Here is a 57,671-nt window from a genome sequence, read left to right on the forward strand (position 1 = left end):
GAACGGGCATTACACCTTCCAGACTGACGGCAAGTTCATCGACCTGGATGCGCTCGTGGCGGGACTGGAGCTGGGCTGACGGAAATTTCTGGGATTCCGGCGTACAACCCCATGACCGAACGTTTCAGCCAGTCCCTGCGCCGCCAGAGCGAGCCAACCTGGTCGGCGGCCGTTGGCCACCGTTTCGTGACCCAATTGTGCGACGGCAGCCTGCCGGACCCGATCATGGTCAACTACCTGGTGCAGGACCACCGTTTCCTCGACAGCTTCCTGACCCTGCTGGGCGCGGCCATCGCCACCGCCGACACGTTCGAGGCACGCCTGCGCTTCGGCCGCTTTGCCGGGATGATCTCCAGCGACGAGAACACCTACTTCCTGCGTGCCTTCGAGGCGCTGGATGTAAGCCAGGCTCAACGCAGTGAACCAGCCGATACCGCGCCTACTGCAGGCTTCAAGGCGATCATGCGCGAAGCGGCAGCCACCCGTTCCTACGCAGCGGCGTTGGCAGTGCTCAACGTTGCCGAAGGCTTGTACCTGGACTGGGCGCTGAAGGCACCGAAACCAATGCCGGACAATTTCGTCCATGCCGAGTGGATCACCCTGCACGACAACCCGGCATTCCAGGACTTCGTCGCTTTCCTGCAATCCGAGCTGGACCGCGTCGGCCCGCACGAGCCGGCACTGGCAAGTGACTTCTACCAGCGCACGGTGGCGTTGGAGCTGGCCTTCTTCGATGCCGTCTACCCGGAGGGCAAGTGAACATGGATATCTTCGAGCGCCTCAAGACCGCCGCCGCGCCACAGTGGAACAGCTACGTGGACCATGACTTCGTGCGGCAGATGGGCGAGGGCACGCTGAGCGAGGAAGCGTTCCGGACCTACCTGGTGCAGGATTACCTGTTCCTGATCCAGTTCGCCCGCGCCTGGGCATTGGCCGCCTACAAAAGCCGCCGTCCAGCCGACATCCGTGCCGCGCAGGCCGGGCTGGCGGCCATCCTCGATGAAACCGAGCTGCATTTGCGCCTATGCGCGCGCTGGGGCTTGACCCAGGCAGACATCGAGGCTGCGCCAGAGCACCAGGCTACGGTGGCGTATACCCGTTACGTACTGGACTGCGGCGCCGCCGGTGACTTGCTGGAGCTGCACGTGGCACTGGCACCTTGCGTAATCGGCTATGCCGAAATAGGCCGGACCCTGGCCGAGCGTATCGGCGACTTGAGCAACCACCCATACCGCGAGTGGATTGGCGAGTATGCCGGGGAGGGCTACCAGGGAGTGGCGGCCGCCGCACGCAAGCATCTGGATGAATTGGCCGCACGCAGCATGACCGAGCAGCGGTTTGCCGAGCTGGTGGGCATATTCGGCCAGGCGTCCAGCCTGGAGGCCGACTTCTGGCAAATGGGGTTGGACAGTTCGATTTGAACTGCAGGGGGCGCAATGCGCCCCTCGTCTGCGGCCCGGTCGCCCACCCTGACGGGGCAAGCCTTGCTGGGTGATTGCTACCCAGCGCCGTTCCGCTTTGGTGCATGAATGCCTCAAGATAAGTCATGAGGCACACTTTCATCTCTGCAAAATACGTCTTTAATGTGCACATTGCACACTGATATCGGGGCTGCTTGCCCGATTTGATGCCGCGTCTCGGCCCTCGAAAAAACGGCCCGCATATTGCTCTTCCAGCTCCCAACTATCACCCGGAGCCCCGTGCAATGAGCTCACCCAGCGAATTCCCCCTCAGCGAAGCCCCACAGTCCGCCCGTAAGGGCCTGCTGCCAATAGCGATGGTCTTGTTCAGCTTCACTTTCTTTACCGGCACGATGTTTGCTGGCGGCAAACTGGGCATGGCGTTCGGGTTTGTCGACATGTTGTGGGTGGCCGCCCTCGGCAACAGCCTGCTGGCGTTGTATGCCGCAGCGTTGGCATTCATCGCCTCGCGCAGCGGGCTGAATACCGTGCTGATGGGGCGCTTCTGTTTCGGTGAGGCAGGCAGCCGGCTCTCGGATTTTCTGCTGGGTTTTGCCGAGCTGGGCTGGTACGCCTGGGGTACGGCCACGGTGGCCATCGTGCTGGTCAAGCTGCTGGGGCTGGCGGAGGGGTTCGGGATACCGTTGATGGTGCTGTTCGGCCTAGGCTTCAGCGTCACTGCCATTATTGGTTTCAAAGGGCTGGATGTGCTGTCTCGGGTCTCAGTGCCTTTGATGTTCGTGTTGCTGTTGGTGTCGATGTACATCGCCACCCGCGATGCAGGTGGCTTTGCCGGCCTTGCCGCCGTCATACCCCACGAAACCATGACCTTTTCGGCGGCGGTGACCATGGTCTTCGGCACCTTTGCCAGTGGCGCCACCCAGGCCACCAACTGGACCCGGCTGTCACGCAGCGGCCGGGTAGCGGTGATCGCCAGCGTGGTGGCGTTCCTGCTTGGCAATGGCCTGATGGTGGTGGCCGGCGCCTGGTGCGCGATGGTTTACCAGCAGGCTGATATCGTCGAGGTGATGATGCTGCAGGGCCTGTCGTTCGCCGCGGTGGTGATGCTGTGCCTGAACCTGTGGACCATTCAGGGGCCAACCATCTACAACGTGTCGGCCGCCGCCTGCCACCTGCTGCGCAGCGAGCGTCGGCGCACGGCGACGTTGGTGGCGGCCGGGGTTGGCATTGTCTTGGCGATTGGCGGTATGTACGAAATGCTGATCCCGTTCCTGGTGCTGTTGGGTTCGATCATTCCACCCGTGGGCGGGGTCATCATGGCTGACTTCTGGTATCGCCACCGAGGCCAATACCCAGCACTGGGCACGGTAAGCCTGCCACGCTACAACCTCACCGGGCTGTTTGCCTATGCCGTGGGCGCGGTACTGGCGTACGCCTCGCCGTGGGTCGCGCCGCTGGTGGGTATCGGTGCTTCGGCACTGTGCTACATCGTCATCCTCGAGCTGGGCGCACGACGCCGGGCGCCGGGCCAGGCAGGTGTCGAGCCGTGAGCCTGGCGCTGGATGAGATCCTGCATTTGCCCGGCCTGCACGAGATGAGCGTGCGGGCCGGCGCGCGTAACCTGCAACGGCGCGTGCGCTGGCCTTACGTGGCGGAAAACGAGGGCATCGCAGAATGGGTGATGGGCGGTGAGCTGGTCTTTGTCACCGGTATCAATCACCCGCGCGGCGAAGCCAACCTGCTGAGCCTGGTGGAGGATGGTGACGCCGTGGGCATTGCCGGCATGGTGATCCTCACCGGCGGCAGTTTCATCCAGAGCATACCGGCGTCCGTCATCGCGCGTGCCGAACAGCGGGGCCTGCCGCTGATCGAGCAGCCTTACGCGCTGAAAATGGTGGTGGTTACCCACTTGATCGGCACGGCACTGGTGCAAATGAGCCAGGTGCGCCGCTCGCGCAACGACATCCTTGGCCAGTTGCTCACGGGCGACTACCCGAGCCTGGCGATTGCCCGGCAGCGGGCCGCGCACCTGCAACTGGCGCTGGACCAGCCTCGGCGCCTGCTGGCTTTGCGCCTGACGGGCGTGGATAGCTTGTTCGAGCGCCACGGGCTGGCCCATGGCGAGCGTACCTGGCAGGCGACCCGCCAGGCCCTGGAAGATCAGCTCGAAGCCTGGTGCCGCCAACAGCCAGGCAGTGCGACGGCACAATTGCCGGGCGACCTGTTCGTGGTGCTGTTGGCCGACACGCACGACCTGGCCGAGAAACTGGCGGCGCTGTACCGCCAGTTGCAGGTCGTGACGGGCGAACTGAGCCTGTACATGGGCTTGTCGAGCCTTGCCGAAGATTGTGCGCACTACCGCCAGGCCCTCAACGAGGCGCGCCAGGCGCTGGATGTGGCGCAGCACCTGCGCCCAGCCAACGGTTTTTGCAACTTCAGCGAGTTGGGTGTGCTGCGCCTGCTGCAAGGCATTGTCGACCGCTCGCTGATCGACGATTTCGTCAGCCGCACCCTCGGCCCCTTGATCGCCCCGGGGCGCAAGCAGGCCAATGCCTTGGTGCACACCCTCGACGCCTTGCTCATGGAAAACGGCAACGGGCTCAAGGCCGCACAGCGCCTGGGGCTGCACCGCAACACCATTAATCAGCGCATCCAGCGCATCGAACAACTGAGCGGGCAGTCTCTCGACGACCCGCTTTTTCGCATGAACGCTTCTGTCGCCATGTTGGTGTGGCGCATGAGCGAAGCCCACGGCAAGGAGTAACACCATGAACATTATCAATGCACGGCTACGCGGCAAGCCTGGCCTATTCCGCCTCGAACTGAACGGCGAGCGCATCGCCGCCATCGTGCCCCAGGCCGAAGTGGTCATGCCCGCTGCTGTCGATGATCTGGACGCTGGTCAAAACCTCGTGGTGGCGCCCTTTGTCGAACCGCATATACACCTAGACGCCACGCTGACTGCCGGTGAGCCCAGGTGGAACATGAGCGGGACGCTGTTCGAAGGCATCGAGTGCTGGGCCGAACGCAAGGAAATCACCACCCATGACGACATCAAGACCCGGGCGAAAAAGACCATCGGCATGCTGGTGGACCATGGTATCCAGCACGTACGCACCCATGTCGATGTAACCGACCCAAAACTCACCGCGCTCAAGGCCATGGTCGAGGTGCGTGAGGAAGTGCGCGAGCTGGTCGACCTGCAAATCGTCGCCTTCCCGCAGGAAGGAATCGAGTCGTACGCCAACGGCCGGGCGCTGATGACCGAGGCCGTGGCCATCGGTGCCGATGTGGTCGGCGGTATCCCGCATTTCGAAAACACCCGCGACCAAGGTGTGTCGTCGGTGAAGTTCCTGATGGACCTGGCCGAGCGTACCGGCTGCCTGGTGGACGTGCACTGCGACGAAACCGACGATCCGCAGTCGCGCTTCCTCGAAGTGCTGGCCGAAGAAGCGCGGGTACGCGGCATGGGGGCTCGGGTCACGGCCAGCCATACCGTGGCCATGGGCTCTTACGACAATGCCTACTGCTACAAGCTGTTCCGCCTGCTCAAACTGTCGGGCATCAACTTCGTGTCGTGCCCGACCGAGAGCATTCACCTGCAGGGGCGCTTCGACAACTACCCGAAACGCCGTGGCGTCACCCGCGTGGCCGAAATCGATCGTGCCGGGATGAACGTCTGCTTTGGCCAGGATTCCATCGTCGACCCGTGGTACCCGCTGGGCAACGGCAACATCCTGCGCATTCTCGAAGCCGGCCTGCACATCTGCCACATGCTCGGCTACGAAGATCTGCAGCGTTGCCTGGACCTGATTACCGACAACAGCGCCCGTACCCTGAACCTGGGCGAGCGCTACGGCATCGAGGTGGGGCGGCCGGCGAACCTGTTGCTGCTGTCGGCGCCGGACGACTACGAGATGGTGCGCAGCCAGGGGCATGCGCTGGTCTCGGTGCGCAACGGCAAGGTACTGATGCGCCGTACGCCTGCGCGGGTTGAACGCACAGTCTGATCCCGGCCACTTTCCCACGCAACGCCCCGCAGGCCCCTGTGGGGCTGTTTGCGCTTGCCGACATACTCGGCATCGGCGAAGGTCATCTGCCTCATCACGCACCTTGGCGGTTGAGATCAGGCTTTTTGCCAAATCTGGAAGGCCTCTTCAGCGTTCCCCTAGGTGAATGCGGGATCGATATCTCCTGTGGCGACGATGGCGAAACCCTGCGGCCCGAACAGGGTGTTCTGGGCAGTCACCTGCACGACATAGACGCCCGCGGGCGCATCGAAGGCTACCTGTTCAACGTTGTTGGTGCGGTCGAATTTCTGCCAGCTCACTCGCGATAGTTGCTCGTTGCCCGGGCGCGGCATCCGCGCGGAGTCGACCACGACGAGGTCGAGATTGTGCTGCAGCCCGTGTGCGGGCGGATCGGTCCAGGCCAGGGTCACCGATAGGCGCGTATTCGAATGGCAGGTCACTCGACGCCGCCACACTGCGCGCTCGGGCTGGTCGGCCTTCAGCGCGCTGGCATCGCTGCTCGCAATGTCCGCGAACGCCATGTCAAACCCGTTTTTGGGATATACACGATCCAGGTCCAGCAGACCGAAGCCCTGGTGGAAATTCGGTCGACCCACGGTTGTGTCAATCCCCGACTCCCGCTCAAGCCAACGGCAACTGTTGATCAGGGCTGCTTTAAGCAGCGCGGCTGATGGAATAGGGGTATCGCGTTTCTCGACGAACCAGCGCCGCAACATGGCAGCGCTGCCGGCGACTGCGGGCGCAGCCATGCTGGTCCCGCTCATGTAGCAGTACTTGTCGCCGTGGCCCGGGAAGGGCGTGGTTGGCGACGATGCGACGCTACGAGCGGACACGACGGCGGTGCCCGGCGCGACGAGGTCAGGTTTCACACGGCTCTCGTCCGTGGGCCCGCGACTGGAGAAGGCCGCCAGCACGTCTGGTTCACCGCAGATTGGCTCGTCGGCAACTACAGGGAAGGTCGGCGCCGGGAAACGGCCGCTCCAACTGCGCCAGCTCGTGCCCTCGTAGGGACCGTTGGGGCGCGGCGAGCACGATGCCCCGACCGAGAGCGCGTTCTTGGCCGTCGCCGGCGATTGCAGCGAGTTGAAAGCAATACGGCCCAACCCACCATCGGGTCCAGCCTGCTGCCCAGCATTGCCCGCGGCAATCACAATGAGGAAGTCCGGGTGCTCATGGACGAACTGGTCCACCTCGTAGGCGTCGATCGTGTAGAGTCCGGCCGCCAGTGCCCCCCATGAATTGTTGTGAATGCGGACGCCTTTGTCGTAGGCCTCTTGAAACAGGTCATTAAGGTCGACCGGGATTCCGCTGAACCGACCGCTTGCGTCGGCGAGCACTTGCACAAACAGCTCTGCCGCCGGCACCACACCCAGGATCTCGTGGCCAGACGCGGTGCCGTCGCCCGCAATGATACCGCAGACATGGGTACCGTGGCCGGCCGGATCGCTCTCGACGGCGTTGGTTGCCAGGAGCATGACGTCCTTGATGCGCGTCCCGAAATCTGGGTGCGTACGGTCGACGCCGGTGTCCGCGACGCCAATGAGCTCACCCTTGCCCTGGGTCGGGCCTGGCGCAGCGGCGTCTGCCGCCGGCACGTGCAGGCCCGCGCGGACGAACTGAGCGTCGACGGTGGGATAGTAGAAACGTTCCACGACCGAGATTTGCGGTACTCTGCCCAGGGTCTCTTTGACCACTTCCTCGGTAGTCCCGTCCGCGAGCCAGAGGCGGGCGCGGTTGCGGCCAACCTCGACCCGTACCATCCGCGCGTCGCCTTTCAGGGCCGCTACCACTTGCGGCAGGTCGCGTTTATCGTGGCATTTGATGTCGAAGATAACCTCTTCCTGCGGCCGCTTCGGCCCCACCACTTCGATTTCCTCTACGACTCGCAGCCGCCGAAGCGTCTGCTCAGAGGAGAAAGGCACAATCCGGCGCACCTCAGGGCGCAGTTCGAGGTCCGCCCTTTGGTCCTCCTTGAGCTTTACCTTGTAGGCGAACTCGGGAACGTAACCGCCAAACGCAACGCCACCGGCTGTGATCTCGGCCCGGAGCCGGTCACTGAGCGGACCGTTGAACTGGACGACGAAGTACTCAGGGCTCTGCTGCGCGAGATCCCGGTATAGTAAGGGCTCCTCGGCCTCAAGTGCCTTGGATGGCGCGTTGGTAGTGCCGGGCTCTAGCCAGCCGATCGTCAATTCGCGGTCTGCGGTGGGCAGGACCTCGACGATCTGGCCCAGGCGCTCGAGTGCCTTGATGTCGCGTGCTTTGAGGCGACCGAGCCGGTACGCGCCCTGCCGCAGGAATTGCCCGTGCCGCAGAAGAGCAGCTTCGGTGGCCTTCACGCCCGAGCCGCTTGTCGCCATGACGCTGACCGGTATCAGATCCGGAACCTTAACCATTTCGTCTACCCTCACTCGCTGTAGTACTGCGATACTCCGTCTTCACCGGTCAAGAAGTCGGGCAGGTGCGTAAATGTCTCTAATCGGCCGAAGTATCCCGGGTCGTCCACAATGGTCAGCGCGTCGAGGATGATCGACGCGACTGGCGCCACCTCTGCCAACGCTTCGAACTCGTCTTCGGCCTGCAGGTCGAGCTCGATCTCGGCGGCTTCGTCGGCGAGAGGAAAGAATGCTGCCCGCGACCGCGCCCTTTGGATGTCCGACATCTCGTCCGCGAGGATCGACCGTGCGAAGTCGAGCGTGACGTTGTTCAGCGGCGAGGCCGGGTGGTTCAGGTTGAGCCGCTTGGCGCGTCCGCCCACCGTAGCTGCCTCGCCCGCGGCGGGCGCGATGCCGGCAGCCGTCATCAGGTCCGCATCGCCGTACCGCATGTGGCCGGCCACCACCACCAGGCGCACATTGGCCTCGGTCGCAGCCACCAGTGAGCTGTACGGATCGCCGCCTTTATCGTCCACGACCAGCAGGTCGGCGTAACGGCCTGCCGCCAGCACACCCAACTTCTCGCCCCAGCCAGCCGCCTGCGCAGCTTTCACAGTGACGCCCTCGGCGATAGCGCGATCGGTCAGATCGGCACCCTGAGCATCGGCCACACGCCGAGCAACTTTCATTTCCAGGAGGATGTTGCGGCTTCCAGACGGCGTCCAATCGCTCCCTAGCGACAGCGATACACCCGAGGCCAGTGCGGCCTTGAGGTCCAAGGTCTGGCCGTAGAGGAGCAGGTTGCTTAGCGGCGACCAGACGACCTTGGCGCCGACCTCGGCCAGCCGGTCGAAGTCTGGACGCTTGAGCGCCACGCAGTGGATCGCCAGCATCTTGTCAGAGAACAAATCGTGCTCTTCGAGCAGCTCGAACTGGCGGTGTGCATTTGCATCCACGCCCTCCGCAAGATGGAAGAAGAACGGTGCCCCTGAGGCAATTAACCCGCGAAACTCTTCGATGTCCTTGGGCTGTGCGGTCAGGTCACCGACGCGGTGGCGGGCGGCTTTCAGATTGGGATCACCTGTCACCTCGAAGTTGCGGACAATGCCGCGATAGAGCGACTCCCCACGGAAGCGACTTATCATACCTTGGCCAGAGGTCACACCGCCCATTAGCAACTTGGCCTCAACGTAGCGGACGATCAGCTTGATGAGATCCTTGCGCTCCTGCGCCAGGATGGTCATTGGAATCGAGATGAAGCGCCGGTAGTCGGTGAGGCCTTGCCACTGCGAGCGGTTGGCGAAGCGTCGGTTGGCGTTCCATATAGGCAGGATGTTGTAGGCAAGGTGGTTATGCGTATCGAGAAGACCGGGGACAATCACCCCTGCGGTCTCGATCTTCGCCGCCGCCTCGAAGCCTGGGGGCGGTGGGGCATCGCGATCCTGCACTCCGAAAATCAACCCAGCCTTCAGATACACCGCGCCGTTTGGGATCGGGTCGCCCGCCATCGGCACGACTTTCCCGAAGAGGATCAAGGGCGGTGCCGATGGCGCGGCGGCATCGAGCGCCTGGACCTCCAGGCCGGGCTGCGGCGGCGCCATGAAGTCCGCGAGCAGCCGCTCTTGGGTTGCGCGTTCGGTCAGCGGATCGGGTGGTACGGCTGCCGCGCCCAGCGGTCCTACAGCACCCACATCGAGGGGGCGCAGCTCAGGGTGGTAGTCACAGGGGCCGATCCTGTAGAGTTCGTTCGTGCAGAACACGCATCCGCCGCGCGGACGCTCCAGCCGTCCGGTCTGCGGTCGAAAGCGGATCCGGCCTGCGGCCACCTCCTGGCGAAGCTGTTCGATCGTCTTCGGCAAGGCCTCCTTGAACTGTGTGGGGTTGGCCGAGGCATGTGGCATGAACAGCACGCGGGCATCAAGAACCGTGCCGTCGGCCAGGTGGCCGTACTCCAGTCGGATCTCCCGCTGGGCCAGTTGATCCAGGTCTTCGTCGGGGCTCGGCGCGCCCTGGGGACGGAAATGCGTCTTGAGCGCGCTGATGAACGGCCTCGCGGTGGTGGCGCTGAATACCAGGATCACCGTCGGCAGACTTTGAAAGAGCTGCCGCAGGAAGTGGGTTCGTTCGTAGAAGCACTCGGCGACGATCCCCTGTTCGCGCTTCGCCCCCATCAACGGCAAGTCCGGCGCCTGTGGATTGGGTCGTGAGGTCCAGCGCGCGGATGGGCAGGCCACCATGTTGGCGTAGCTCAGGTCCTCGCCGACCACGAGCTTGCCGGCCGGCCAGCCTTCGGCTTCGGCTAAGCCGTCAAGCAGCGATTGGTAGGCCAGATACATTGTCACAGGATGGAGCTCGACCGGGATCTGAGTGCCTTCGGGCAATAGCAGCTCCGCCACGTCTGGCCCGTCCTGGCGTCCGGCCAGGGCCGCCATGTAAGCCGCTTGCGGCATGCGCAGCTTGGCTGTCGAGCGATAGCGGAAGTAGTGGGCGTACTGGAGATAGTCCTCGAAGTACGGATTGAGCGCGTTGTGATCCCACCAACTGGGCAGGTTGGGATTGATGCCGACGCACATGATAGGCGCCTTGCGACAGCCCGACAGCACCTCGGGCAAAAGGGGGCGTTTGCCGCGGTATACCGCTGGATGGATGACGCCTGGCGCGGGTGGCGGTCCCGACTTCGCATAGTCGAAGCTATGGTGTAGCCCCCATTCTGCGAAGTGGCCGCAAGGATGCGGTGCAGATCCAGCGTCGTAGGTTCGGCGCAGGCCCTGGCAGGGCATCACGTCCAGAACCAGTTCCACCTCTGTCGGAATCGCACGGACTTTGATTTCGTCCATTTCAGGCCACCATCGCCCAAACGCCAATGGCGCTGTTGACGCTCGTCCAGTACCCGTAGGCCTCGTAATACCAGACCGCCCAGTGCGCCTGCATGTTCAGGGCACGGCGCATTCGGGGGTCAATTTCGACCACCTGGCCGTCGGGCAGACCACCATTGATCTGTGGATCAGAGGCGTTACGTATCACCAACCAGTCGGGCGCGGGCTTTCCGGCATCGCGCAGTTCCTTCACCACCATGCCCAGGACGGCATCGCCCATCTCAACCCCACAGCCCTGAAGTTGAAGGTCGTTGGTCGAGGTTCCGAACTCGAAGAAATCGGTTGTCAGGATGGGGTGGAAAGCAGGGAAGTCCTGGCCGTCCAACCGCAGGTTGGGATCGTTCGGATGGCCCGGAACCAGCCCGCCCTGAGGCCAGGGGTACTTGGTACTTGGCGGGCCGAACGCCGGCTCCATAAGCTTGGTGGCGTGCACTTTCAGCAGAGTTGCCGCCTGGGCCAGTCGAGAGGTAGGCAAATTGTGGTTGGACGTGTATCCGGTGTGAGCGAACGCCTCGTTGGCGAACTCCTGTGAGAGCCTGAACTTTGCTCCCCGAGTGATCATCACGTCGCCAAGTTCATGGGCCGCCCAGTTTTGGCCACCGATCACAGTCTGCCCCGTCGGCGGAAACGTCGCGCCAGCCGTGCCGACGGTGATGACGAGCGACGGCTTCACTTCCTCGATCATTTGGCGGAAAAGATCCGCCACCGGTAGCGTTGCTTTACCGGGCGCGGTGCGTATGCCGTCTTGATTGAGGTGAAGCTCGGACTTGAAGAGCAGCAGTGACTTGCCCGCGATCTCGGTGAGGTAGTACGAACCTAGCCGCTTAGCAGCGTGGGCCGGCGCACCGCCGCGGATCTTATCTACATAGTCGCTCTCGAACTTGTGTGCATAGCGATACCAGCTGTTGCGGCCGATACCCGGTGTGAGTACATCGGCCAGGGCCTCGACCTCGGCTACCGTCCACGTCACCACCAGCACGTCGGCTTGGGGGAGTGGATCTAAGCGGTTAGGTTCCGGCGTGATCGCCTTGGGCTGGGGTGCTAGGCCTGCAGGCCAAGGCAATCCAAGGTCCAACAGGGCGGCCGCCGTCGTCGCGGGATCCAGGCGAGGGCCCAGATCCTCCGCCGTCATACCATAGTCGATTTTTTGGCGTTCAAAGTCGGGTTCGATATATGGCATGGGCGCTCCGGCCAAGTTAGGGGAAACGGCTGACCTACAAGCTCTTCAACAGGAACTGAGTGGCCAGGACTGGCATGAGTGCTCCTCAAACCTTTGGCACCAGCCTGACCTTCGCTAACGGTTTGGGTGCATAAGTATCAAGCGCACTACCTGATTGCGAACCCAAGTTGCCTAATTGCCCCCAACTCTTGAGAAAACTGTCTGCCAGGGTTGCAGCAGCTCCTGAGTAGCCGCCGAGGTGGGCGTTCCACTGGCCGGTGTTTAACGAAGGTGCCATTTGCAGGGTGACAGGCTGAAATGCGCCTAGGAAAATCTGCAACCGTGCCTGCTGATGCAGTGCCCAGCCCTTGCCCGCCTCACCGCCACTGGAGTGGAAACGATCGATTAAGCGCTCCGCAGCCATCTGGCCCGCGTCGCCCAGCGCTTGAATAGTTGCTGCAGGCATTTCCAGGTTGAGCCCACCTTCGTTCGATTTGAGACTAATCTGCACAATGCGGTCCCGATAACCTGGATAGGTGAACATAATCTCGTCCCGCCAATTTTGCATGGTATTGATTATGCTGCTGAAGAATCCCGTCAGTCCGCCGAGTGGGAAGCGGTCGTCGGGCGCCTCCCAGAAACGTTGCAGACCCGCATGGGGGGTCACTGCCAGATAGATTCGACCATCGCTATTCTGCGCATCAGCAGGTGTCTGGATAGGATGGTCGGGATGTTCGGATTTGAGATTGATTCCGAAAGTAGGGTGATCAGGCAGCAGTGCGTCGAACATGTGCAGCGGCATATTGCTGCCGATTCCTCCATCCGAAAACCACACTCGCTTGGCGACAATGGGCCGCTGAGTACGCTTGCGTTCGGCGTTGTCGGTCGTGCTCCAATCAATCGCGTACAGCGGTATCGCCGACAGCAGTACAGGAAAACTCAAGCTCATTCTCACCGCAACCACGATCGGCAAATCCGCAGATGCCGCCAGCCTGCGCAGCGCTTTGCCGCTGCTATTAGTGACTTGCACGGCGGCCTGATCGGTTGAACCCTGCTGAGCTTCGGATAACTGATTCAGGTAGTCCATGATCTGTTGCGGAAACAGCGCTTGCCACTCTTGTGGATCGTAATAGAACGGTGGAGTGCCGTCCCGGAACGGTATGCCGTAAACCATTTGCTGGCTGATCGCGGTGGTCATCACCTCCAGGTTTATTTCTCGCGGTGCGTGTTCATCGTTGTGCCCCCAAAGATCCCCGAATGTCAGGGGGCGCCCGGTAGGATTGAGTCCTGCGAGCTCGTTGATATAGAGGGTCAACCAGTTCGTAAGGCCTTCCTGACCTGCCGGCGTGTCCTCTGACGTGGACTTTCCGCTACACAGGCCATAGTTGTTTTTATGCAAAGCCACCAGCAGGCCACGAACAAAAAATCCAGCCATTAGCGCCACTAGCAGGGTTAGGAATAACAGGGCGATCGCCGCAACCCTAAGCACTGACCCGAGCAAATGCCACATCCCGCTTGCGTTGCTGAACGCAATAACTTGCAGTGCAATCAGCAACACAAGCGTCACCGCCCAGAGCCATGCAAACCTGGCTTGGCTGTGGACGGCACTGCGCAATGTCAAGGTTGAAAGACCCGCAATCATTAACATCATGATCAGAGCGGATATCGCAGTTTCCCAGTAATCGGCTGGAGCCGAGCCGTTGCTGAAGAAGGGCCACAGCAGCAGGCTTCCCAGGCATAGCCCGCCAATGAGCAGCCACTTATACATGCCTGCTATGCCCATCCACACTGAAAACAAGGCAGCAGGCGTTGAAGAACTGAGCGCCCCGACAAGTATTTCAAAGTGTCGTCGTGCGGCCAGTGTTGGCTGGAACAGACTCAGCAGCCTGGATCTTCCGTGGGGAGGCACTTTTTCGCTCAAATGCTGCGGTAATTGTTCGAGTGAGTCAAAGGCCAGCGGATTGGAATGGCGTCGGGCGTATTCTGCGGCGGCGCAGGCCCCGGCGGCGATAGCGCCTGCAGAAGTTCCGCCGATGTTTTTGAATCTGTATTTTTTTGATAGATGGGCAATCAGTTTGGGGTAGATGATTCCACTGGTAATTCCGCCTTTCATTACAAGATCGCAGTACTCAGCCATTGCAGATTCCTAGTGCCTGATAGCTTAAGGGGGGGAAGCGCTTAGTGCCTCGATCTGAACCGGAACTATGGCTTGATCGCGTAGCGCGTGGAAAGCAATATAAACTGGCGAATTTCCGCGCCCATATTAACTTCGTATTGAATCACCCGGTAGAAGTACGCATGGCCAGCTGCAATGTTAATTTTATGCCACAGCTCTGTTAGCTCGCCTCCTTCAGCGAGGTGAGCGGATAAAAATGCCGCATCTTTCTTTGTTTTTTCGATGTTTAACAGGTATCCAACCAATGTCTTGACTGTCAGAGCAATTGCCGCACTGACCCATCCCGTTGGTAGCACGAGTTTCATTCCCGCTCCCAGCGCACCTTGAAAGAAACCAATGTCTAAGGTGGAGTAACTGTCGAGCGTCTGTTGAAGGGTGTCTCTGTCTAATGCTCGCAGCCGATATTTGGCATTTAGCACTGCTTTGCCGGGGTCGGAGAGCAAAGCGATCTGTTGTGGCGTCAACTCGACGAAGAGCTTTTGCTCGCCAATCGGGTGAATCGTATGGGTCTTGAACGTGATGGGAAGCCAGACCTGGATCAGGTTCATCATCTCGACTGTGTCAAATCCTTCATTGACAAATATTTGATCGTCGTACCAAGCCATGGCGTACTCCCACTTATACCTATAAATTGAATTGGGTTTTGTACGGCACTCGCATTGCAACTGTATTTTTTAGTGCTTTCCAGGATGCTCTGAAATAGCTGGATATTTTCCGGCTATAAAGCCATGCCGACCACGTTTCCATCAATATGGCATCGACGATGGTGCCCTGAAGCAAGTTGCTGGGTCGCTGTAGCCAAACCCGTTCTGCAGCAGATGTACGCGCAGCATCGCCATCAACGGATAAACTGGAGAACCACCTTCGCCCTTTGGGTAATGCACCTGGAGAGATCAAACTTATCCACGGTACCACCTGATCCCTCTCGATCAGGAGCAGCTCTTTGCCGGTCTGCTTGCGCTTGCCGGCATCCTCGGCATCGGCGAAGGTCATCTGCTTCATCAGGCGTCTCGGCGGTTGAGATCAGGCATTTTGCCAAATCTGGATGTTCTCTTCAGGGTTTCCTTAATTTTCCCTAATGAACGCCTAATGAACTTTAGAAGCGATTGGCGGGACTTATTCCGGATTGTTAAGATATTTTTGCTATTGAAGATAAAGCAATTTAGAATTTATTGTGGTTTGCATAAATCAGTTTTGCCTGCTTTTCTTACGAACACCCTCCCTGTCAGAATGATTGTCGCCCGCCCTAAATAGATGGAGAATTAACATTCGCTGGATATCGGCGGATGTGCAGACGCGGCGTGCTCCTGAGGAATCATCATGCCCTACAAAATGAACCTCGCTGATCAACTCTCAGATCCCCAACTGAACGACAACGAAAACGCTTAGTTTTCACATCTGTTCAGCCCTTCGGGAGATAAGAACTTTGCCGTCTTCTACGTGTAAGACAGCGATTCCATCACCGTTGACCTATGCAAGCCGGGTGGAGAGCAAGGTGAGACAGTCATGAAGACCATTGCGTTGGATATCGGCCGGTGAGGGCAAGGCGAAGAATGAAAATACTCGTGCAGCCAACCCTGGCCGGCGTGCTTGTCATATTGCTGACACACCCTGCTCTGGCGGCGGATCAAGTTCCCATTAGTAGCTTCTGGATGCTGGGCCTGAACGACCAGATCACAGTCGTTGCCGCCATCGTCGGGGTAGCGGTAACCGTGTTCGGTGTCTACAACGGGCTGAAAGTGGCGCGTCGCTCGAATCGTCTGAGGCAGGCCGCCGTGGCCAAGGAAGTACTTCGGGAATTGTTTACCGATCCCCTCGGGCACTCGGCCATGCAGATGCTCGACTGGGATGGTCGTACATTCCAGGCAGGCGCGGTGAGCCTGACCGTATCCTGGAAGGAGCTGAAACCGGCACTGGTGGTCCATTCAAATACATCCAGCTTCGACGTCAAGCAACAGTTTATCCGCGATTGTTTTGAGAACCTGTTTGATCACCTGTTGATGATCGAGCACCTGATATCAATCGGGACCATCCACTACAACGACGTCAGGGTTCCCATCCAGTATTACGCAGCGAAACTTGCAGAGCACCGCCCAACCTTTGATCCTTTCATGATCAAGTACGGTTACGCCAAGGCCCATCGGCTAATCCATCGTCTGGCAAGAGACTACCAGGCCATGGTTTCAACCGATGTGGTCGATGACGGAGCCTCGTAGGCTGGGGCGAAGGCCTTCAACAGATCGATCACTATCGGACGTTGGCGCCTGGCGCGTGTTGTCCGCGGCCCGGACGTCTTGTTTTTTAGCGTCCACTACCTACCTGGATCCCGATGGGCTGTGCCGGACGCCCGAGCCATAACCACCGCCGATGTACGGGGCACTCAATCTGCACACGGCACTGACGGCGACGCGGTGCCAATGCCGCCTCAATTCATACACCCATTGTGCTTCTATTGCATTGCAACGAACTGACTTTTGTCGCTTGGAATCTGCCCTCCGCCGGTGCGGTCGATCTTGATCAGGGCCGCGGACGGCTTTGCCGTGCGCGGTACGAAACGCCAGACGAACAGCCCCCGCCGCCGAACGTGTCCGCGCGCAAGGTCGGTCAGGAGATCCGGAAATTCTAGCGTTGTCGGTAGCGGTGCCGAAGCGTAGAGGACTGGGGTTGCGATCGTCTGGGTTGCGCTGACCGTATCGAGGGTGACGAGGCTGTAGACCGCAGGTGACGGTGCGATCACCGGTTCGTCGACCAAGGTAACGGCGACGGTGAGGGGCGGAGTATCTTCCGTCTTCACGGTGAAGTTCAGCCGATCACCGTCCTTGAATGCAGGCTTGCTGCCATCTGTCATCCGCAGCGCAGCAATCGCTACGCCATAGGCGGAAACGCCGTCGATGCGGTAGGTGGTCGCTTGCTCGTCGGTAATCTCCGGGTCGGCAACCACCAACGGTGAAACGACTGACACCCGACCTTCCACCGGCTTTGGCAGCCATTCGATGCCGAGCGTCCAGCTGGCCTTTTTGAGAGGCGTGAACGGCGCCGGCGGTGTGGGGGCGGCAAGGCTGGCGGTAGCAAGGAAATCGGGGTTAAGTGCGCCGGCCGCAAAGTGAATGGTTTCCCCGACGTCGTAGGCCGGTCGGTCCAGCGACAGCATCAGGGTACGGCCTTTTGTCGTTGGGTCGCGCCAGATCGCCGTCTTCGCCGGGCCGGCGAGCTCCCTGTCGTAAGCGGGATCGCCGAAGGCCAGTGTCGCGGTTGGAATCGGCAGATAGGGGCCGAAGGCGGGCAGAACCGGCAGGCGAATCGAAAGTGTCCGCGGCGGTCCTGCGAGCAACGGGGGTTGCTGCTGCTCGCTGACCAAGGCTGGAGTCGCCGTGTCGATGGGGGGGCGCTTTACACGCGCACGTATATCCAGGAGTGCTCGGGTATCGGCAGTGGCCGAAACGAGCGCCTGTCGGATGGCGCCGAAGCCGGCCGCGAAAACGAGAGTCACGATGGCACACCGTTTACGCTTGTCGACGCTCTTGCGGGTTAAAAACGTGGGCGTGCCGGTACGCACTACCGCATCGCCGATCGTCAAGGAATAGAGCGGCGCAACCCATTCATTGTCCGCCTTGCCCAGTAGGCCGAGGTTGGTGAGCACTTCGGACAGCGGCTGCGCCGACGCCCCATCCGTTTTAGACAGGGGGCGCTCGAAGACCAATTTGAGCTTGCCGCTGGCGAATCTCCGATGAGATTCGGTCAGCGGGGTCTTGACCCGTACGAAGATCGCTACCGTCTGCTTCGCGAACGCGCTGTCGCCGCCTTCCTGGACGGTCGAGGGCAAGTATCGGAGCACACCCGCCGCACCGTCGAGCAACGCGAGTTCATTCAAGTGTTCGCCGTTCTGCATGTTCTCGCCAACAAACGTCCGTCGACGCAGGTCAAGCTCGTTGACCTTGGGAAGGCCGGTCGAGCGTGGTGCCCGGCCTTGTGTCCAGACAACTGGCGCGCGCTCGGCCGGGCGGCCGAAGTGCGTATGGTCCGCGTCGAAGCCAAGAGGATTTGACGTGTGGAGCACGCCCGTATGCTCGAACACCATGGCGCCCGGTCTGACGCCCGTCGAAAGCAATTCGTAGTGGCCGGGAAGGAAGTTGCCGACATGTTTCTCGCCATCACCTGTAAGTGCCTCCTTGATTTTTTCGGGTAGCGGCGCGCGAGCGCGCGGCGGTATGGGCGTGAGCGCCCGATCAGGCGGCGCGGTCACAGTCGGTGCGTCGGCTCCCGTATTGCGAGCGAAGATGACGCGACGGCCGACCGCAAGGAAAGCGGCCTGCTGGAATTCCACCGGGTCTGTCGATGAGGCAGGTGCATTTTCAGTCGCGCCGGCAATCAGGGTGCCGGCGAAACGCCGCGCACGACCAGCCCAGGCAACGCCTTTGTCCTGAACCGGTGATTCTTCGCCGATATTCAGTGCCGACTCCGCGGCTTTACCGAGCTGGCCGAATTCAGGCCAACTGAGAGAGGGCTCGGGGTGGATCGTCTGGTCTTTGGGTGGACGTAATGCATGGCCAGGGGTGAGCGCTTGCTGGCGGGTCGAATCAATCGCGATGCCACCTTCATGATGCTGGTCAACGATCTCCTTGCCGCCCTGAGCAGCGGCTACCGCGCGCGCGACCTTGACGGCAAGCGGATTGGCAATGGCCGTGCGGGCATCGAGAAGCACCCGTCTCTGCGCGTCGACCGAAGCACTCACCAGGTCGAATGACAGGGTAGCGGGAAGATCGCTCACCTCGACGCGCTGCTGATCGAATACAAACAACCGCGCTTTGCCAGCGTGCTGCGTTGTGTCCGGAAGCTCGCCAGCGACAGGGACGATGCAAACCGCGCGTTCCATCCGGGGATCGCCGAAGACCGTGAGGAACGAAAGCGCCTTCGTATCGGTCATCTCGAAAAGCCGCTTCAGCGCCATCAACGTGCGCCAGAAGATCGGTGCCTCGATGTCTGGGATCTTCGGATCCTGCTTTTTGGGGTCCTCGACGGGATAGGCCGGCAGATTGCTTGCAAAGGCGAGATCGGCCACCCGCAGGGCCGGGTCGATCTTCAGGCGCTGCAGTTCATCCATCAGTTCGACGATCTGCCGACCTCTTACCGAGAGGGTGAGCGGGGCCGTCCCGTTTCTCTGGTGTGGCACAGCGGCCGCCAGGTCAAACAGTGAAACCGTGAAAGGCTTGCTGTTCCCTTGGCTCGGCGCCTGTGGGATCGACAGCAATGGCCATTCACGAGGGGGTGGCGCGGGTGTCTGAGCCTCTGCTTCAGCGCCTTCGACGAAGCGGATCCACGGCAGGCCGAAAGTGAGCGCCTGCTCTTTCTCGAGCACAGCCTCATGCACCGCGGCACCAATCAAGGCGAGTCCCTGTTTGAAAGGCCCAGGATTGGCCTGGAGATAGTGCCCGATCGCTCGGCCAAAGGGCGCCGTCTTGACGATTCCTGCCATAGGCACTTCGTTCGGATCGGCTTTGTCATTCTTGTTGGCATCCGGTTCGAGAAAGCGCGGCGAGAATGCAATGTCCTGGGTTTCTCCGCCGCTTGCCAAGGCGACAAAGCGCTCGACGTCGATCAGCGTTACATCGTCGATTGCGCTCCACGACAGGGACTTGTACTCGCCCATCGTCAACCTGTGGAGGGTCAAGGCCTTGATGCGAACCGGCTCGAAGACAATCCACCTGGAACCGTTGTGCTGGATTGCCTGCTCGGGGATGTCGAAGCCCTCAAGAGTCGGCTGAACAACATGAATGACTGGCTGTTTTCCTGGCGTAACGGCGACAGTGATCATGGACGAGCCAGCACTCGACGTCTTCCTGGCAAGCGCAGTGGCAGACATCAGATCCGCGATCACCGCCTTGCCGGCAACATTGCCGCCGTCGATAGCGGCGGTCGGCCAGGAGATGACGCTGTTGAACGCTGGGCTGCCAAGCGACAGCGTGAGGCGCCGGTGGGTCGTCTTCTGGTACTCGACCTGCAGCAGAAAGCGCGCTTCGAACGAGCAGTCGCCGCGCAGGTGGATATCGGCCCGCGCCGCGGCTACCGCCTGAGCGAAGGGCGTGTCGAGTTCGGCTGCCTGCAACACAAAGACCATACTGCCTTGTGCCATTGTGCTGGGCGGAAGGCCACGGGCGAGGGCCTTCGGGTATTGTATCGGCGTTGAGGCGTCGTTCGAAATGTTGACCGACACCACGCCCGTTTCGTGATTGATTCGACATTTATCCTCAGCCGGGATCTCGGCTGCGTAGAGCTTCACCTTCCTTCCGATATCCACCACCAGCGCCCAGCGGTCCCCGGCAGGAGCCACCATCAAGCTGGCCTCGATATCGAGCTTTGGCGTACGGTCATGGCGTAACGTCAGCTTCACGGCTTTGATCGCCAGTCCGCCCTTGGCTTCGCGCTCAGGCGTTGCCTCAATCGTCAATACATTGTTGTCGAGCCTGACCTTGGCGTTTTCGAAGGTTCGCTGGAGGCCGAAGAGTTTCAGGCGCAATTCACCCTCGTCGTCCTTCACCTTGATGCCGTCCGAGTTCAGTTTCAGGCTGAACTTCACGTCGACTGCTATGCTCGGTACCTTCCGGTCTGCTGACCAGTCGGCGAGGACACGGAAGCTGACACGCGCCTCATCTGTGCGCTCACCCTCGGCGAACGTTCGAGCCTTCAAAGTGGCTGTCTCGCCATCGACCTCATAGTTTACCGAGAGAACGCTCCCCGTACGGTAGGCATCATCGGGACTGTAGGGTGACGCGCTGCCGCTATGATTCGAACCGACGGAGGACGCCGCCAGATCGATGCGATATTGGACGCGCGCCTGGTTGCAGGCACCATCGGGACTGAAGCGGGCGATCTCGAGTCGAAGCGGCTTCATGCGCAGCGGCCCAAAGCCGATGTCGTGGGCAACGGACTTGCCTTCGTCGGCAGCCGCATAGTGGCGCCACTCGTAGACAGACGACGGCAGATCCGTTCGCGAATAGGGATCGGCGGACAACTCGCTTCTCACCTGGAATTTGAAACCACCATCCTTGAGTTGTGTCGTGGGCAAATCGCGGAAGGCAAGGAAAGCCATGAAACCGTTGGCGATCTGCACTATGGTGGGTTGCAGCGAAGTGATCAAGGTGCGGATTTCGACGTTGTCCGGGGCGGTATGTCGATGGGTCTGGCGCAGAGTCGCAACATCCTTCCTCGAAAACGTTTTGGCGAAGGCATGCCCGCGCGTATCCTGCCAGGCGTCACCCGCCCTGTTCCCTGCGGGCCGCGTTTTGCCGATCGTCACTTTGAACGGCGCGGTCGCGAAGCCCGTTATCCTGATCGGGCCGTTGTCGTCCCTCTTCAACGTGCTGCCTGCCGCGGAATCGATGCGGTAACTGGCGGACAACCCGGCGAGGGCATCTTCACCGTACTGGAGCTTTCCTTCGATGGTGTAGGCACCAAGTGGCTGCCTTGTGCCGTTCTTCACGTCGAATGTCACGCTGCCCGACATTGCAAAGGGCATGGCTACCGATCCGGACGTTGTGTCGCTCCAGACAATGTCGTCGGCCGAGCGCATAAGCAGTCGGCGGCGCGATTGATCCTTCCAGAAGGCGCCCAGCTCCGTTGGCGTGTCCGCCGTCACCGCGCTTGCAGGTTTCGCCTTCTGATCCTCGTCCTTGCGCTTGCGGCTCGGCGTGGCGCTGGCATGGAAGTCGTCGAGAAGGGGCAGGTCGAAGCGTAGCGTCGGCGTGGCCTTGTCCGTCGTGGCGTATTCGACGCCTGGCAGGGTCACGGCAGCAAGTGGCACATCGGCATCAGGCCAGCCGAATCTGCTGATCGTCCCCTCCGCGCGGGCAAGCGGAAGTCTGGATCCTTGCGCTTGAAGCGCAAGCTTGAGTCTGACGGTATTGTTCCCGCTCTTCGGCTGATACGCGACCGGTACCAGGTCGCGGGTTCGCGAAGGCTCGGTCGCGCTTGGAAGCGTGCGCGTCATGGAAACGGCGCTGACCACGGGAGGGAGTTGTGCACCGGTTTGTCGCATCGTCCCGGGATGAGGGGCCCAGAGCGTGACGTCCGTTGTTTCGAGCGTGACCGTCAGCGCTGGACTGGCGGTGAGGGCAGCGATGCTTGCCTTGTACCCCTTGAGGGGCACGTTGCCGCCGAAAAGTATCGGCAGTGAGCGAAGCGAGATCGGTCCGTTGTTGAGCGAGGGCACAATCTCTTCGCCGGACGGTAACTCGGTCGCGGCCCAGAGGTAGCCGTCAAGTACACCGACCGCGCCCTGGAACGTCGTCTCCAGCCTGGTCACCGTGGCGTCATACTCGACGACCACCGTTGCCCGTGCAGCCGCATCGACCGTAATGGTCGACACCCCCTTGTCCAGAGAGGCGCTTTTCAGATGGATAAGGCCTTCGAACGCGTTCGTCTCGCTGGCGCGGGGTATCGATACGTCTTCAGAGGGCCGCGGTAGCTGAGCGACACCACGCTCCAGCGGAAGAAAAACCGAGCTGGGCGAGCCGGCTTGCGTCGCATCGACAATAACCGTAACGTCGCCCGTCGGTTGCCCTCCTGCCATGCTGTTTCCGAGTTGGAAGTCAAAACGCCTGGGGCCGCTTTCCGCGTCCATGCGCACACTCAGGATCGCGACCGGTGCTGCGTTTGACGACTCGTCTCCCGCGCTGATAGCGATTGTCCTCGGCGTCGTGGTCCCCCAGTGCACCTTGGCCTGAGGGCTGAACAAGCGCGCGGCTGTGCGCCCCGTTGCGCGAGCCGGTGGGTCGCCGAGCAGGCTGACGCGCAAGGACTCGGGCTCCAGGGCAAAGTCATGAACATCGGCAAGTATCAGCCTGTCGTTCCTGAACTCGAGTGCCCAGACGATCCTTGGCGTACCGGGGCGTAAGTCGAGCGCGACCGGATAACCGCCGCGCCGCAGGCTTGCGGCAACCTGATCGAGGCCGTTGCGCAAGAAGGATTTCCGGTCCTCAAGGAGGACCAGGACGAAGCGGGCCTTTGCGTCCTTCACGCGGGCCTCCAGACGCAGCCGTACGCTCACCTGGGTATCCCTGGAAAAGCGAACCTGCGCATCGAACTCGATTCCTTCCGGTGTCAGGTCAATGGCGAAGCGTGGTGGCTGACCGTTACCCAGGGCTTTCTCGGTTGAGTCGCCAGACTCCTTGGAGTTTGCATCGGCCTCATCATCGGCGATGGCGAGGCTGTCTTGCAGGACTTTGAACGCGCCAGGTGTTGCGGGAACGAATACACCCGTTGTCCCATCGCCCGACCTGCCGAACAACGAGAGAAAGCCATTGCCGCCGTTCGTGGCCTGCAATAGTGTCCAGTAGCCAACCTTGTTCTTGTGTTTCTTGTCGGTCTCCTGCGTCACGAGCATCGGGATTGACCCGGCGGTGAGGCGCAGTGGCGGTACCTGGATCTCGTCAGCGGTCTTGTCTGGCCACTGGCCCTTGGTTTGCGCGAGCGCCGGTACCGCTGTGACGATGGTGAAGGCATCGCGCTTTTGCCCATTGCCAATCGACCCGGAGATCGCCGTTGCCTCCTGCCCGCTAGGCAAGGCATGGAAAAACAGCGATGACCACCAGCCGACCTCGGGACGCACTGCCAGCGAAAGCAGCTGCGGATCGTGTAAGTTGTATTTCCCGCCGGACACGAGACGCGTTTCGGCCGCCTCGGCGAGTACGCGCAGCGAGGGATTGCGCATGGCACCGCGGTTGGCCTTGGCGTCCTTGTCATAGAGCGCCGTCAAGTGCGCCACCCACAGATAGCGCGAGTCAGACTGTTCCAGCGAACCTGATGAGGGGCCAACAAGGCAGATCTTGCGAATATCGGTCTGGAAGATGTTCATGCTCAGTCCTCCTTGCGCGTGATGTCGTGATACAGGGCATCGAGAAAACCCTTGGTGGCCTTGAGTCGAGGTTTGCGCCCGGCACCAAAGATCTGGTCTGTCGCCAAGCGATCGACGAACCGGTGGAGGTCGCCTCCACCCATTGCCTTGACGTGGCCGATCTCCCGATCCGTTGCTGGTCGGCGCAGCGTCAGGGCGATCGGTTGGTCGGCTTCGACTGACGCCACTCCGGGGATGGCATTGATCAATTCCACGATCTTGTCGAGGCCGACCGAAGGCAGCAGCAGTTCGGCCCTCGTTGCCTCGCCATTCTCGACGCCCTGCAAGGCTTCGAGGGCGGCGCCGAAGCCGACACTGGGCAGGCCCGGATAGAGCTCGTGCCTCGCCAGATACTCAAGCAATGCCGTGAGCGCATTCCGCATGCGGGAATCGTCCAGTATTTCCGCAGGCAACTGAACGTCGAGCCGTGCCAGGAACTCAAGACCTGGCGAAGCTTGCAGAGGTGCCGCGGGGTTGCTGAACAACGCAACATAGTCATGTGCAGGATTGCGAAGCGCCTCGGGGAAGAGGGCGCTCACCATTGGGTAGGCGCCAAGGCCTTGCTCGTTCGCCAAAAGCATGTTGCAACGGTCCTCCCACCAGAGGGCAGCGAAGAGCGCACGCTGAAATGCGGTGCGGTTCTTTTTGCCCGCTTCATCATTCGCAATGGCGGTTGCCCGTCGCAGTGCGACGAGAGCTGGCGCGCGTCTGGCGAAGCTGACGTCAATCGGGTAATCCATTTTCCACACGGCGCCGGAAAGCCCGGGCATCTGGATGTAAGTCGTCGAGGCAGGCCAGCTTGGAACGCCGGCAAGCCGGGGTAGGTCGATTGTGTGTCGAGTTTGGTCGCCGCCGAACAGGGCCTGCCAGCTCAGCCAAGCGGCGTTGCCCGTCAGGTTGCGGAACTCGGCGATTCTGGCGAGTGTGCCCAGGGCGTTGTCCCATCGCGTGCCGAGCACCTCCGATGCCCCTTCGCTGCTCTTGATCGCTTGCAGCCGGGCTCTGGTTGCCTCTGCGTCATGGCCTAGCTGCCGGAACCCGGCATCATTGTAATCTGGAGGGAAGAACGTCGGGCGTGTCAGCGTGATCCTGCTGTCGGTGCGTGGCGCGAAGGGTGCGAACGCTGCCCAATCGTCGTCGTTCGCCATTTCGAAGCTTCCTGCAAACTCGAGCACTGGCGCGATCGCCTTTTGCAAGCGCTGCTCCGGGGTGGAGGGCGCTGGCTGAGTTGACGGTGGCTCGGTGCGCCGCCCAAGCGGCAGTTCGAGCCTCCAGCCATTGCTATCGTCATACGCGGGCGGCAAGAGTTTTGCTGCGAAGCTGGCCTTGGCCTCGAAGCGCGTCCCTGTCCACGCCATGAAAAACGGATCGTCGGCAGACGCGGTAAGGGCCATCTCGGTTGCCAAGTCTCCAGCCTTTTCGGCGGTCGCGCTCGGTTGTTCATTGCGACGCGCAGTGAGCGCCACCTCGGTCGCCGAATCGCCACCCGTTCCAACGGTCTCGATCTCGTAGGCAACGCCCGGGTCGGGCAGGGCGTAGACACGGCGCTGTTCCCGGGTAAGTGAGTTCGACCACGCCTTCTGCTCGTCAGGCATACCGTCGAAGTAGCGTACCAGTGGCGACTCCAGCGTTACATACACCTCGCCATTCGATTGCGTGACGCTCCACGTTGGTGGCGCGAGCTGATAGTCCGGTTCATCCTTCCATGGCCAGGTGAGGGTGAACTTGCCTTCCGCAACGGTGGCGACGACCGGCTCGGAAACCACCACGCCTGCCGCCGCGAATGCGACAACGTGTACGCGGTAGAAGTGTGGTACATCCTCGGTTCGCAGTGCCGTGATGCCGCGCCAGCCGTCCGGTAAACGCTCCGGCAGGCACTTGCGCAGACCGAGGTCTTCCGCAGCCTCATCCAGTGAAGTCGGCTTGGTGAACGACAGCGGCTTCGGCTCGAAGGCGTTTTCGTTTTTCACCCCGGGCAACAGTTCGAGCGCGTCTGCGTTCCACTCGGCTAACCTCCTCAACGTCTTCGCCCAGGCAATGTCGCGGAACTCGCGGTAGAAGCCGAAGGCGAGATGCTCGAATTGCAGGCTATCGGCGACGTTGATGTTCGATTCTGAGGCCACTTCCTCCTGGTGGCGCGAGACGACGAACTCGAGCAGCCGGCCCGGGCGCTGCTGCGTTCCCTCACCCACATCGAGCCTTTGCGCCGAGAGCACCACGGGCGGTGCCAGCGGTTCGGAGCGTGGCACGGTAATGTCGAGCGAGTAGTGGTCCATATCGGCAAGCTTGATCGCCGGCAGCGGCGGCTGTGCGCTTGCGCTGTCAGGAAAACTGTCGGCAAGCGACCTCTTGCCTGCCCACGGGAGCGCATCCGTATGCGCCGCGTGCCAGGCAGCGACAATGTTGTCGTAGCGACCGAATGGCCGGATGAAGTAGCGACGGCGGCGAGCCAGGCGGTCTTTGTGAACTACGACTATCTCCATCGTGCCATCTTCCTGCACCTTGCTGCGCAGCGGCATGGGCCGGGGCATCAAGGCGAGCGAGAACGGGACTTCCAGGCTGCCGGCCCGGCCTGCAGCGGACGGCCCGTGGCTGAAGAATCGCCGCATCAGATCGGGCCAGCGCACGAAGAAGGCATCGAGGTCGGCGGTCGCGTCAGGCCTGGGCACGCCATCGGCGCCGAACCGCGCCGTGGCCAGCGTCAGGAAACGCTTGAAGAGCGCACGTGCGTCCGATCCCTGCGCAGACAGCAATTGCGTGATGGCAGTGGGCGGCAACTCAGGGAAGCGCTCGAAGGCTTCCAGGCATTCTTCGGCTGAGGTACCGACGGATTCAAGTACCCGTGGAGAAGTGATTTCCCTGAACGCGTACGATTTGCCAGTTGCCTTCTGAAGAACCTCGGTCCAGTCGGTTGCTTCACTGCCTGGCCAGGTCACTCGGACAAGTGCGAAGGGTGTGTCTTTCTTTATGACCGATGGCGGAATGGCGAATGTTCTCTGTACCTCGGTTATTCGTCCTCTGGAAAGCCGTTCGATGAGCTCGACCTTTTTCCCGTCCGCGCTGGAGGTATCGGCGAATGTCGCCAGGCTGGACCGTGTCAGGCCCGAATCGAGGAACTGCAGATCAATGACACCGTCCTGCTTCTCCATCTGGAAGTCGAACGATGCGCCTTCGGTGAGTCTTTCCTTCAGGCTGACAGCATAATAGCGAGCCCCCGAAGCCGCTTGTCCGACCTGGGCTTCGGCCACTGGCCGCAGGGCAATCTGCATCAACGAGACCAGTTCGTTGTCGAGGATGTCCTTGCGTGTGTTCTCGTCGGGTGTGGTATCGCCACCGTCGAATGAGGCAACGGTGTAAAGCCCCCCGGCGCGGGTCATCAGGTCGACGAAGGGCTGGCCAAGCTGGAGGAGTTCGCGCTCGCCGTGGCGATAGCGAGGCAGGACCGTCGCAAAGGCGTCGCGCACCAGGCCGATCGCCCGGCCCGGCGGCACAAAGTCGCCTGAAAGAGTGTCGGAAAGCCGCAAGCCGGTGGCTAGACCGAGTGTCCGCAGGATCGCCCAGCCGTAGGGGTCGCGTTCGATCGGCCGCTGGTCGAGGAACTGGCCGATGGTCGTGGCGTCGGTCGGTGGTGTCGGGTCTATCACCGGCTCGTAGCGTCGGTAGAACGATTGCTCCTTGTCGTCGCTGTGCCAGCGAACGGCGTCAAGTACGTCGGCAAGCACGGGATGCAGCGCTGTGTCGAGATCGACCATCTGGGTGATGGTGCCAAGCGAGACGCCTGCGTACTGCGCTTCGATCTCGATGCTGAGCCCGTGCAACGTGGTGCGGTGCTCGGCGAACGAGTCACGCAGCGGGTCGTTCCACCAGTCTTCGGCGTTCGTCCCGTCGATGACCAGGGCATGGAGCAAGCGACGGAGCTGGATGTAGGAGAGGGGAGTGGCGTCTTTGTTCTTGAAGAGCGTTCCGAGCGATGGAGTCTGCTCGCTAATGACCCCCGTCAGCGCTGCGCTCAAACGCGGCAGGCAGGGTGCTTGAGGCTCGGTATTTCCAGACGCGCGGGCGATTTCCCCATGAACCTTGGCACTGACGTTCAACAGGACCGCTGCACTCAGGGTCGAGGTCGTGCTGTGCGCGCCCTCGAAGCGCACCAGGACGGAGGTGGGCTGGCCGCGGGTGAAAAGTTGAGCGATCTCGGCGTCGGCTACCGTGAGGCCGACAGATCGCCTGATCCCGACCTCCGGCCAGATGCCGAGGCTTTCCGCCGGCGAGAACCACGCACGGCGACGGGCGGCGCCCTTGCGCGTGGACAGGCGCAAGGTTTCGCTCGGGTAGAATGCCTCGATCGCGCCGTAATCTTCAAGGGTCGAAGGTTCTCCCGTAGCCGTCAGCGGATCGAGCGCGACGACACGTGCAATCGGTTCGGCGACGTCGATGACATCCTTCCTGGTCAAGCTCGCTGTCAAGTCAGCTGCGAACACGTCATAGCCGCCGATCAGCCTGGGTGGTCCTGCTTCCTTGCTTGGCAAGGCATTCCAGCGCACATGGGTGGCGACACGGCGGTCTCCGTCGCGAAGCCGATGCAACGCATCCGCAGGACTCGCAAGCAGTTTGTCCAGCGTAGAGCCCCGTGCAGGATAGTCGATCAGCAGCCTGCCGGCCTCGCCGGCCAGATCCTCGAAGGCAAGCGGTGCAAAGCCCACCACCTTGGGGCTCTCGAAGGTTTCGACTACCGTGTCGACCGGGCGCGGCCGTGGCGTGCCCAGGCTGTCACTGCCAAGCTCGCCGATGCGCAGACGCAGATCGACCACCAACCATGTGGAGGCATCGATCTTGTCGGTCCCGGCGCGCCGGATTGCCACGCGCACAGAGCGTGGTTCCAGCCTGTTGTCGACGGTATCGATACCCAGGGCTTCCTTCAGTACCTTGAGTTGTCCTCGTGCCACCTTGAAGCTCGGCAGCTTCTCGCTCCCTTCGACAAGGTTGATCTCGTCCAGCGCATGAGAACGGGCAAACGCAGCCTTTTTGTCTTCGCCCGCCTTGAGGGCATCGCTACCCCAGGCCAGGGTGAACTCGACGTCGATGTCGTCAGCGAGCTTGTTTTCGAACTGATCGGGAGTCGGCCGTTTCAACGCCTGTGTCACTGCATCGACGCCGTAGATGCCGAGTGGGGTCGATGTCTCGCGCCGAATGCGCAGCACGTATCCAGTACCGTTTTCCGCCAGCCGCTGTGGCCGCTCGCGGTCCTCCGGCCTGGCGTCGAGGCGGTCGTCAAGGCGCAGGGCGAGCGTGGCGCTCGCAGCTTTCGCTACCTCTGGCAGCGTGCCGTAGGCGACGATCAGTTCTGCCTGGGCAACCCGCGGGACAGCTGCCTTGGGCGGGTCAATCTCGATTTCGAAGGGGACCGGCAAACCCTCGTGTCCGGCGATATCTATCGCCTGAACGGTGTAGACGAGCTCGACCTTACCAGTGATATTCAGGCGATCAAGCAGTCTGGCCCAGGCAATGACCGCCTTCTGCTGGATATCGGGATCGACCGAGTCGATGCGCAGCAGCGCTGGGCGAAGGTCCTCGGGGAGATCGGCGAAGTCATCGACGAACTGCACCGGCGGCGTGACTCTCTGCCACTCTACGGCATCACCTTCAACCACGGGCTTCAACGGCGCTGCTGCCTTGGTCGTCGTCTGCATCGGCTTGAGCTTGCTGGTGGGTTTACCGTTCTCCTTGAACACCCGCTGTATGCGGTAGGTCTTCAGGTGGTATTCCGGATCGTGCCAGATGTTGGCGGAGGCTTCCCACGCCGGCTCCAGATCCCAGTCCAGTACCACACCACGGGCGTCGTGTACCCTCGTGAAGCGCGCGAGGCATGGATTGGCCCGATCGAAGAAGCGCGATGGCGGGTTGAACAGACGAATGGGCTGCTCGTCGTTGTCGCTGAAGGGACGTCCAGATTTGTCGACCAACTGAATGCCCAGCTTCACCGCCTTGGCTGGCAGCTTCTCTTCGCTCAGATCGAAGAGCTGCGAAAGCGTGGCGCCGACCCCGTCGAATCCGGCGTTTTCGCGGATGACGAAGGTTAGGCCGAAATCGCGCGCGTCGATCACCCCGTCCGGTGTCGGCGCGGGTCGCGCCGGCCACAGCAGATGACTGCCGTCGAGCCTCGCCTCGCGCGCGATCTGCTCGGCCGAAGAGCAGATCGCGCTAATCAGCGCAGAGCGCTTTTCCTCGATACCGCGCACGAGCGCTCGCGCCACCGACAGCTTGGCCGAGACATCGGCGGCGGCGGCCAGTTCGGCCTCCGCCTCTGCGCGAGTCCGGGCCTTGGGGCGGTCGATGCGGATCGTCTCAGGGACAATATCGAGCACGCAGCCCTTGCGCTGGGTGATGCGCTTTTTCGTCGGGTCATACGTGATCTTGTCAGTCAGAAACGCCTCTGACAGGACGTGTCCAAGGGTCAGGACCTCTCCGTCCGAGATCGCAACCTCGACGTTGACATCCGGCCCGATCGGCAATGTCGGATCCACGTCGATCTCAAAGCCGTCCTGTTGATCTGCCTTGAGTTGCCTGAGCATCGAAGCGGCCGCTCCGGTGAGCCGGAACTTGGTACTTGCCGGACCATAGAAGGTCGAGCGCGTGCCGTCGACGGTGGCAAGGTCGATATCCTCGCCTTGCATGTCTGGGAAAGCCTGTGTCGCGTCACGCGGTACCAGTTGCAACACATAGATGCCGGGTTTCGCCGGCACTTCGAACAGCATCGCCCAGAAGAGCGGCGTGTTGGGCGTGAAGGTCTTGAACTGGCACGCGATGTCGATCTCATAGGGCTGCTCCGGCACCTCCTTGCCTGCTTGTTTGATCTGCCCAAGCGCTGCGGCCTCTTTCGCCCGCTCGTCCACTGCGTGGGTTCCGGCGGGCATTGCAGTGGGCGGTGGGGCAAGGCTGGCCGCCGGATCAGGCACCGCGGCTGTGAGGCCGAGTGCGAGAAAACGTTCGACCTTGCGCCGCGCCTCCACCAGATTATCCTCGTTGAAGCCGAATCCAACCGAGAGCGTAAGCGAGCGCCCGAAGGCCCCCACCGAAATCGCGACAGCCGCCCGGCCGGCGAGCATGCTTGGGCCAATCGCCACTTCCACCGCAGCAGAGATGGCGAAGGACTGTGAGAACGAGGCACTCAGCCTGATTGAATCGAAGCCGATATCGATCTCGACCCAGAACTTGATCTCGAAGGAGAGGTTGCACGAGAACGCCAGGCAGCCGTAGAACAGGGTGTCGGAGGCCTGTTCGAGCGATAGATAGGCGATGAACTTGGCGTCGAGGCTGAAGTCCGCACGCGCCAAGGCGCAGGCGCCAAGCGAGCTGCCTCCGACCGAGCCGCCGAACTCGGCGAAGCCGCGGGCGCGAAGAGCGATGCCGTAGAGCAGCGAGAAGTCCTCGACCCGGAACACCAGGCCGCCCTCTGCCTTGAGCCCGAAATTCTTACTCGGCTTGCGCGGCACCTCCAGTTTCAGCTCATAGGGCCAACCGAACTCGAAGTGGAACAGGCCCGGACGGATGTAGAGCGTCGAAGCGAAGTGCACCGACTTGAACGCTTCGAGGACTTCCTCTGGCAGCTTCGGCGTGTCTCCGATGTAGCCTTCCGGGTCAGAAACCAGGCGGGCCAGGAGTTCCTTGCGAGGTGCGGAAAGATAGAGGTAGCCGCGAAGTGGGGGCTTGGTCGAAATCTCGTCTTTCTTCTTCAACCATGTGTCGTAGTTGACCGAGAACCACGCCCGCGCCGTCACCAGGAGCGTAAGGTCCGAGCGCAGTGCCGCCGCCATATCGAAGAGCAGGGCATTGGGGAAGCCTTCCTCGCGCGACTTGCCCCCTGACGCCTGGAGTTTCTTTTCCTCCAGCCTCACTTCTTCACTGGACTTGTAGGGCGAGTCGACCGTCGCCAGCGCGTGCATGGCCAGGGTGATGCGATCGCCTTCCATCTCCGGCTGCCAGGCGGAGAACTTGGCCAGATCACCCTGATAGCGGGAGACATCGTCGAGAACGCGGATCAGTTCGCCTGGTGACGTTACCTGATCAGCCTGTGCCAGCCCGGCGAGGGTGTAGCGGTAGCCGAAGCCGAAGCCCACCTCACGCAGATAGAGTTCCTTGATCGGCGTAGGAATCGGGACGGATAATTTTTCCATCTGGCCGTACAGGAAGAATGCATGGCGGTGGTCATTTTCTTTCTTCAGTTCAAGGAAACCCATGGACGCCGTCATCGGCGCCCAGCCCGAGAGTTTCAACTGACCACTGGCAAGGAAGCCGCTGGCCGTCACCCCTTTTGGAAGCGGGAATGGCCGTTCGAGTTCAGACAGGTTTTCGTCGACGGTAAGGGCCGTGCCCTCAATGCTGCCCGCACCGTTCAGCGAGAGGGCAACGGTCAGCCCGTCGAAGCGCACCCGCGGCAAGGCCGTCCCGGGTTTGGGAGGCGCTATCCACAGGCTGTGGCAATCGATCTTCGCGCTGATGGCGTCGCCTACCTCACGAAACTTCACCTGTCCCGAGATGTTCATCGCCGGCGAGCCGTTGAAGGCCGGGCTGGCCGGATGGAAACCGAAGCCACGGACCTCGAAGGCGAAGACCTCGAAGAGGTTGAAGTTGACCTTGGGATCAAGCGGCACCTGGATCTCGATCGAACGTGCGAGCAGGCGCATGTCGCGGCCCAGGGGCGCCTTGTTCAGCGTCAACTTGGCGCCGCGCAGGTATTTCAGGAAGGTCTTGCCAAATTCGTCACCCGGCGGGGTGAACACCAGCGTGCCGGTGACCAGGAAATAGAACTGATAGCCACCCTCTGCGGCAAAGTCCTGGACAGCGAAACCGAGCTTGGCGATGGTCAGCGTAAAGCGCGTGGCCTGGCAGACGATCGGATCATCGGTCTTGTCGAGCTCCGCGTCGCAGGACAGCACGGCGAGGTCACCCACTGGGTCCGGGCCAAGCATGATCTTGACCGTGCACGATGCCTCGCCGACGAGTTCGGGCGGTAGCTGCCCCGTGCCGGTGATGGAGAAGGCGAGGAGGCGGCCATTCTTCACGACGAGCTGGCCATCGGAGAAACGGAACGGCATGTCGACGCCGGGCAGTGTCACCGGCTCGTCGGGGTCGACACTGGCAATCAGGTCGAAACCGCTCTTGGCGATGGCGAAGTCGTCGACCCGCAGGGAGAGCCCTCGGCCCTCACCACCGAGGCGGCGATAGAAAAGCTTGACCTCGGCGTCCGGGTGGAGCGCCATGCGTGGGTTGCCGCCAGAAAGGTCAAGTTGGAACTGATTGAAGTGGCCGTCGTTGTCGATCTCAACCCCTTTGCGCGGCAGGATGACGTATTCCAACCCGAACATCGTGCCTGGTTTGCGCTTACCGCGGATCACGAAGGCGTCACCTCCTGTGATCCGGGCGCACAGCGTGGAGAGATCGAGGGTTAGCTTGAGCTCTGCCGTTGTCTCGAAATCGCCGATCTTGAGTTTGACGCCGAGGGGTACCGTTACGTAAGAGCCGACAGGCTTGGGATTGCCGACGCCTGTGACTTCTACATACTGGCTGAATTTGTCGCTGCCACTCGAATGGGGGCCAGGTGCATCGAAGAATGGAAGAAGGCGCTCCACGGAAGTTGAGTCGATATCGACGCCACCCACGACATCATTCTCGAAGTCGATCGCTCGCAAGGTTGGCCGCTCGCGCACGACGGGGATCTGCGGTGGCCACTGCAGGCCAGGTATTCCCGAATTTGGAATGCCGGGGACTGCGAGTGGCTCGGAACCGCGACCTCCATCGCTTGCAAGCACCTGGAGATAGCTGACCCGCCCGCCGTCGACCGCGATGAGGGCGAGCGTACGATCGGTTTTCTTCTCCGCCGACAATGTGATAAGCCGCTTGTCCGGACGGTTGCCAGCCTTGTCCGTATCCGCGGCGGACTGTGGTGGAGCACCATCGCGATCAAACCACAGGTCGGACGCTATCTTCAGTTCTTTACTCGACGGCTCAACGAGAAGTGCGGCGAAGAGCGGTCCCGAGACATCGATCAGCAGACTTGGCTGCCAGTCTCGCGGAACCGTCAGTTCGACGCCGTAGGCTTTCGTCTCGAATGTGCCAGACGTCACGCCTTGTCCTAGGGAAACCGGCGAGATAAGGATCTGCCGAAGCTGGCAGGTCTCGGCATCGAGCCTCACCTCGATCACCACATGTGATAGCACGCTGTCCGCCGCGTCACGCAGCATCTGGATCAAGCTTGCGAGCCCCTCGATGCCTGCCTGCGCGAGTTGCGAAAGCATCGCCTCCGCTTCACCGGCCTGGCGGGCCATCCATTTCAGCGCCGAAACCAGCAGGTCACTCAGGCGATCGACAACCCGCGCCAGATTGGAGAGGTCGGGAACCGGCAGACCCGGCACATCCGGGGCCGTCGTTCTGGGCAGCTTGATCATCGCCACCAAGCGAACCAGGCCCTCTATCGCCGCTGTCCCGGCCGCACAGACCAATTCAAGCGGATAAGGTTCGATCACCTTGAGCGACGTGAGTCGCGCACCCACGGCCGGATTGCCGCCAACGGCTGCAGCGGTCGAAGCATCGAGTTCGGCGGCGAAGGCGATGAACAGGCGCGGGTCTTCCTTGGAGCGAACGACGATCCGCCCCAGGCTCAGCTTGGCCTGGGCATTGGCATTCAGGCTTGAATCGGGCCTTGAAAGCTCGAAACCGGTGCCGGTGCTGACCGTCGTCTTTGCATCGAGGATGTCGATCGTGAAGGGCAAGCGTCCCTTGAGGTCGAACTCCTTGACGTCAGCGAGCGTCCTTTCGACCGGCCCGGTCATGTTGCCGACCGTCCCGGCCACCGTGAATTGACCGGTGGTGCCGTCGTAGTCAAGCTCGATACCCGTCAGGGTTGCCAGTTCGGCGCCGACGTCGGACAGGAGTTTTCCCTGGCCCGGCCCAATCGCTATTTGCAACGGTGAAAGCCTGGTTATATGCAAACCTGGCGGGGTGGTCCAGACGACCTTGACCGGAGCAGCCCCGAAACCGGGCAGCTTCAGATCGAAGTCGAGGAATTGCGCATCGATGTTGGGCCAATTCATGCCTTCAAGCGAAAGACTGGGCAACGCAACCTTCGGAAAACGCAAGCGCGGGCGCGGGATGTTCGGCAGTTGTGGCAGGTCGAACGACGAGAGGAGCTCGGCCTTGGCATTGGCGAACGATGGATCCGCTGTGATGACGAGTTCGAGGCGTGCGTCGACGGCGGCGAATTTCCCGTCGGCGAGACTGCCTGCCGCCGAGAAGCTCAGCGATGCACGTAGTGTCTCGCCCGTCTTGCTGGTTTCGCCGAGCAGTGCCGCGCCGTCGATGGTGAGCGCGAGCTGCGCCGAAGTGACTGCCGCTCCAACACCTTCGATCTTTAGGAACCCCCCATCACTCCATGCAAACTCCCGGCGCCGTAGCTCTTGCTTCAAGGCTTGAATGGCCAGCGCCCGGCACTCACGGGCATGCGCCACGGCTTCGTCCACAGCGGTCTGGCCCTTCTTCTGAAAGGCCCTCGCGATCCTGTCGATGTCGTCGCTGATTTCGCTTGAGGTCAGCAAACGCTTTGGGGTGCCCTCTTTAAACGAGAACAGCAAGCCCGGAACCACGACTGCCGTCAAAAGTGGAAATGCTTGCTGCGCACCACCCAGCGCAAGGGTGATGGCCTCGAGCTTCACCGTCTTGTCCCAGCCCCCTGTTAAGGCAGGCCGTTCAGGGATTAGCGCGAGCCTGGTCACCAGGGAGTCGAGCTTGGACCACAGGGTGTCAGTTGTGTATGCAAGTTTCTCGACATCAGCGTTCGCGGCGAGAACGTTGTCACCATTTTCGAGCAGCACGATGTTGATCATGACTGTGGGGGCTCATCAAGAATTGGCGGATGGGAGTGATGCAGGGTCCGGACGTTCGAAGGCGCACACAGGCCGTTTACCATCGAACAGCTCATGGAGAGGTCTAGTTCAGTCGTTGCATGACCAAGTATGCCGGAGGGTGATTTGGCACTAGGTTGTCCGGGGTTTTCATCGTAGGCCGGGAACATGTAAAGCGGCCCTGCTGGAAGCATGGGAGCCGATTCAAGCACGGCCTGGTCGCCTTCCCAGGTGTTTGCGCTCGCGTGATTTGATAGTGATTTGAGGGGGATGACACAGATGCCGGGCATTGTGAACAGCACCTGCATGGCAAAGATGATGTCCAGCACGTCCGAATCAAGCATTCCGACCTCCCTTGGGCGACAGAGAGGACGTCGCCAAGCGTTCCTCACCGTAGAAGCGCTGATGCATGGCATAACGCTAGTAACGGCTGGAGAATCTGTCCAACTGACACCCTATCAGCCGCGTCTTGCGCGGACTTCAAACTACCTCCAACTGCTCTGGGGAGGATTGGGTACGTTCTTCCGGCCGACAAATCTGGCGATTTTTGATGGCTCTTGCTGTGAAAAGGGGGGGCACCGGCCCAGTCAGTGGCGTGTATGTGAAAGATCCAAGCCTTTAGTTGCAAGCGCTCCGTACGGCCATTGGCGATCTTCTTGCCGATTTAGCCTATGACATGCGATAAGCCGTGATTATTCCACCTCAGGAAATGTTTGCAGCTGCGTCATCGAATCGCCATAATTGGTACGTAATTACATGTTACATAACACAGTACGAAATTGTAGGAGCAAGCATGGCCCGGGGCGGTATCAACAAGGTGGTAGTGCAGCAGGCGCGTCAGGCGCTGATTGCCCGGGGCGAGAACCCCAGCATCGATGCCATACGTATTGAGTTGGGCAATACCGGCTCCAAGACCACGATTCACCGCTACTTGAAAGAGTTGAACGGCCAGCAGCCGGTGGCCTCCGAAGGGGGCGTCGCGCTGAGCGATGTGCTGAGCCGCTTGGTGGGGCAGCTGGCGACTCAGTTGCAGGACGAGGCCGACCTGAAGATCGAGCAGGCCGAAAGCACCTTCACCCAGCAGCGGGAACAACTTGAGGCACAATTGGAAATCGCCCAGCAGGCCCTGGCTGCAGCGCATCAGCAACACAAGATCGATGCGGCAGCCTTGGCCGCCGAGACAGAAAAATTGCTGTCCACACAAAGCACGCTGCAGGCCGAACAGCTGCGCAGTGCCAGCCTCAACCAGTCGCTGGGCGAATTGCAGGTGCGCCTGAGCGACAAGGACGAGCAGGTCAAGTCGCTGGAAGACAAGCACCGCCATGCCCGCGATGCCCTGGAGCACTACCGCAATGCCAGCCGCGAACAGCGCGAGCAGGAACAGCGCCGCCACGAAGCGCAGTTGCAGCAGATGCAGGTTGAAGTTCGCCAGTTGCAGCAGAGCATGATCGTCAAGCAGGACGAACTGACCCGTTTGCACCGCGACAACGAGCGCTTGTTGGGTGAGCACCGCCAGGCCGCCAGTGAGTGTCGGGCGCAGGACGAGTTGCTGGAGCAGCGCGATGCACAAATCCAGGGCCTGCGCACGATCCTGGCCCAGGCCCAGGGCGCCAGCGAGGAATTGCGCCGACAGCTGGATGTGCAAGCGCAGAGCCTGGAGCACAGGCGCGACCTGTGCGCCGACCAGGCTCGCCAGTTGCAGCAGCTTGAACAACGTCTGAAAGAACGTGACGAGGCCTTGGCACACTGCAGGGCGAGCTTGCCCGCCGCTGGCGATTGAACAAGCGGCGCTGAACGATATTTCGCAGGTTGCTCATGCTACGAACGCGCCCCTCTGTAGGAGCAGCCTTGTGCTGCGAATGGGCTGCAAAGCAGCCCCGTGACCTAAACCACAAGGCACAGTCGCATCGCACAACGCCCATGCAGGCCGTGTGCATGCTCAATGGCCAGTATTTCCCGCAGTCGCGCGCTCAGCAGCCCCTCGTCGATCACCTCAAACCCCAAACGCATATAGAGCGGCGCATTCCAGGGCACATCGATAAAGGTGGTCAACGTCAACTCGCTCACACCGGCGCAGCGCGCAGCATCGACCACTTGCTGTATTAACTGGCGCCCGACGCCTTGCCCTTGTACCTCCTGGCACACCGATATCTCATGAAGGTGCAGCGCTTGATCCGCAAGCCGGGCACACGCAAAACCGACAATGCGCCCAGCCGAATCTTCAGCCACCCAACTCCCACCTGCCTCGACGAAAGCCATGTGGGCAGCGCAATCCAGCACAACGCCTTGCGCCAGCCAGGCTAGCGCCGGCCAGTTGGTAAAGGCCTGGGCAGCCGAACGCTCGACGCCCGGTAACCGTTCAATGTCGCGCTCAATTGTAGGGCGGATAAGCATGCATCACTCCTGTCGTTCTAGTCCGCCGCCAACACCTGCGGCCGTAACTGCCAGCGCACCGAGCTTACTCCTTTTTCCAGGCTGACCAGGCTGACCCGGCTGACCAGCCGCTCCAGTTGCGCCGGTGCCTGCGCTGTGCCCAACAGTTCGGCGCGCACTTCCAAGCGCGCAGGGTCGTTCAGGTCTTCGCTTTGCAGTGACTGCAGCCGCAGTTGCGGATCGCCCAGGCTGTGCAGCATCAGGCTGCGCACCTGGATCTCGTCCTCGGCGCGGCAGACGATGCGTACTTCGAAGTGCTGTTCCACCTCACTGGCCGGCACCACGTCCTGACGGTCCAGGCGCTGGGCGATGTCACGCAACAGGATATTGGCGCATAGCACCACCAGGCTACCCAGTGTCGCCTCCAGCAGCAGCCCAAGGCTGCACAGCACGCCGACTGCAGCCGTGCACCACAAGGTAGCCGCGGTGTTCAGACCACGCACGTTGAAACCATCACGCATGATCACACCACCACCCAGAAAGCCGATGCCCGACACGACATAGGCCGCGACGCGCGACGCATCGGCAGGCATCATGCCTGGCACCGCCTGGGTCATCAGCACGAACAGGCAGGCACCGGTACTGACCAGCGCATTGGTGCGCAGCCCGGTCAGGCGCTGGCGCAATTGCCGTTCGGCACCGATCAACGCCCCCAATAGCAGGGCAATGCTGACGCGCAGCAGAAATACTTTCCAATCCATAGCAAACCTCTTCCGCGGGCACACGCCCGCATGAACGCCATCAGTTGGCGCGGTTGAAAAACCAGAAAAATGCGCAGGACCACGAGGAGGGGAGGAGATGCGGGGTTACAAGAAACCACCGTCTTGCCAATGCGGCCAGACAGTGCAGGACACTGCCGGGCTAGCGCGCCACGTGGGCCTGTCGCAAGCGACTGGGGCTACTGTCCAAGGCAGGTCTCCTGTTGAGGAAGGCAAAATTGCGCCGCGGACCTTACGCCGCGTGGCAGAGCAGGTCAAGGGCCAAAACATGACAATGGCTTCATCGGTGAATGGCCTGCAGCCGGTCACGCCCACATGGAAAAAAACCTGGGCAGCCGGTACCCTTGCGCCTTCCTTCGTCATCACCCGGACCGTTGCATGCTGTTCAATCTCGCCATCTTGTTCGGCACCCTGGTGGCCATGGAGGGCGTTGGCACGCTGGCTCACAAGTACATCATGCATGGCTGGGGCTGGTGGCTGCACCGCTCGCACCATGAGCCACAACTGGGCATGCTCGAAACCAACGACCTGTACCTGTTGGCCCTGGGGTTGATCGCCACGGCGCTGGTGGCATTGGGCAAAAGTGGTTATGCGCCATTGCAGTGGGTAGGGGGTGGCGTGGCAGGGTACGGGGCGTTGTATGTGCTGGCCCACGACGGCTTCTTTCACCGGCATTGGCCGCGCAAGCCGCGGCCGGTCAACCGCTACCTCAAACGCCTGCACCGGGCGCATCGCTTGCACCATGCGGTTAAGGGGCGCACGGGGACTGTGTCGTTCGGTTTCTTCTATGCGCCACCGTTGAAGGTGTTGAAACAGCAGTTGCGCAGCAAGCGCGGCCAGTCGTGACTGCATGCACGGTGCCTGACAGCGTCAATTCACTGTCTCACCCTTGGGCTGTGCAGCCACCTGCCCACGGCTGACCCACCAGCCAAACCCCGCCGCTGTAAAGAACATGATCAGGCTATACAACGCTGCCGGCACCGCCATGGTCGCGTTGTTCAGCAGCGACGGGCTCAGTGCCAGGGCAATGGCCAAGGTCCCGTTATGGATGCCGATCTCCATGCCGATGGCAATCGCCTGGCGTTTGGGGATGTTCAGCAGCCGTGGCACCCAATAGCCCACCGTCAGGCTAAGCAGGTTGAACAGCAGCGCGGCCAGGCCTACCACTGGCGCGTACTCGACTACCGTCTGCCAGTCCTTGGCCAATGCCAAGACGATGGTGAAGGCCAGGAACAGCGCCGCCACCAGTTTCATGGGCTTTTCCATGCGTGCAGCGAACGCCGGGGCGAAATGGCGAATCAGCATGCCCAGCGCCACCGGCAGCAAGACAATGGCGAACACCTGCATGACCTTGGCGAACTGCAGCGGAATGACCTGGTCCGAAGCCATGAACCAGCTCAGCGACAGGTTCACCAGCAATGGCATGGTCAGGATCGCGATCAGCGAGTTGACCGCCGTCAGGGTAATGTTCAATGCCACATCACCATGGGCCAGGTGGCTGAACAGGTTGGCCGTGGTGCCGCCCGGCGAAGCGGCCAGCAGCATCAGCCCCACTGCCAGGGCCGATTCCAGGCCAAAGCCGTTGGCGATCAGGAAACACACCAGCGGCAACAGCACGATCTGGCACGCCAGGCCTACCACCACGGGCTTGGGGTACTTCACCACGCGTGCGAAATCGGCCAGGGTCAGCGACAACCCAAGACCGAGCATGATGATGCCCAGGGCAAGCGGCAGAAAGGCAGTGAGCAAGGGCGAGGCGGTCATGGGCGGTCTCTCGGGCGAAGGATCTCGAGCAGTGTAGGTCGGCCCTGATTGATAGCTAATCGCAAAGGGCCAGCTCTTGGTAACCGTTTGTTACCAAGCGCGCCGACTGGGGAGGCTGCATGCCGCATTGCAGCGGGCCTGCAGGCGCAGTAGCATTCCGCTTTTAACCGAGGATTAGCCTGTCATGCCGTTCCAGCAAGGTCTGCTTGCCACCCCGGTGCCGGCCCACGCCCGCCACCTGTTCTTCACCCTGCAGTCGCCCGAGGCGTTGCCTGCCGCCCTGGATGCCTTGCTGCCACAGGTCGATGGCGAACAGCTGCTGCTTGGTGTCGGTGCCCCGCTGGCCAAGGCCCTGGGCCGTGAAGTGCCAGGCCTGCGCGCCTTCCCGCTGCTGGATGCCGCAGTGGAGAACCCCAGCACCCAGCACGCCTTGTGGTTGTGGCTGCGTGGTAACGAACGTGGCGACCTGCTGTTGCGCGCCCAAGCCCTGGAGCTGGCACTGGCTCCAGCCCTGCGCCTGGCGGACAGCGTTGATGGCTTCCTGCACCGTGGCGGCCATGACCTGACTGGTTATGAAGACGGCACCGAAAACCCGGTGGACGAAGATGCCGTGCAGGCGGCCATTGCTGCCGATGGTTCCAGCTTTGCAGCGTTTCAACTGTGGAAGCATGACCTGGAGTACTTCAAATCGCTGCCCCAGGCTGACCAGGACAACATCATCGGCCGCCGCCTGAGCGACAACGAAGAGCTCGACGACGCGCCCGAGTCCGCCCACGTCAAGCGCACCGCCCAGGAAAGCTTCGAACCCGAGGCGTTCATGGTCCGTCGCTCGGTGGCCTGGGCCGACCCGCGCGGCGCCGGCCTGGCCTTTGTCGCCCTGGGCCATAGCTTCGATGCGTTCGAAGTGCAGCTGCGACGCATGAGCGGCCTGGAAGATGGCATCATCGACGGTCTTTACCGCTTCAGCCGGCCACTGACCGGTGGCTACTACTGGTGCCCGCCGATGGGCGAGCTGGGTGTCGACTTGAGCAAGCTGTTACAGGCCTGATTACTAAACATCCAGATACAGAAACACCTGCCGACACGGGATAGGGCGGCTAGCCTTGAAAGTTTCCGCTTCATGACGGGAGCTTTTCCATGTACGCACGTCGTGATGTCCTACGCGCAGGTGCCACATTGGGGGTGCTGGCCGCTGTCAGCCCCTGGTTGCATGCCGCCACCCCGGCGGGTTTACTGACCCGCAAAGTGCCGTCCAGCGGTGAAGCCTTGCCGGTGATTGGCGCCGGTACCTCCGGCAGTTTCGAGGTGGAAACCGGGTCGGCCCAGTATCAGCAGCTCAAAACGGTGCTCAAGGCGTTTTTCGAGGGTGGTGGCCGGGTAATCGACACCTCGCCCAACTATGGCGGCGCCGACAGTATCCTTGGCCAGTTGCTGGAAGAGGGCGGCTGGCACCGGCAGTGCTTCATCGCCACCAAGATCGCCGCCGACAGCCGGGCCGAGGCCCAAGCGCAGTGGGCCGGCAGCCTCAAGAGCCTGCGCACCGACAGGGTCGACTTGCTGCAAATCCACAACCTGCGTGACTGGCAGACCCAGCTGCCTTATGCCCGCGAGCTGAAACAGCAAGGCAAGACCCGCTATGTCGGCATCACCCATTACCTGAACAGTGGCCAAGACGAAGTCGCCCGCATCGTGCGTAGCGAGCCGCTGGACTTCATCCAGATCAACTACTCGGTCAACGCCCCCGACGCCGCCCGTGAACTGCTGCCGCTATGCCAGGACAAGGGCGTTGCGGTGCTGATCAACCGGGCCTTCGACGATGGCCGCCTGTTCGCCCGGGTCAAGGACCAGGCCTTGCCGGGCTGGGCCGCCGAAGCGGGCATCGGCAGCTGGGCGCAGCTGTTTTTGAAGTTCGCCATCAGCCACCCGGCAGTGACTACGGTCATTCCCGCCACCGGCCGACCCGATCGCCAACTCGACCAACTCAAGGCCGGGCATGAGCCCATGCTCACCCAGGCGCAGCAACAGGCGCTGATCAAGCAGTTTGCCTGACACCATGGATGCGTGGCGGCGGCACCTGGACCGAGGGCTGAACATCCAGCCCGGCGAAGGGCCGGCGGTCATCGCCGGCTTGCTGCTGTTTTACCTGCTGTTCACCGGTTACTTCATGCTGCGCCCTGTGCGCGAAACCATGGGGGTTGCCGGCGGCGTGGACAACCTGCAATGGCTGTTCACTGGCACCTTCGTTGCCACCCTGGCGTGCCTGCCGCTGTTCGGCTGGCTGGCCTCCAGGGTAAAACGCAGGCATATCCTGCCCTGGACCTACGGGTTCTTCGCCAGCAACCTGTTGTTGTTCGCGGCACTGTTTGCCAGCGATCCGGACGACCTGTGGACTGCTCGGGCCTTCTACATCTGGCTGTCAGTGTTCAACCTGCTGACGATTTCACTGGCCTGGAGCGTGCTCGCTGACCTGTTTTCCACCGAGCAAGGCAAGCGCTTGTTCGGCCTGCTGGCAGCCGGGGCTAGCCTCGGCGGGCTTAGTGGCCCCATTTTCGGCGCCTTGCTGGTGGCACCGCTGGGCCACGCCGGGCTATTGGTACTGGCGGCGACATTGCTGTTGGGCGGTATTGCCGCAACCCTCTTCCTGCAACGTTGGCGAGCGCGCCAACCGCTGCCGGCGCAAACCGAACGCCCAGGCTCGCGGCCACTAGGCGGCAACCCGTTTGCCGGTGCCACGTCCGTACTGCGCTCGCCGTACTTGCTGGGCATCGCTTTGTTCGTGGTGCTGCTGGCCAGCGTCAGCACCTTCCTGTATTTCGAGCAAGCGCGCATCGTCAGCGAAACCTTCACCGACCGCACCCGGCAAACCCAGGTGTTCGGCTTGATCGACGCCATCGTGCAGGCACTGGCCATCCTCACTCAGGTATTCATTACCGGGCGCCTGGCGCGTCGGCTGGGTGTCGGGGTATTGCTGGTGGCGGTGCCGCTGGTGATGGCGGCGGGTTTTCTGTGGCTGGCGCTGACGCCGGTGTTCGCCGTGTTCGTTGTCGTCATGGTAGTGCGCCGCGCCGGCGAGTATGCGCTGGTGCGGCCAGGGCGGGAGATGCTGTTCACCGTGCTGCCCGCCGAAGACAAGTACAAGGCCAAGAACTTCATCGACACCGTGGTTTACCGCGGCGGCGATGCCCTGAGCGGCTGGGTCAAGCGTGCACTGGATGTGATGGGCGAACACCCGCAGTTGGCGATGCTGATCGGCGCATTGATTGCCCTGGCCTGGGCCTCGACCGGAGGTTGGCTGGGCCGCCGACAGGCGCGAATGGAGAGCCCGCCGCGCGACTGACAAGCGCGCCAAATATGACCTTGCCGCTTATTTAACGCCACCGGTCCGAACCCTTCGCAATAAAACGAATCCCCCGATATCGCCGAACTCCGAATCTGTGTACGGCAGATTGCCGTGCATTCCGAAGTCATATGAGGTTTGAACACCATGGCCACTAAAGACAACAGCCGTACCGGCAATCAACCAGGCAGCCAGGGCGGTAACAAGAACCCAGGCAACTTCGCCAATGACCGTGAAAAGGCTTCTGAAGCCGGACGCAAGGGCGGCCAGTCTTCGGGCAGCAACATGCCGCACGATCGCGAGTCGGGCCGCAAGGGCGGTCGCTCGTAATTGACCGACGCGCAGTGCCGGGGCGACCCGGTACTGCAATCAGTAAAAGGGAGCGCAGGGTGCTGCCAGGCTTGCAATTGGCGGGGGTTGGCCGACAATGGCCGCGCCCCTTGTAGCCACGCGGAAACACCTGCTCCATGATGCTGATCAAGCAATTCCCCGATATTTCCCTGAATGACACGCTATTCGTTTTCGCCCTCGAGGCCGAAGCTGGCGATGTATTCACTGAGGTGAACACCGTGTTCACCGGCATTGGCAAGGTCAATGCGGCAATTGCCCTGACCAAAGCAATCGCTGTGCGCCGGCCCAAGCTTATCGTCAACCTTGGCTCCGCTGGCAGCCAGCGCCATGGCAAGGGCGAGGTGGTGTGCTGTAACAGCTTCGTGCAACGCGACATGGACGTGACCCCACTGGGCTTTGCTCGTTACCAAACGCCCTTGTCGGATACTCCGGTGGTGCTTGAGCACGGTGCGGCAATCCCCGGCCTGGCTTTGGAAACCTGTGGAAGCGGTGACAGCTTCGAGATCAACCATGGCGACGCGCCTTATGACGTGGTCGACATGGAAGCGTATGTACTGGCATTGATCGCCCGCGAAGAAGGCATTCCGTTCGTGTGCCTGAAATACATTTCCGATGATGCCGGCAGCGATGCCGCTGAGGATTGGGCCGTACAGGTGCACCTGGCGGCCGAGGCGTTCAAACGGGTGCTGTTCAGCCAGGTGTGACTGCTGGTCGGTGTCCGAGCCAGCCGAGAAACCATCGGCGCCCGCCGCAGTCAGTGCAGGTATGGGCAGGCAATCTTGGGAGCACCCTCATGGCTCGGGCAATCTGGAAAGGCGCCATCAGTTTCGGCCTCGTGCACATCCCCGTGGCCCTCAATACCGCAGTGCGCACCGAGCGTGTGGATTTCGACTGGCTCGACAAGCGCAGCATGGAGCCGGTGGGCTACAAGCGCGTCAACAAGGTCACCGGCAAGGAAATAGACAAGGACAACATCGTCAAGGGCGTGGAGTTCGAGAAGGGCCGCTACGTGGTGATCAGTGAGGAAGAGATCCGCAAGGCGCGCCCCGAAGCGACCCAAACAATCGATATCTTTTCCTTTGTCGATGCTGGTGATATCCCCATGCAGCATTTCGATACGCCGTACTACCTCACCCCCGACCGCCGTGGCGGCAAGGTGTATGCCTTGCTGCGCGAGACGCTGGCCAAGACCGGCAAGGTGGCACTGGCCACCGTGGTACTGCACACCCGGCAGCACTTGGCACTGCTGCGGCCGCTGGAGGATGCGCTGGTGATGATCACCTTGCGCTGGCCGGAAGAAGTGCGCAGCCTGGAAACGCTGGAACTGGACAGCAGCGTGACCGACAGCAAGGTGGAGAAGCGCGAGCTGGACATGGCCAAGCGCCTGGTGGAAGACATGAGCGGGCCATGGAAGCCCGAGGATTACCAGGACGCTTTCCGCCAGACCATCATGGACCTGGTGGAAGAGAAGGCCAGCAAGGGCAAGATCGAGGCGGTGGAGAAGGGCGACGTTGCGGGCGCCGAGAAAGGGGCGGACATCCTCGACCTTACCGAATTGCTCAAACGCAGCCTGAGTGGCAAGAAACCGGCGAAAAAACCACGCAAGGCTTCGTAGATAAACTGGGCCCAGCCCGCCCGCTACTGCAGGTGTGCCTGCAAACCTGCCAAATAGTCAGCAAACCCCTCGCGGGCGCGGCTGTCGCGCCGGCTGCTGGTTGCCACGCTATGCCTGGCGGTCCAGACGATCCGTGCACCGCTGGCCTGAAGGTCGTTGACCAGTTGCACATCCTCATGTGCCGGCAGGGGCTGGAAGCCACCCACACGCTGGTAGGCATCGACACAGACCCCCAGGTTCGCACCGTGCACATGCCGATGGTCTTCCCGCGCGTCATAGCGGCTTTGGTACAGCTTGCGCAGCGCTGCGGTCTGCCAGGGTTGCCAGTGCTCGACATGCACCGTGCCGCACACCACCTCAACGCTGCAAGCCAGCTGCGACATCAGCCAGTGCGCGGGTACCCGGCTATCCGCATCGGTGCAGGCCAACCACTGCGCACCGCGTTCGACCATGTGCGCGGCACCGACCCGTCGGGCCATGCCGACATTGCCGGCATCCACCCTCAACAGGTGTACACCAAAACGCCGCGCTACCACGGCGCTGGCGTCGCTGCAGCGGTCAAGCACCACCAGTACCTCTACCCGGTGGCCAAACTGCTGCGCTTGCAGGGCGGCTATCAACACCGCGTGCAAGCAGCGCCCCAGGCGACGGGCTTCGTTATGCGCCGGGATAACGACGGCAATCATGGGCAGATCTCGTCAAGGTTTACCACGCTGGGTTGGGCAGACCAGTACTCCAGCACAAAATCCGCTTCTTCATGCTGCAACTGCTGGTATAGGTGCAGGTGCCGGGCCAGCATGCGGTGCACTTCACGCCCGTCCTGCGGGCAACCGACGATGGGGTGCTTCCAGTGGCACGCCAGCAGCCCCCCGTCGTAGGTCAGGCTGGCCACCGATTGCTCGATCACTTGCAGCCAGTCGGTGGGGTCGAGGTAATAGCCCACTTCGCTGAGCACGATCAGGTCAAAGCGCCCGCCCGGCCAGTCCGCCGGTAACCGGGCCAACTCCACCGTCGCATTGTGCACGTGTGCGAGTCGCTCCCGGGCCAGGCCGACTGCGGTCGGGTCCAGGTCCTGGCAGAGCAGGTCGGCGCAGCGTTCGGCCAACAGCGCACTGAGTTCGCCATTGCCACAGGCTGGCTCGAACACGCGCTGATAACACTGGCGCGGCAGGCTGGCCATGACCAGCTCGCGCTTGCGCTTCTCGTACCATCGCGAGCGGAAGGCCCAGGGGTCTTCATTGGTTGCGTACAGTTCGGCGAAGTACTGCGCATCGAGGCTCATGATGACTCCACTACAGGAATACCAGTTCAAAAGGTTGCAGCAGGCAATCCAGCAGGCTGGGCGGCAGCACTGGCGGCTGCTGATCGTCCGGCTCCAGTTGGCTGATGTGGGCAGCCATCGCCTTGCGCTTGCGGGCCAGGCGGCTTTCATCGAGCTGCAGGCGGTGTGCACGGGGCCATGGCAGGCGCGGGTCGTCAGGCTCAGCCCAGTGCCAGGCCCACACCGGTACCTCGGCCAGCTGCACTTGGCGGGCAGCCGCCGCGTACGCTGCTGCGCGGCCGACGGCCTGGTGATCGCAATGGCCGTCATTACGCCAGGTGGCCATCAGTAAGTCGTCGGGGCGCAGCAACTGGGTGAGGTGGCTGACCAGAAACGCTTCCTCGCGTGGCAAATGGCCGTCCTTGAGATGCAGCCTGCGCCAATCCAGCTGGTTGGGGTCAAGCCCCAGCTGCTTCAGGGCCTGGCGGCTCTCCAGAGGGCGTTGGCGGCGCAAACGATGCTCGGTCCAGTGCTTGGAGCCTGGGTGACTGCCCTCACCGTCAGTGGCGGAAATCAGCACCAGTTCACCTTCGCGCCCCTGGAACCCCGCCAACAGGCCGCCAGCCATGAGGATTTCGTCGTCCGGGTGCGGCGCAATCAACACGAGGCGACGCCCGGGCGGGCAAAGCTGGTGCGGATCGAGCCAGGTGGCGCGCGCCAGGTGCGCGGCTTGTTGCCACGACGCCCAAGGCGTGCCGTGGCTGGACTGAATCAAATTTTCGCTCATAGCTGCCACGCTCCGGCCGGCACGCGGGCCAACTGCTGGCCCAGTAGTGCCAGGTCACGCTCGGCATGACTCTGGCGGATGAATACCGGCAGGTCGGCGCTCAAGCGGGCAAAATGGCTGCTGCGGCAAAATGGGGTGGCGCCCAGCGCACGGCCGACATGGCTGATCACCTGTTCCACGGCCAGCTCGACCTGGGCACGGGTACGGCGCACTTCCAAACTGGCATCTGCTCCAGGTTGCCGGTCAATCCAGGCAGCACATTCACGCAGCGCTGCGCGGGCACCGTACAAAGCAGCATCCACGGCCCCCAGATGCGCATCGGCATGAGGGTCGGGACGGGGCCTGCGGCAGTGTTCGCGCAGGTAGTCCGCCAGCGCCTCGGCTGCGCCGTACCAGCAGGCGGCGATACCCGCACCGCCGTGCCAGAAGCCAGGGCGTGCAAGGTATTGGCCTGGCTTGCCGATAAGCGTGCCTGGCGTGTTGTTGAACGCCACGTCGACGCTAGCGGTCGTGGCCATGCCTACCGCTTGCCAGTGCTCGATGTGCAAACCCTGGCTCGGTAGCGACAGTTCGATAGCCACCAGCTGTGGTTGGTCCGCCTCATCCCAGGCGGTGATCAGCGCCCGGTCGATCTGCAGGGCACCCGAACACCAGGCTTTGCGGCCGTTCAGACGCACCTGATCACCTTCACGTGCCGTGATCCGCGCGCGGGCTTCAGGCGGTTCGGCGGCCCACACGCCCCAGATGCCGTCCATGGCCTGGTGCGCGGCACCGCACTCGGCGAGGATCGCCAGGGCATCTGTGTGGCCTTCATACAGTTTGACCAGCGCCAGGTCACAACCCGCCACCCGTGCCAAGGTCTGCCAGCGGCGCAAGGTGTTGCCTTGACCCGGCAAGGGCAGCAGGTCCAGGTGATCGGCTTGCAATGCCTGGATCAGCTGTGGCAGCTGGGTATCGAGGTTAAGCGGTTGCTGGCGTGCGCCAAACGTGCGTAACAGACGGTCAAGGGTGGTCAGGTTGAAGTCCTGAACGATGCTCATGGGCGTGTCTCCCGGCGCTTGTCCATTCGCTGTTGCACCATCACGCGAGGCCCAGTTGCTTGCGCATGCGGGCAGTGATGGACTGGCGTACCTTGCGCATGTCGGCCCAAGGGTCATCGACTGCTGCGAGGCGCTCGCGCACATTGTCGATGTTCCATTGGTTGGCGGCCTTGAGCTGAGCCACCTCCTCGCGCCAGATGGGTACCGAAACGGGCAAGCCCTCCCTGGCACGCAGGGAATAGGCGCACGCGGTGGTGGCACCTTTGCCGTTGCGCAGGTAGTCGATAAAGATCCGACCTACGCGGTTCTTCGGCCCCGACACCGCGCTGAGGCGGTCTGGAAACAGCTTGGCCAGGTAATTGACGATGGCGTGGCTGAAATCTTTGACTTCGTCCCAGCCAGCCCGGCGGGTTAACGGCACCACCAGGTGGATACCCTTGCCACCGCTGGTTTTCAGAAACGCCTGCAGGCCCAGCTCGTCAAGCAGGGTGAGGGCCAGTTGGGTCGCCTCACGCATGGCCTTCCAGGGCAGCGCCGGATCAGGGTCCAGGTCGAGCACGAAACGGTCTGGTCTGTCGAAGTCCTTGTCCGTGGCGTTCCAGGTGTGCAGTTCGAGCATGTTCATCTGCACGGCCCCCAGCAAGGTGTCCGGCCGGTTGATCACCATCGCCGCCTGGCCAGCCTCGGCCTTTTCGTAGCTGAGTACATTGGGGAGGTGCAGCTGACCCGCGTTCTTTTGGAAAAACAGCTCGCCGGTCAGGCCGCCTGGTGCGCGCACGAGTGCCACCGGCCGGCCCTTGAGCTGCGGCAGGATCCATTGGCTGATGTCGGCGTAGTACTCGGCGACTTCACGCTTGGTAGCACCAACGGTGGCGTCGACCACCCTGTCAGCATGGGTCAGGCGCAGCTCGCCCAAGGCTTCGGGCGCCTTTGCCTGCTTGCGTTTGGGCACAGTCTTGGTGGGCATGACGCACTCCCGATCGATAGCGGTTGCCGCCTTGTCATCGCGCAGGCCATGGAACACCGCGTGACGCACGATGCCGTCACGGGTCATCTGGGCATAGGCGACCTCAGCCAGCAGTTGGGGTTGCAGCCAGTGCACGCCACGGGTTTCAGCACCGCTAGGCGGACTGCTCAGGGCTGGCTTGGCGGCTTCCAGAGGTTTGAGCCGCGCGTGGATGCTGGCCAGGGTCGTTGTGCTGAAGCCGGTACCGACCTTGCCGGCATAGCGCAGCGCGCCACTGTCGTTGTCATGCAGGGCCAGCAGCAGGGCACCGAAGCGGCTGCGGCTGCCTTTGGGGTCGGTGTAGCCGACGATCACGAATTCCTGGCGTCGCTTGCATTTGAGCTTGATCCACTCAGGGCTGCGACGGCCGCTGTAGTGGCTATCAGCACGTTTGCCTATCAGGCCTTCCAGCTGCAGCCGGCAGGCGCTGTCGAGCAGGGACTCGACGGGCTGGTCAAAGTCGGCGGAGTACTTGAGTACGTCCGAATCATGGTGCTCAAGCAGTTGGCGCAACGTAGCGCGGCGGTTCTGCAGCGGTTCTTGGCGCAGGTCCTGGCCGCCGAGGAACGGCAGGTCGAACAGGTAATAGGTAATGTGTTCGTCTTGCTCGGTATCAAAGGCGTTCTGCAACGCCTGAAAATCCGCCACACCCTTGTCATCGACCACCACCATCTCGCCATCGAGCCAGGCCGAATCGATGCCCAAGGCGCGCAAGGCGGCGACCTGCCGGGGCATCTTGCTGCTCCAGTCATGGCCGTTGCGGGTGAACAGGCGGATGTCTTTACCCTCGATACGGGCCAGGATACGGTAGCCGTCGAACTTGACCTCGTAGCGCCAGTCGCCGCTGGGTGGGGAGTCCACCAATGTTGCCAACTGCGGCTGTAGCTGTGCTGGCAGCGGCGCGCTCTGGCCTTTGCCGGTGCGACTGCGGCTGGCGCGCGGGGTGTCGGCTTTTTTTGCAGCGGGTTTGCGTGGCACCAGCGTGCGGTCGCTGAGCACGCTGTCGGGCTGGGCTTCGACGATGCTGTAATCAGCTTCGCTGCGCGCCTGGCCATCGTGCGACTTGACCAGCATCCATTGCTCTTGCTTGCCGGCCAGATGGGTGCGAAACAGGTTCCATACGCCGCTGAGCTTTTCACCCTGCAAGCGGAAACGCAGCTTGCCTTTGGCGTACGCCGCCTGCGCATCGCCTTCGGGCACCCATAGACCACGGTCCCAGACGATCACATCACCTGCACCATAATGGCCTTCGGGGATGTGCCCCTCGAAGTTGGCATAGTCCAGCGGATGATCTTCCACGTGCACGGCCAGGCGGCGGACCTTGGGGTCGAGCGACGGCCCCTTGGGGATCGCCCAGCTTTTCAAGGTGCCATCGAGCTCCAGGCGCAAATCGTAGTGCAGGTGGCTGGCATCGTGCTTCTGGATGCAAAATTGCAGCGCATGTTCCCGCTTGGCACCGCTGCGCTTGCCGCTAGGCTCGGGCGTGGCGTTGAAATCGCGCTTGCGTGCATATTCCTGCAGGGGCTTGGCCATGGCGGGCTCCGGGCGGCTGGCAGTCTCTTAGCTGGGAGGCGGCGCACTGAGCGGTAGTTCAAAAAACTCTGAATCCTCCTCAAGCAGCGTCAATTCTGGGCCGCACTGTCATGCTGGCGCATGGCCTTGGCGCGCTTTTCCAGAATCAGGTAGGTAACCACCGCGAGCAACAGCGGTATCAGGTAGTACAGCGTGCGGTAGCCAAGCAGGGCGGCCACCAGAGTGCCCTGGGCCATCTGCCCGTGCAGCAAGGCCAGGAACACCGCCTCCAACACGCCCAGCCCCGCTGGGATATGCGCAACAACACCCGCCACGCAACTGATCAGAAGAATGCCAAGTATCGACGGGTAGAACACCTCACCCGGCAACAACCAGAATATCAGCAGCGCCATCAGTGCCCAGTTGCTGGCGCCCAGCGCCACTTGGCACAGCGCCAGCCGCAGCGAAGGTAGCGTCACCTCATGGTCACGCCAGCGCCAAGTGCGCTTCACGGCAAGGCCGCAGGCCAGCAGGTAACCCCCGGCAACCGCCAGCAAGACAAGGCCGATCAAGCGCAAGCCTGTAGCGCCCACTGCCCAGTTGCTGGGCAGCTCCACCAGGCCCAAAGCGAATACCGTACCGGCCAGCAGCATGTAGCCCATCCAGTTGGTCAACAGGCCTAGGGTGAGGATACGTGTGATGGTCGCCGTATCCAGGCCCAGGCGGCTGTACAGCCGGTAGCGCAAGGCGACGCCACCCACCCAGGTGGTGAAATTGAGGTTGAAGGCGTAGCACACGAAGGCAATGGGCAATACCTGCCGGGCAGGCAGGTGGTGGCCGGTGTAGGCCCGTGCCAGCAGATCGTAGCTGGCAAAGGTGAAGTAGCTGCACATTGCAAGCGCCAAGCCAATGGCAAGGGTGCCTGGCTTGTAGGCCAACAACGACTGCCGCACTTCGTTCCAGTCCAGGTTGCGTGCCAGAACAAACAGCAGAACGGGGATCAGGATGATGAACGCTACCGTCAACAAGCGTTTGCCCCAGGTTTGCCAGTTTTTGCGCGCCATCAGGTACTGCCCTCGTGCAAGTCGCCCTGGGGTTCGGCGCTTTGCTGCAGTGAGCGCAGACGCTGGCGATGTGCCGGGAACCAGCCGGCAATGCGCGGGAAATGGCGGATCACGTGGAAGCACACGAAAATCAGCGGAGCCCGCCACCAGTAGCCACGCACCATGCGCGCCAGGGTGACCGGCTTGCATTGTTCGTTCGCCAGGGCCTGCAAATGCTGGTTCAGTTGCTGATTGAAGGCCCGGTCACGGATGAACAGGTTGGCCTCCAGGTTGAACGACAGGCTCAGTGGATCGAGATTGCTGGAGCCGACGGTAGCCCACTGGTCGTCCACCAGCGCCACCTTGCCATGCAACGGCCGCTGGCAGTATTCGTGAATCATCACGCCGTCGCGCAACAGGTAGTTGTACAGCAGGCGTGACAGTGCCCGGACCCAGCGCATGTCGGGTTGGCCCTGCAAAATCAAGCGAACTTCCACGCCACGGCGGGCCGCATTGCGCAGCTCACGCATCAGCCGGTAGCCCGGAAAGAAGTACGCGTTGGCGACCACGATGCGCTGTTTGGCACCGCGAAAAGCCTCTAGGTAATGGGCCTCGATATCGGTACTGCGCAGCCCGTTATCGCGCTCGACCAGTATGGCGCTGCAGGGGCCGGCCGGCTCGGTAGCCGGGCGTACCGCACTGGGTGGCTGCAACACGGGCGACATCAGGCGCTTACTGGCGGCATGCACCTGTGCTACCACTGGGCCTGCGACTTCAACGGCATAGTCCTGCTTGGCCATGGCACCGAAGTCGCCCAGGTGATCGGCACTGTAGTTGATGCCACCGATGAAGGCCCGCTCGCCATCGACCACCACGATCTTGCGATGCAGGCGCCGAAACAGGTTGGTGCGCATGCCCACCAGCCGGGGCTGCGGGTCGAAGGCGTGGAAGCTCACCCCCGCATCGGTCATCGCCGCAATGAAAGCGGCGGGCAGGTCGGCAGTGCCGTAGCCGTCCACGGCCACTTCCACCCGCACACCACGCCGGGCAGCGTCGATCAGCACCTGCTGCAGTTGCTGGCCAACCTTGTCGTCGAAGATGATGAAGGTCTCCAGCAGTATTTCTTCCCGCGCCTGGGCCATGGCCTCGAACACGCGGGGGTAGTACTGCTCGCCATTGATCAGCAACTGCACGCTGTTGCCGTCCACCCAAGGTCGATTCACAGGTTGATCTCCGCAGCCAGTGGGGCGTGGTCGGACAGGTGCGACCACGGGTAATTCGCCAGCACCTTGGCAGTGCCCGGCACAGCGTTACGCAGGTAGATACGGTCCAGGCGCAGCAACGGCAGGCGCGCTGGGAAACTGCGCGCCGGGGTACCGAAGGCCTCTATCAATTGTTCTCTCAGCACCGCGTCCGCCTTCAGCCGCCAGTCGTTGAAATCGCCGGCGATGATCACCGGCGCATCGGGCGGCAGGCTGGCCAACAGATCCAGCATCAGCTGCACCTGGCTACGCCGATGCGCTTCACGCAGGCCCAGGTGTACGCACACTGCGTGCACCTGCTCATGGCCCGGCACCTCCAACTGGCAATGCAGCAGACCGCGCTGCTCATTGCCCCGCACTGAAACATCGAGGTTGTCGAAGTGGCTGATGGGGAATTTCGACAACAGCGCGTTGCCATGATCGCCATGCGGGTACACGGCATTGCGGCCGTAGGCGAACTGCGGCCACATGCTGTCGGCAAGAAATTCGTACTGCGGCGTTTCTGGCCAGGCCGGGTGGCGCAGGGCGTGCTGCTGGTGGCTGCCGTGTACTTCCTGCAGAAACACCAAGTCGGCGTTGGTGGCCTGCACGGCCTCGCGCAGCTCGGGCAGGATGAAGCGCCGGTTGAAGAAGGTGAAACCCTTGTGCACGTTCAGCGTCAGCACGTTGAGCCGGCGTACGGCGGTGACATTATCGATGATGCGGTCTGGTGCGGGCAGGGTCTTGTTCACAAGGCCCCCTCCATTCAGTTGCTCTGAATGTGCGACTGGTCAAGGCCGCCTGGGGTTCAGCGCGCTTGACCAACGGGAAAGGCGGATGACCGGTTGAACTTTGCCGCGGCTGACGTTTCCACCGCATACACAAGACGATCAAGGAATGACCTGCCAACCCTGGAGGCAAGCATGGCCAGACATATCATCCACTTTACCGGGCCGATCAACTCGTCGACGTGTGGCAACCTGATCAATACTTGCTCGCGGGCGTTGCAACAGGGCGCCAAGCGCCTGCAACTGAACATCGCCACGATGGGCGGTGAGTGCAGTTACGGGTTCACGCTGTACAACTTCCTGCGCGCTTTGCCGGTCGAGGTCCACACCCACAACCTGGGCACAGTGGAGTCCATGGGCAATATTCTGTTCCTGGCCGGGGAGCGGCGCACGGCGTGCAGTTTCAGCAAGTTCCTGTTCCATCCATTTCACTGGACCTTGCATGGCTCGGTCGACCATGCGCGGATGGCCGAGTATGCGATGAGCCTGGATTATGATTTGCAGCTGTACGCGCAGATCGTCGCCCAGAGGACTGCGGGTGCAGCCGAGGTGCTGGATGTGCCGCGGTATCTGATGGCCTATCCGCGCATACTGGGGCCACGCGAAGCGCTGGAGAACGGGTTGATTCATGCCATCGACGAGATGCCGATCGAGGAGCAAGCGGTTCAGTGGAGCGTGCATGCCTAAGGCTTGCCTTACTACGCAAACCTTTTGCCTGCTCGTGTTTCGTGCCACTGGTCAGTTGCCAGCAAAACCATTGAGCAGAACCGCTAATCGGCGGCTCGGAACCAAGGCATGGCAGAGGTTCATGCGACCCGCAAATCCACCGCAAGGAGAAACGACATGGCGCAGGACCAAGAACGAACCCGCCAACGTGGCGGCACCAAGGAAACCAACCCAGGCAACTTCGCCAATGACCGGGAACGGGCTTCGCGCGCAGGCCACAAAGGAGGACAGGCGTCTGGCGGCAACTTCGCCAACGATCGTCAACGGGCTTCGGAAGCCGGCCGCAAGGGTGGACAGAACAGCCATGGTGGGAGCCGTAGCCAATGAGTGACAGCACTCGCAGATGATGCCAATTGTTCGACGAAATTTTGAATTTTCTGGCCATGGCCTGATCAATCAGGGTGTCATCCATGGAGAAGAGGAGGCCCCCTGCGATGCCTAGCCCACAGCTGTACATCATCGATTACCAACTGCATGGCCAACCGCGCAGTTTCATCATTCGCCTGGAGCGGCTGGACAACGCCGAGGCCTGGCATTGGGCAAGTTGCGATGCGGGTATCGGCATCATTCCCAAGTTTGGGCGCGAGAAAATCAAAAAAGTCAGCCGGCCCATGGCCGAGCGCTATGGCATTACTGCAGTGAGCTGGCGGATTTCCGGAAGCAAGCCGAACCAATCGGTGGGGGACCCGGCGGCGATGGTGTAATCCGCCTGCATAATCGAGTTGCCAGTTTCGCGGGCTCGCCCGCTCCCACAGGTGTTGCACAAGCTTGAAAGTTGCGCAATTTCTGTGGGAGCGGGCGCGCCCGCGAAGGGGTCGGTATGGATCAAACCCTCATTCTGGCTGCTTCAGCACCAGGGTCAGGATGTCATAGCTGGCCACCAGCTCACCCAGCTGGTTGGTCACCTCCACGTCCCACGCCACCACGCCCTGGGGCTGGCCCAGCGGGCTGGTCTTGCCCTGGTCGATCTTGCGCTTGCAGGTCAGGCGCGCCTGGATGGTATCGCCGATGCCCACCGGGTTGATGAAGCGCAGGGTATCCAGCCCATAGTTGGCCAGCACCGGCCCAGCACCGGGCGATACGAACAGCCCGGCCGCTGCCGACAGTACGAAGTAGCCGTGGGCAATGCGTTTGCCGAACTGCGACTCCTTCGCGGCGATTTCGTCGAAGTGCATGTAGAAATGGTCGCCTGACAGGCAGCCGAAATTGACCAGGTCGGCTTCCGTCACGGTGCGCCGGTGGGTGAGTAGCGACTCGCCGATGCGCAACTGCTCGAAGTAGCGGCGGAACGGGTGCACTTCGGTTTCGATCACTTCGCCACCGCGCACGTATTCGCCGGTGACCGCCGTGAGCATGCTTGGCGAACCTTGTATCGCGGCGCGCTGCAGGTAGTGCTTGACCGCCCGCAGGCCACCCAGTTCTTCACCACCACCGGCCCGGCCCGGGCCGCCGTGCTTGAGCTGCGGCAAGGGTGAGCCGTGGCCGGTGGATTCCTTGGCGGCCTCGCTGTCGAGCACCAGCAGACGACCGTGCCAGGCGGCCGCTACCGGGATAGCCTTGGCCGCCACGCTACGGTCGGCGGTGACCAGGGTCGCCACCAGGCTACCTTTGCCTCGGGCGGCCAGCGCCAAGGCTTCGTCGAGGTCGCCATACGCCATTAGCGTGCTGACCGGGCCGAACGCTTCGATGTCGTGGGCGCCGCCTTCGGCATGCGGGTCGCGGGCCTGCAGCAAGGTCGGGGCAAAGAATGCGCCTTCGCTCACGCCCTCGCCACGCGGGGCAAAGCCGTCGCTGGCGCCGAACAGCTGGTCACAGCTTTGCAGCAAGCTGCGCACGCGCTCGGCCACGTCGTGCTGCTGGTCGTGGGAGGCCAGGGCGCCCATGCGCACGCCTTCCACCGATGGGTCACCGACCACGACTTTGCTCAGCCGCTCGCGCAGGCGCGTGGCGACCGCATCGATATGCTTGGCCGGCACGATGGCGCGGCGGATGGCGGTGCATTTCTGCCCGGCCTTGGTGGTCATTTCACGCACCACCTCCTTGATGTACAGGTCGAACTCTTCGCTGTCCGGGGTGACGTCCGGGCCGAGAATGGCACAGTTCAGCGAGTCGGCTTCAGCCGTGAACGGTACCGAATTGCGGACCAGGTTCGGCGTGACGCGCAACTTGGCGGCCGTATCGGCGGAGCCAGTGAAGGTCACCACGTCCTGGCCTTGCAGGCGGTCGA

General features: G+C 61.9%; 36 protein-coding genes and 2 pseudogenes (1 of these 38 running past the window's edge). 17 read left to right on the forward strand and 21 right to left on the reverse strand.

Annotated features, from left to right (window positions below; translation table 11 throughout):
• The first annotated feature begins 111 nt into the window (after positions 1 to 111).
• The 5 genes from ACNFBR_RS22660 to codA all read left to right on the forward strand — a co-directional run bounded on the left by ACNFBR_RS22660 (position 112) and on the right by codA (position 5,431).
• Positions 112 to 759: a TenA family protein gene (locus ACNFBR_RS22660; protein ID WP_416736875.1), complete on the forward strand. Its 648-nt coding sequence runs from the start codon at positions 112 to 114 to the stop codon at positions 757 to 759.
• Complete coding sequence (tenA, locus tag ACNFBR_RS22665) at positions 756 to 1,421, forward strand: thiaminase II (protein WP_416736876.1); 666 nt, start codon at positions 756 to 758, stop codon at positions 1,419 to 1,421. Before ACNFBR_RS22660 ends, tenA begins: the two co-directional genes overlap by 4 nt.
• 284 nt (positions 1,422 to 1,705) lie before the next feature.
• Complete coding sequence (gene codB, locus ACNFBR_RS22670; RefSeq protein ID WP_416736877.1) at positions 1,706 to 2,971, forward strand: cytosine permease; 1,266 nt, start codon at positions 1,706 to 1,708, stop codon at positions 2,969 to 2,971.
• Entirely contained in the window at positions 2,968 to 4,185 is a 1,218-nt protein-coding gene (locus ACNFBR_RS22675; protein WP_416736878.1) for a PucR family transcriptional regulator, read from the forward strand. Before codB ends, ACNFBR_RS22675 begins: the two co-directional genes overlap by 4 nt.
• A 4-nt stretch (positions 4,186 to 4,189) precedes the next feature.
• Entirely contained in the window at positions 4,190 to 5,431 is a 1,242-nt protein-coding gene (codA, locus tag ACNFBR_RS22680; protein WP_416736879.1) for a cytosine deaminase, read from the forward strand.
• 158 nt (positions 5,432 to 5,589) lie between these two features.
• On the opposite strand, the gene ACNFBR_RS22685 is transcribed toward codA, so the two are convergent.
• The 6 genes and pseudogenes from ACNFBR_RS22685 to ACNFBR_RS22710 all read right to left on the reverse strand — a co-directional run.
• Entirely contained in the window at positions 5,590 to 7,848 is a 2,259-nt protein-coding gene (locus ACNFBR_RS22685; protein WP_416736880.1) for a S8 family serine peptidase, read from the reverse strand.
• 11 nt (positions 7,849 to 7,859) lie between these two features.
• Positions 7,860 to 10,664 carry an amidohydrolase family protein gene (locus ACNFBR_RS22690; RefSeq protein WP_416736881.1) on the reverse strand — a complete coding sequence of 935 codons (2,805 nt, stop codon included), beginning with the start codon at positions 10,662 to 10,664 and terminating at the stop codon, positions 7,860 to 7,862.
• 1 nt (position 10,665) lies between these two features.
• On the reverse strand, positions 10,666 to 11,883 hold the full coding sequence (locus tag ACNFBR_RS22695) for a hypothetical protein (protein ID WP_416736882.1): 1,218 nt from the start codon (positions 11,881 to 11,883) through the stop codon (positions 10,666 to 10,668).
• A gap of 85 nt (positions 11,884 to 11,968) precedes the next feature.
• The gene (locus ACNFBR_RS22700) at positions 11,969 to 13,999 is read right to left on the reverse strand and encodes a patatin-like phospholipase family protein (protein ID WP_416736883.1); all 2,031 of its coding nucleotides are present in this window, start codon (positions 13,997 to 13,999) and stop codon (positions 11,969 to 11,971) included.
• 65 nt (positions 14,000 to 14,064) lie between these two features.
• Complete coding sequence (locus tag ACNFBR_RS22705; protein ID WP_416736884.1) at positions 14,065 to 14,643, reverse strand: hypothetical protein; 579 nt, start codon at positions 14,641 to 14,643, stop codon at positions 14,065 to 14,067.
• Positions 14,644 to 14,820: 177 nt separating this feature from the next.
• Positions 14,821 to 15,040 (reverse strand): annotated as a pseudogene (locus ACNFBR_RS22710) (IS5/IS1182 family transposase); the annotation flags it as partial.
• A gap of 551 nt (positions 15,041 to 15,591) precedes the next feature.
• On the opposite strand from ACNFBR_RS22710, the gene ACNFBR_RS22715 reads away from it, so the two are divergent.
• Complete coding sequence (locus tag ACNFBR_RS22715) at positions 15,592 to 16,254, forward strand: hypothetical protein (RefSeq protein WP_416736885.1); 663 nt, start codon at positions 15,592 to 15,594, stop codon at positions 16,252 to 16,254.
• 233 nt (positions 16,255 to 16,487) lie between these two features.
• Here the strand turns inward: ACNFBR_RS22715 and ACNFBR_RS22720 are convergent, their stop codons facing one another.
• Genes ACNFBR_RS22720 through ACNFBR_RS22730 form a run of 3 tightly spaced genes read right to left on the reverse strand, consistent with a single transcriptional unit; the run spans position 16,488 to position 36,165 of the window.
• Positions 16,488 to 23,888 (reverse strand): hypothetical protein, encoded by a 7,401-nt coding sequence (locus tag ACNFBR_RS22720; protein WP_416736886.1) that lies wholly within the window; start codon positions 23,886 to 23,888, stop codon positions 16,488 to 16,490.
• Positions 23,889 to 23,890: 2 nt separating this feature from the next.
• On the reverse strand, positions 23,891 to 35,803 hold the full coding sequence (locus ACNFBR_RS22725) for a hypothetical protein (RefSeq protein WP_416736887.1): 11,913 nt from the start codon (positions 35,801 to 35,803) through the stop codon (positions 23,891 to 23,893).
• Positions 35,800 to 36,165: a hypothetical protein gene (locus tag ACNFBR_RS22730; protein ID WP_416736888.1), complete on the reverse strand. Its 366-nt coding sequence runs from the start codon at positions 36,163 to 36,165 to the stop codon at positions 35,800 to 35,802. The genes ACNFBR_RS22725 and ACNFBR_RS22730 overlap by 4 nt, the downstream gene beginning before the upstream one ends.
• Before the next feature lie 449 nt (positions 36,166 to 36,614).
• Between ACNFBR_RS22730 and ACNFBR_RS22735 the strand changes: the two genes are divergently transcribed.
• Positions 36,615 to 37,601, forward strand: coding sequence for a DNA-binding protein (locus tag ACNFBR_RS22735; protein ID WP_416736889.1), 987 nt, complete (start codon positions 36,615 to 36,617; stop codon positions 37,599 to 37,601).
• A 104-nt stretch (positions 37,602 to 37,705) separates the two neighbouring features.
• On the opposite strand, the gene ACNFBR_RS22740 is transcribed toward ACNFBR_RS22735, so the two are convergent.
• Together ACNFBR_RS22740 and ACNFBR_RS22745 are read right to left on the reverse strand one after the other, a co-directional pair.
• Positions 37,706 to 38,215 carry a GNAT family N-acetyltransferase gene (locus ACNFBR_RS22740; protein ID WP_416736890.1) on the reverse strand — a complete coding sequence of 170 codons (510 nt, stop codon included), beginning with the start codon at positions 38,213 to 38,215 and terminating at the stop codon, positions 37,706 to 37,708.
• 17 nt (positions 38,216 to 38,232) lie between these two features.
• Positions 38,233 to 38,955, reverse strand: a complete 723-nt coding sequence (locus tag ACNFBR_RS22745; protein ID WP_416736891.1) for an MgtC/SapB family protein — start codon at positions 38,953 to 38,955, stop codon at positions 38,233 to 38,235.
• A 396-nt stretch (positions 38,956 to 39,351) separates the two neighbouring features.
• On the opposite strand from ACNFBR_RS22745, the gene ACNFBR_RS22750 reads away from it, so the two are divergent.
• Complete coding sequence (locus ACNFBR_RS22750) at positions 39,352 to 39,819, forward strand: sterol desaturase family protein (protein ID WP_416736892.1); 468 nt, start codon at positions 39,352 to 39,354, stop codon at positions 39,817 to 39,819.
• Between the two features lie 24 nt (positions 39,820 to 39,843).
• Here ACNFBR_RS22750 and ACNFBR_RS22755 read toward each other — a convergent pair whose 3' ends face one another.
• Positions 39,844 to 40,737 carry a bile acid:sodium symporter family protein gene (locus tag ACNFBR_RS22755; protein WP_416736893.1) on the reverse strand — a complete coding sequence of 298 codons (894 nt, stop codon included), beginning with the start codon at positions 40,735 to 40,737 and terminating at the stop codon, positions 39,844 to 39,846.
• A 184-nt stretch (positions 40,738 to 40,921) separates the two neighbouring features.
• Between ACNFBR_RS22755 and ACNFBR_RS22760 the strand changes: the two genes are divergently transcribed.
• The 6 genes and pseudogenes from ACNFBR_RS22760 to ACNFBR_RS22785 all read left to right on the forward strand — a co-directional run bounded on the left by ACNFBR_RS22760 (position 40,922) and on the right by ACNFBR_RS22785 (position 46,040).
• A complete protein-coding gene (locus ACNFBR_RS22760) occupies positions 40,922 to 41,785 on the forward strand; it encodes a Dyp-type peroxidase (RefSeq protein WP_416736894.1) in 864 nt (287 codons plus the stop codon).
• A gap of 89 nt (positions 41,786 to 41,874) precedes the next feature.
• Entirely contained in the window at positions 41,875 to 42,786 is a 912-nt protein-coding gene (locus ACNFBR_RS22765) for an aldo/keto reductase (RefSeq protein WP_416736895.1), read from the forward strand.
• A gap of 4 nt (positions 42,787 to 42,790) precedes the next feature.
• Positions 42,791 to 44,074: an NTP/NDP exchange transporter gene (locus ACNFBR_RS22770; RefSeq protein ID WP_416736896.1), complete on the forward strand. Its 1,284-nt coding sequence runs from the start codon at positions 42,791 to 42,793 to the stop codon at positions 44,072 to 44,074.
• A 204-nt stretch (positions 44,075 to 44,278) separates the two neighbouring features.
• Positions 44,279 to 44,404, forward strand: a pseudogene (locus ACNFBR_RS22775) (general stress protein); the annotation flags it as partial.
• A gap of 137 nt (positions 44,405 to 44,541) precedes the next feature.
• A complete protein-coding gene (locus tag ACNFBR_RS22780; protein WP_416736897.1) occupies positions 44,542 to 45,129 on the forward strand; it encodes a nucleosidase in 588 nt (195 codons plus the stop codon).
• A gap of 89 nt (positions 45,130 to 45,218) precedes the next feature.
• Positions 45,219 to 46,040, forward strand: a complete 822-nt coding sequence (locus ACNFBR_RS22785) for a Ku protein (RefSeq protein ID WP_416736898.1) — start codon at positions 45,219 to 45,221, stop codon at positions 46,038 to 46,040.
• Positions 46,041 to 46,063: 23 nt separating this feature from the next.
• On the opposite strand, the gene ACNFBR_RS22790 is transcribed toward ACNFBR_RS22785, so the two are convergent.
• The 8 genes from ACNFBR_RS22790 to ACNFBR_RS22825 form a co-directional block, all read right to left on the reverse strand.
• A complete protein-coding gene (locus ACNFBR_RS22790; protein WP_416736899.1) occupies positions 46,064 to 46,726 on the reverse strand; it encodes a glycosyltransferase in 663 nt (220 codons plus the stop codon).
• Positions 46,723 to 47,322, reverse strand: a complete 600-nt coding sequence (locus ACNFBR_RS22795) for a class I SAM-dependent methyltransferase (RefSeq protein ID WP_416736900.1) — start codon at positions 47,320 to 47,322, stop codon at positions 46,723 to 46,725. Before ACNFBR_RS22795 ends, ACNFBR_RS22790 begins: the two co-directional genes overlap by 4 nt.
• Before the next feature lie 10 nt (positions 47,323 to 47,332).
• Positions 47,333 to 48,088: a PIG-L deacetylase family protein gene (locus tag ACNFBR_RS22800; RefSeq protein WP_416736901.1), complete on the reverse strand. Its 756-nt coding sequence runs from the start codon at positions 48,086 to 48,088 to the stop codon at positions 47,333 to 47,335.
• Complete coding sequence (locus tag ACNFBR_RS22805) at positions 48,085 to 49,128, reverse strand: acyl-CoA dehydrogenase (protein WP_416736902.1); 1,044 nt, start codon at positions 49,126 to 49,128, stop codon at positions 48,085 to 48,087. Before ACNFBR_RS22805 ends, ACNFBR_RS22800 begins: the two co-directional genes overlap by 4 nt.
• A gap of 40 nt (positions 49,129 to 49,168) precedes the next feature.
• Complete coding sequence (gene ligD / locus ACNFBR_RS22810) at positions 49,169 to 51,667, reverse strand: DNA ligase D (protein WP_416736903.1); 2,499 nt, start codon at positions 51,665 to 51,667, stop codon at positions 49,169 to 49,171.
• Between the two features lie 89 nt (positions 51,668 to 51,756).
• Positions 51,757 to 52,710, reverse strand: coding sequence for a lysylphosphatidylglycerol synthase domain-containing protein (locus ACNFBR_RS22815; protein WP_416736904.1), 954 nt, complete (start codon positions 52,708 to 52,710; stop codon positions 51,757 to 51,759).
• Entirely contained in the window at positions 52,710 to 53,912 is a 1,203-nt protein-coding gene (gene clsB, locus ACNFBR_RS22820; RefSeq protein WP_416736905.1) for a cardiolipin synthase ClsB, read from the reverse strand. Before clsB ends, ACNFBR_RS22815 begins: the two co-directional genes overlap by 1 nt.
• A complete protein-coding gene (locus ACNFBR_RS22825) occupies positions 53,909 to 54,682 on the reverse strand; it encodes an endonuclease/exonuclease/phosphatase family protein (RefSeq protein WP_416736906.1) in 774 nt (257 codons plus the stop codon). The genes clsB and ACNFBR_RS22825 overlap by 4 nt, the downstream gene beginning before the upstream one ends.
• Before the next feature lie 171 nt (positions 54,683 to 54,853).
• Between ACNFBR_RS22825 and ACNFBR_RS22830 the strand changes: the two genes are divergently transcribed.
• The 3 genes from ACNFBR_RS22830 to ACNFBR_RS22840 all read left to right on the forward strand — a co-directional run bounded on the left by ACNFBR_RS22830 (position 54,854) and on the right by ACNFBR_RS22840 (position 56,148).
• The gene (locus tag ACNFBR_RS22830; RefSeq protein WP_416736907.1) at positions 54,854 to 55,405 is read left to right on the forward strand and encodes an ATP-dependent Clp protease proteolytic subunit; all 552 of its coding nucleotides are present in this window, start codon (positions 54,854 to 54,856) and stop codon (positions 55,403 to 55,405) included.
• A 156-nt stretch (positions 55,406 to 55,561) separates the two neighbouring features.
• Positions 55,562 to 55,771, forward strand: coding sequence for a general stress protein (locus tag ACNFBR_RS22835; protein ID WP_416736908.1), 210 nt, complete (start codon positions 55,562 to 55,564; stop codon positions 55,769 to 55,771).
• Between the two features lie 107 nt (positions 55,772 to 55,878).
• Complete coding sequence (locus ACNFBR_RS22840) at positions 55,879 to 56,148, forward strand: DUF6555 family protein (protein WP_201200500.1); 270 nt, start codon at positions 55,879 to 55,881, stop codon at positions 56,146 to 56,148.
• Between the two features lie 129 nt (positions 56,149 to 56,277).
• Here the strand turns inward: ACNFBR_RS22840 and paaZ are convergent, their stop codons facing one another.
• A protein-coding gene (gene paaZ, locus ACNFBR_RS22845) for a phenylacetic acid degradation bifunctional protein PaaZ (RefSeq protein ID WP_416736909.1) crosses the window boundary here: on the reverse strand, positions 56,278 to 57,671 show its 3' portion. It continues 661 nt past the right edge of the window; only the last 1,394 of its 2,055 coding nucleotides appear in the window; its start codon lies off the right edge, out of view; it ends in the stop codon at positions 56,278 to 56,280.

The organism is Pseudomonas sp. NY11955 (assembly GCF_048068035.1).
In the GTDB taxonomy this organism is placed as follows: domain Bacteria; phylum Pseudomonadota; class Gammaproteobacteria; order Pseudomonadales; family Pseudomonadaceae; genus Aquipseudomonas.

What these genes read in the sequence shown, in the direction of transcription:
- ACNFBR_RS22660 (WP_416736875.1), top strand. Translation starts at nt 112, where the DNA reads ATGACCGAACGTTTCAGCCAGTCCCTGCGCCGCCAGAGCGAGCCAACC.
- codB (WP_416736877.1), top strand. Translation starts at nt 1,706, where the DNA reads ATGAGCTCACCCAGCGAATTCCCCCTCAGCGAAGCCCCACAGTCCGCC.
- codA (WP_416736879.1), top strand. Translation starts at nt 4,190, where the DNA reads ATGAACATTATCAATGCACGGCTACGCGGCAAGCCTGGCCTATTCCGC.
- ACNFBR_RS22685 (WP_416736880.1), bottom strand. Translation starts at nt 7,848, where the DNA reads ATGGTTAAGGTTCCGGATCTGATACCGGTCAGCGTCATGGCGACAAGC.
- ACNFBR_RS22690 (WP_416736881.1), bottom strand. Translation starts at nt 10,664, where the DNA reads ATGGACGAAATCAAAGTCCGTGCGATTCCGACAGAGGTGGAACTGGTT.
- ACNFBR_RS22695 (WP_416736882.1), bottom strand. Translation starts at nt 11,883, where the DNA reads ATGCCATATATCGAACCCGACTTTGAACGCCAAAAAATCGACTATGGT.
- ACNFBR_RS22700 (WP_416736883.1), bottom strand. Translation starts at nt 13,999, where the DNA reads ATGGCTGAGTACTGCGATCTTGTAATGAAAGGCGGAATTACCAGTGGA.
- ACNFBR_RS22705 (WP_416736884.1), bottom strand. Translation starts at nt 14,643, where the DNA reads ATGGCTTGGTACGACGATCAAATATTTGTCAATGAAGGATTTGACACA.
- ACNFBR_RS22715 (WP_416736885.1), top strand. Translation starts at nt 15,592, where the DNA reads ATGAAAATACTCGTGCAGCCAACCCTGGCCGGCGTGCTTGTCATATTG.
- ACNFBR_RS22720 (WP_416736886.1), bottom strand. Translation starts at nt 23,888, where the DNA reads ATGAACATCTTCCAGACCGATATTCGCAAGATCTGCCTTGTTGGCCCC.
- ACNFBR_RS22725 (WP_416736887.1), bottom strand. Translation starts at nt 35,803, where the DNA reads ATGATCAACATCGTGCTGCTCGAAAATGGTGACAACGTTCTCGCCGCG.
- ACNFBR_RS22730 (WP_416736888.1), bottom strand. Translation starts at nt 36,165, where the DNA reads ATGCTTGATTCGGACGTGCTGGACATCATCTTTGCCATGCAGGTGCTG.
- ACNFBR_RS22735 (WP_416736889.1), top strand. Translation starts at nt 36,615, where the DNA reads ATGGCCCGGGGCGGTATCAACAAGGTGGTAGTGCAGCAGGCGCGTCAG.
- ACNFBR_RS22740 (WP_416736890.1), bottom strand. Translation starts at nt 38,215, where the DNA reads ATGCTTATCCGCCCTACAATTGAGCGCGACATTGAACGGTTACCGGGC.
- ACNFBR_RS22745 (WP_416736891.1), bottom strand. Translation starts at nt 38,955, where the DNA reads ATGGATTGGAAAGTATTTCTGCTGCGCGTCAGCATTGCCCTGCTATTG.
- ACNFBR_RS22750 (WP_416736892.1), top strand. Translation starts at nt 39,352, where the DNA reads ATGCTGTTCAATCTCGCCATCTTGTTCGGCACCCTGGTGGCCATGGAG.
- ACNFBR_RS22755 (WP_416736893.1), bottom strand. Translation starts at nt 40,737, where the DNA reads ATGACCGCCTCGCCCTTGCTCACTGCCTTTCTGCCGCTTGCCCTGGGC.
- ACNFBR_RS22760 (WP_416736894.1), top strand. Translation starts at nt 40,922, where the DNA reads ATGCCGTTCCAGCAAGGTCTGCTTGCCACCCCGGTGCCGGCCCACGCC.
- ACNFBR_RS22765 (WP_416736895.1), top strand. Translation starts at nt 41,875, where the DNA reads ATGTACGCACGTCGTGATGTCCTACGCGCAGGTGCCACATTGGGGGTG.
- ACNFBR_RS22770 (WP_416736896.1), top strand. Translation starts at nt 42,791, where the DNA reads ATGGATGCGTGGCGGCGGCACCTGGACCGAGGGCTGAACATCCAGCCC.
- ACNFBR_RS22780 (WP_416736897.1), top strand. Translation starts at nt 44,542, where the DNA reads ATGATGCTGATCAAGCAATTCCCCGATATTTCCCTGAATGACACGCTA.
- ACNFBR_RS22785 (WP_416736898.1), top strand. Translation starts at nt 45,219, where the DNA reads ATGGCTCGGGCAATCTGGAAAGGCGCCATCAGTTTCGGCCTCGTGCAC.
- ACNFBR_RS22790 (WP_416736899.1), bottom strand. Translation starts at nt 46,726, where the DNA reads ATGATTGCCGTCGTTATCCCGGCGCATAACGAAGCCCGTCGCCTGGGG.
- ACNFBR_RS22795 (WP_416736900.1), bottom strand. Translation starts at nt 47,322, where the DNA reads ATGAGCCTCGATGCGCAGTACTTCGCCGAACTGTACGCAACCAATGAA.
- ACNFBR_RS22800 (WP_416736901.1), bottom strand. Translation starts at nt 48,088, where the DNA reads ATGAGCGAAAATTTGATTCAGTCCAGCCACGGCACGCCTTGGGCGTCG.
- ACNFBR_RS22805 (WP_416736902.1), bottom strand. Translation starts at nt 49,128, where the DNA reads ATGAGCATCGTTCAGGACTTCAACCTGACCACCCTTGACCGTCTGTTA.
- ligD (WP_416736903.1), bottom strand. Translation starts at nt 51,667, where the DNA reads ATGGCCAAGCCCCTGCAGGAATATGCACGCAAGCGCGATTTCAACGCC.
- ACNFBR_RS22815 (WP_416736904.1), bottom strand. Translation starts at nt 52,710, where the DNA reads ATGGCGCGCAAAAACTGGCAAACCTGGGGCAAACGCTTGTTGACGGTA.
- ACNFBR_RS22830 (WP_416736907.1), top strand. Translation starts at nt 54,854, where the DNA reads ATGGCCAGACATATCATCCACTTTACCGGGCCGATCAACTCGTCGACG.
- ACNFBR_RS22835 (WP_416736908.1), top strand. Translation starts at nt 55,562, where the DNA reads ATGGCGCAGGACCAAGAACGAACCCGCCAACGTGGCGGCACCAAGGAA.
- ACNFBR_RS22840 (WP_201200500.1), top strand. Translation starts at nt 55,879, where the DNA reads ATGCCTAGCCCACAGCTGTACATCATCGATTACCAACTGCATGGCCAA.